This is a genomic window from Parabacteroides sp. AF17-3 (genome assembly GCF_003635445.1).
Lineage (GTDB): Bacteria > Bacteroidota > Bacteroidia > Bacteroidales > Tannerellaceae > Parabacteroides > Parabacteroides goldsteinii.
This window is the reverse complement of record NZ_QTMM01000006.1, coordinates 115343-173013: the sequence shown is the minus strand read 5'-3', so window position 1 is coordinate 173013 and position 57671 is coordinate 115343. Positions and strand designations below refer to the sequence as shown.

General features: G+C 42.0%; 44 protein-coding genes (2 of these 44 running past the window's edge). 15 read left to right on the top strand and 29 right to left on the bottom strand.

The window, feature by feature from the left end:
- The 5 genes from DWW91_RS09795 to DWW91_RS09775 form a co-directional block, all read right to left on the bottom strand.
- Positions 1–3167, bottom strand: the 5' portion of a protein-coding gene (locus DWW91_RS09795) for a DUF6383 domain-containing protein (RefSeq protein WP_233584455.1). The gene continues 412 nt to the left of window position 1, outside the view; only the first 3167 of its 3579 coding nucleotides appear in the window; it begins with the start codon at positions 3165–3167; its stop codon lies off the left edge, out of view.
- Between the two features lie 133 nt (positions 3168–3300).
- Positions 3301–4050: a DNA-binding domain-containing protein gene (locus DWW91_RS09790; protein WP_122327587.1), complete on the bottom strand. Its 750-nt coding sequence runs from the start codon at positions 4048–4050 to the stop codon at positions 3301–3303.
- A 232-nt stretch (positions 4051–4282) separates the two neighbouring features.
- On the bottom strand, positions 4283–5902 hold the full coding sequence (locus DWW91_RS09785; RefSeq protein ID WP_122327586.1) for an ATP-binding protein: 1620 nt from the start codon (positions 5900–5902) through the stop codon (positions 4283–4285).
- Between the two features lie 140 nt (positions 5903–6042).
- Positions 6043–6555, bottom strand: a complete 513-nt coding sequence (locus DWW91_RS09780; protein WP_122327585.1) for a DUF4833 domain-containing protein — start codon at positions 6553–6555, stop codon at positions 6043–6045.
- A gap of 3 nt (positions 6556–6558) precedes the next feature.
- Positions 6559–7026 carry a WbuC family cupin fold metalloprotein gene (locus tag DWW91_RS09775; RefSeq protein WP_007652655.1) on the bottom strand — a complete coding sequence of 156 codons (468 nt, stop codon included), beginning with the start codon at positions 7024–7026 and terminating at the stop codon, positions 6559–6561.
- A 101-nt stretch (positions 7027–7127) separates the two neighbouring features.
- Here DWW91_RS09775 and DWW91_RS09770 point away from each other — a divergent pair, with 101 nt between their 5' ends.
- Together DWW91_RS09770 and DWW91_RS09765 are read left to right on the top strand one after the other, a co-directional pair.
- Positions 7128–9860, top strand: a complete 2733-nt coding sequence (locus DWW91_RS09770; RefSeq protein ID WP_122327633.1) for a substrate-binding domain-containing protein — start codon at positions 7128–7130, stop codon at positions 9858–9860.
- Between the two features lie 172 nt (positions 9861–10032).
- On the top strand, positions 10033–10911 hold the full coding sequence (locus DWW91_RS09765) for a carbohydrate kinase (RefSeq protein ID WP_007652657.1): 879 nt from the start codon (positions 10033–10035) through the stop codon (positions 10909–10911).
- 234 nt (positions 10912–11145) lie between these two features.
- On the opposite strand, the gene DWW91_RS09760 is transcribed toward DWW91_RS09765, so the two are convergent.
- Positions 11146–11637: an SPOR domain-containing protein gene (locus DWW91_RS09760; protein ID WP_007652658.1), complete on the bottom strand. Its 492-nt coding sequence runs from the start codon at positions 11635–11637 to the stop codon at positions 11146–11148.
- 85 nt (positions 11638–11722) lie between these two features.
- Here DWW91_RS09760 and DWW91_RS09755 point away from each other — a divergent pair, with 85 nt between their 5' ends.
- A complete protein-coding gene (locus DWW91_RS09755; RefSeq protein WP_195438662.1) occupies positions 11723–13828 on the top strand; it encodes a S9 family peptidase in 2106 nt (701 codons plus the stop codon).
- An 83-nt stretch (positions 13829–13911) separates the two neighbouring features.
- On the opposite strand, the gene DWW91_RS09750 is transcribed toward DWW91_RS09755, so the two are convergent.
- The 3 genes from DWW91_RS09750 to DWW91_RS09740 form a co-directional block, all read right to left on the bottom strand.
- The gene (locus DWW91_RS09750) at positions 13912–15246 is read right to left on the bottom strand and encodes an MATE family efflux transporter (RefSeq protein WP_122327584.1); all 1335 of its coding nucleotides are present in this window, start codon (positions 15244–15246) and stop codon (positions 13912–13914) included.
- Positions 15247–15448: 202 nt separating this feature from the next.
- Positions 15449–16207 carry a peptidylprolyl isomerase gene (locus tag DWW91_RS09745; protein ID WP_122327583.1) on the bottom strand — a complete coding sequence of 253 codons (759 nt, stop codon included), beginning with the start codon at positions 16205–16207 and terminating at the stop codon, positions 15449–15451.
- 19 nt (positions 16208–16226) lie between these two features.
- Complete coding sequence (locus tag DWW91_RS09740; RefSeq protein ID WP_007652665.1) at positions 16227–16898, bottom strand: peptidylprolyl isomerase; 672 nt, start codon at positions 16896–16898, stop codon at positions 16227–16229.
- Positions 16899–17024: 126 nt separating this feature from the next.
- Here DWW91_RS09740 and DWW91_RS09735 point away from each other — a divergent pair, with 126 nt between their 5' ends.
- From DWW91_RS09735 to DWW91_RS09700, 8 genes are all read left to right on the top strand, one after another.
- Positions 17025–18308 (top strand): DcaP family trimeric outer membrane transporter, encoded by a 1284-nt coding sequence (locus DWW91_RS09735; protein WP_007652667.1) that lies wholly within the window; start codon positions 17025–17027, stop codon positions 18306–18308.
- A 96-nt stretch (positions 18309–18404) separates the two neighbouring features.
- Positions 18405–21509: a SusC/RagA family TonB-linked outer membrane protein gene (locus DWW91_RS09730; protein WP_122327582.1), complete on the top strand. Its 3105-nt coding sequence runs from the start codon at positions 18405–18407 to the stop codon at positions 21507–21509.
- A 15-nt stretch (positions 21510–21524) separates the two neighbouring features.
- Positions 21525–23126, top strand: coding sequence for a SusD/RagB family nutrient-binding outer membrane lipoprotein (locus tag DWW91_RS09725; RefSeq protein WP_122327632.1), 1602 nt, complete (start codon positions 21525–21527; stop codon positions 23124–23126).
- Between the two features lie 105 nt (positions 23127–23231).
- Complete coding sequence (locus DWW91_RS09720; protein ID WP_010799980.1) at positions 23232–24251, top strand: FecR family protein; 1020 nt, start codon at positions 23232–23234, stop codon at positions 24249–24251.
- Between the two features lie 227 nt (positions 24252–24478).
- Positions 24479–27907 carry a TonB-dependent receptor gene (locus tag DWW91_RS09715; protein WP_229102442.1) on the top strand — a complete coding sequence of 1143 codons (3429 nt, stop codon included), beginning with the start codon at positions 24479–24481 and terminating at the stop codon, positions 27905–27907.
- Positions 27908–27943: 36 nt separating this feature from the next.
- Entirely contained in the window at positions 27944–29764 is a 1821-nt protein-coding gene (locus DWW91_RS09710; RefSeq protein ID WP_122327580.1) for a RagB/SusD family nutrient uptake outer membrane protein, read from the top strand.
- Between the two features lie 80 nt (positions 29765–29844).
- Entirely contained in the window at positions 29845–30747 is a 903-nt protein-coding gene (locus tag DWW91_RS09705) for an alkaline phosphatase (protein ID WP_007652679.1), read from the top strand.
- A gap of 34 nt (positions 30748–30781) precedes the next feature.
- Complete coding sequence (locus DWW91_RS09700) at positions 30782–32122, top strand: sulfatase (RefSeq protein ID WP_122327579.1); 1341 nt, start codon at positions 30782–30784, stop codon at positions 32120–32122.
- Positions 32123–32125: 3 nt separating this feature from the next.
- On the opposite strand, the gene DWW91_RS09695 is transcribed toward DWW91_RS09700, so the two are convergent.
- The 19 genes from DWW91_RS09695 to DWW91_RS09605 form a co-directional block, all read right to left on the bottom strand.
- The gene (locus DWW91_RS09695) at positions 32126–32722 is read right to left on the bottom strand and encodes an RNA polymerase sigma-70 factor (protein ID WP_007652692.1); all 597 of its coding nucleotides are present in this window, start codon (positions 32720–32722) and stop codon (positions 32126–32128) included.
- Between the two features lie 119 nt (positions 32723–32841).
- Positions 32842–33753 (bottom strand): hypothetical protein, encoded by a 912-nt coding sequence (locus tag DWW91_RS09690; RefSeq protein ID WP_007652694.1) that lies wholly within the window; start codon positions 33751–33753, stop codon positions 32842–32844.
- A 133-nt stretch (positions 33754–33886) separates the two neighbouring features.
- Positions 33887–35425 (bottom strand): alpha-N-arabinofuranosidase, encoded by a 1539-nt coding sequence (locus DWW91_RS09685; protein ID WP_122327578.1) that lies wholly within the window; start codon positions 35423–35425, stop codon positions 33887–33889.
- A 32-nt stretch (positions 35426–35457) separates the two neighbouring features.
- Positions 35458–37410: a hypothetical protein gene (locus DWW91_RS09680; RefSeq protein ID WP_228100087.1), complete on the bottom strand. Its 1953-nt coding sequence runs from the start codon at positions 37408–37410 to the stop codon at positions 35458–35460.
- A 202-nt stretch (positions 37411–37612) separates the two neighbouring features.
- The gene (locus tag DWW91_RS09675) at positions 37613–38059 is read right to left on the bottom strand and encodes an HU family DNA-binding protein (protein ID WP_007652717.1); all 447 of its coding nucleotides are present in this window, start codon (positions 38057–38059) and stop codon (positions 37613–37615) included.
- A 137-nt stretch (positions 38060–38196) separates the two neighbouring features.
- Complete coding sequence (locus tag DWW91_RS09670) at positions 38197–39390, bottom strand: 6-bladed beta-propeller (protein ID WP_122327577.1); 1194 nt, start codon at positions 39388–39390, stop codon at positions 38197–38199.
- Positions 39391–39542: 152 nt separating this feature from the next.
- Positions 39543–40019, bottom strand: coding sequence for a hypothetical protein (locus DWW91_RS09665; RefSeq protein WP_233584454.1), 477 nt, complete (start codon positions 40017–40019; stop codon positions 39543–39545).
- Positions 40016–41938, bottom strand: coding sequence for a hypothetical protein (locus DWW91_RS09660; RefSeq protein ID WP_122327576.1), 1923 nt, complete (start codon positions 41936–41938; stop codon positions 40016–40018). Before DWW91_RS09660 ends, DWW91_RS09665 begins: the two co-directional genes overlap by 4 nt.
- A 190-nt stretch (positions 41939–42128) precedes the next feature.
- Positions 42129–43148, bottom strand: coding sequence for a hypothetical protein (locus DWW91_RS09655; protein ID WP_046146684.1), 1020 nt, complete (start codon positions 43146–43148; stop codon positions 42129–42131).
- 27 nt (positions 43149–43175) lie between these two features.
- Positions 43176–44291 (bottom strand): 6-bladed beta-propeller, encoded by a 1116-nt coding sequence (locus DWW91_RS09650; protein WP_122327575.1) that lies wholly within the window; start codon positions 44289–44291, stop codon positions 43176–43178.
- An 86-nt stretch (positions 44292–44377) separates the two neighbouring features.
- Positions 44378–46324 carry a transglutaminase-like domain-containing protein gene (locus DWW91_RS09645; protein WP_233584453.1) on the bottom strand — a complete coding sequence of 649 codons (1947 nt, stop codon included), beginning with the start codon at positions 46322–46324 and terminating at the stop codon, positions 44378–44380.
- A 52-nt stretch (positions 46325–46376) separates the two neighbouring features.
- Positions 46377–47252, bottom strand: coding sequence for a signal peptidase I (lepB, locus tag DWW91_RS09640; RefSeq protein WP_122327573.1), 876 nt, complete (start codon positions 47250–47252; stop codon positions 46377–46379).
- A gap of 4 nt (positions 47253–47256) precedes the next feature.
- On the bottom strand, positions 47257–48687 hold the full coding sequence (locus DWW91_RS09635) for a transglutaminase domain-containing protein (protein WP_370449570.1): 1431 nt from the start codon (positions 48685–48687) through the stop codon (positions 47257–47259).
- 141 nt (positions 48688–48828) lie between these two features.
- The gene (locus DWW91_RS09630; protein WP_147426539.1) at positions 48829–49851 is read right to left on the bottom strand and encodes a hypothetical protein; all 1023 of its coding nucleotides are present in this window, start codon (positions 49849–49851) and stop codon (positions 48829–48831) included.
- A gap of 11 nt (positions 49852–49862) precedes the next feature.
- Positions 49863–50978 (bottom strand): 6-bladed beta-propeller, encoded by a 1116-nt coding sequence (locus DWW91_RS09625; RefSeq protein WP_122327570.1) that lies wholly within the window; start codon positions 50976–50978, stop codon positions 49863–49865.
- An 89-nt stretch (positions 50979–51067) separates the two neighbouring features.
- On the bottom strand, positions 51068–51301 hold the full coding sequence (locus DWW91_RS28020; RefSeq protein ID WP_233584452.1) for an NVEALA domain-containing protein: 234 nt from the start codon (positions 51299–51301) through the stop codon (positions 51068–51070).
- A gap of 207 nt (positions 51302–51508) precedes the next feature.
- Positions 51509–52390 (bottom strand): DUF1573 domain-containing protein, encoded by an 882-nt coding sequence (locus tag DWW91_RS09615; protein ID WP_122327569.1) that lies wholly within the window; start codon positions 52388–52390, stop codon positions 51509–51511.
- Positions 52391–52398: 8 nt separating this feature from the next.
- The gene (locus tag DWW91_RS09610; protein WP_122327568.1) at positions 52399–53457 is read right to left on the bottom strand and encodes a BF3164 family lipoprotein; all 1059 of its coding nucleotides are present in this window, start codon (positions 53455–53457) and stop codon (positions 52399–52401) included.
- 3 nt (positions 53458–53460) lie between these two features.
- The gene (locus DWW91_RS09605; protein ID WP_048318004.1) at positions 53461–53697 is read right to left on the bottom strand and encodes an NVEALA domain-containing protein; all 237 of its coding nucleotides are present in this window, start codon (positions 53695–53697) and stop codon (positions 53461–53463) included.
- 213 nt (positions 53698–53910) lie between these two features.
- Between DWW91_RS09605 and DWW91_RS09600 the strand changes: the two genes are divergently transcribed.
- A complete protein-coding gene (locus DWW91_RS09600) occupies positions 53911–55161 on the top strand; it encodes a hypothetical protein (protein WP_122327567.1) in 1251 nt (416 codons plus the stop codon).
- Positions 55162–55333: 172 nt separating this feature from the next.
- Here DWW91_RS09600 and DWW91_RS09595 read toward each other — a convergent pair whose 3' ends face one another.
- Entirely contained in the window at positions 55334–56242 is a 909-nt protein-coding gene (locus DWW91_RS09595; protein ID WP_122327566.1) for an Rpn family recombination-promoting nuclease/putative transposase, read from the bottom strand.
- Positions 56243–56523: 281 nt separating this feature from the next.
- Here DWW91_RS09595 and DWW91_RS09590 point away from each other — a divergent pair, with 281 nt between their 5' ends.
- The 3 genes in view from DWW91_RS09590 to DWW91_RS09580 are tightly spaced (at most 7 nt apart) and all read left to right on the top strand, a layout consistent with a single transcriptional unit that may run on beyond the window.
- Entirely contained in the window at positions 56524–57129 is a 606-nt protein-coding gene (locus DWW91_RS09590; protein ID WP_122327565.1) for a DUF4373 domain-containing protein, read from the top strand.
- The gene (locus DWW91_RS09585; RefSeq protein WP_233584451.1) at positions 57041–57640 is read left to right on the top strand and encodes a DUF6633 family protein; all 600 of its coding nucleotides are present in this window, start codon (positions 57041–57043) and stop codon (positions 57638–57640) included. Before DWW91_RS09590 ends, DWW91_RS09585 begins: the two co-directional genes overlap by 89 nt.
- Before the next feature lie 7 nt (positions 57641–57647).
- On the top strand, positions 57648–57671 hold the 5' portion of the coding sequence (locus DWW91_RS09580; protein WP_046146697.1) for a DUF4248 domain-containing protein. It continues 204 nt past the right edge of the window; 24 of the gene's 228 nt are visible here — the first part of the coding sequence; it begins with the start codon at positions 57648–57650; its stop codon lies off the right edge, out of view.

Genomic DNA, 57671 nt, shown 5'->3' with positions numbered 1-57671 from the left:
TAGTCACCCGGAGCCGGATCGGTCGTGGCTCCCTCTACGGACGGAAGAGTAACTGTATAATAAACAGGGGGAGGTGGAGCCGGTATTCCTTCAAACTCAGCCATGACGGTCACGTCGTAGGCCGGCATACGAAAAGAATTACCGGACAAGGCTACAGTTGTATTTGCATCCCCTGTTTTATATACTTGCAATGAACCGCTTTTCAGACGATAACCATCGGCAGGAGAGACGGTCAGAGCCACCTCGACTCCTTCGGTTATATCCACACTCGGAGAAGCTGTAATGTTTCCATTCTCCATCGAAGAAATTGTTATCTGATAAGGGATCTGCTCAAACTCTGCTGTAACCGTTACGCCATAAGTCGGCATATTGAATGAGGTTCCGGACAGAGCGATAGTTGTACCTCCGTCTCCTGTCTTATAGACTTTCAATGAACCACTTTTCAGGCGGTAACCGTCGTTTGGCAAGATGGTTAAAGCAACCTCTGTTCCTACTGTTACGTTGGTATTTGGAGTCGCTGTAATTGTACCGTTTGCCGTTGGGGTAACAGAAACTGTATAAGGTATGGCAGTAAATCCTTGTGCCGAAAAGGTTACATCGTCTGTTACCGAATGAGTAGAACCGGTAAGCTCCACCCCATTAGCAAAAACGGAACCTCCCTGATAACCGTCTTTAGGAATCACGGACAATGTCAGTTCCGTATTGGCAGGGACTCTATCGCCACTATCCAGTTCCGTATCATGATTACCCGCTACACCTATCCATTTAACAGCAAGCGCTCCGTGTGTAGGCTGAGTGATATTCACAGTCTTAAGAACTACTGTTACCGCATCTTTATATTCCGACAATTGATAGGTATCTCCTGCTTTGAAAAGAGGATATTTTGTATCAGCTGAGTAGAAATATGAAAACTGAAGGTTTGAAGGGAAATCACCTATAATTAGTGGAACACTTGTTGAAGGAACTCCCCCCACACTCCTGACAAGAAGCGTCTCACCTGTTAGCCCTTTTCCTTTTATCGTCGTTGCTTTACCACTAAGCAGGCGGATAGCCGGATATTCAGTGGAAGACGGATTTACCGACTCAATTGTTATAAAAGAGTTATCCAGCGTTATATTGGTAAACCGATCTATTGTTGGCAAAACAAGAGGATTTTCCTTTGTTCCACCTCCTTTTAGGATCAGTTTGAAATCGTCTGCCCGGTCGCCGGTAATGTTTTGGCATGAATTTATTGTACTAGTAATAGTAGGGTTTCCCTCTATAGTAATACTTCCTCCCACTTCAGGTATATTATTTGATGCAATACGGAGAACAGATATTTCTCCTCCTTTAACCAATATATCAGCCTTTCCTCCAATCTGACCATTCAGTCCGCTTCCGTAAATACCATCAAATTTGCCTCCTTCTATTATTACGGAGGTATTGCTTGTCACACTTCCGTAAAGACCATCACCAAAAACAGTTGATTTTGTTGTTACACCCGTAACCTTCACTTCTGTATTACCGACACGTCCCTTATCGTTATCCTGATCCTGATCACTACCATAGCCACCGCCATAAATAGCATTGCTTATCGTACCTCCATTTACCAGCACATGGGTAGTCCCGTTCACCTGCCCTTGCCAGCCTCCGCCATATACTCCGATACAGGATCCACCGTCCATAGTGACATAAGTGTCGCCGGTTACAACAGATGCTTCCTGTTCGCCACCTCCATAAATGAGATCGGTTACAGTTCCTTGCTTTATATTCACCCGAGAGGTGTTACTACTACCGGTTCTGCAACCTCCGTATAAACCTCCGGCAATCGTACCTGTGGTATTAAGCGTTACCTCGGTACTTCCGCAATCAGCATCATAGCAACCTCCGAAAGTCCAGGAGGCAGAAGCCGAGCCATCAATGGTCAATTTACTCTCACCAATAACCGGACCGTTCTCGCCACCACCATACAAATAACCCAAACTTCCACTTGATACCTGTACATCCGTATTTTGACAGGATGCCGTTGCCATAACACCTCCCCCGCATAAGGTAGTAGTCAAACTTGCAGAACCGCTTACCCGTACCGTTGCCGTCCCTAAAACCGGCGACGCCCAACCGCCGCCGTATGTCCATTTCGTAAACGTACCGCCGGTTATATTCAATTCCGTACTGCCGCAGGTGGCGGTGGTTGCATTATTTTGACCTCCTCCGGCAGTTACAAAACAATTGAATGTGCCACCGTTTATCGTTACTTTGGCTTTACCCGTGACAGGGGCCTCTTCTCCACCTCCCATCAGATTATATCTATAGCCATCTACTTTCCCGAAGGTGCCGCCTTTTATTGTGACATTGGTATTTCCACATTCGGCATAACTTTCTTTACCTCCACCATATACATAATCAATACTGCCATTCTCAATCTCTACATTCGCCGTACCCGCAACCGAAGCATTCTTACCTCCTCCATAAAGCCAGGAAACATTACCGCCTAGTACTTTTATATTAGTATCGCCAGTCACATCTGCGTAAAATCCGCCACCATAAACTGTTTGAAATGTTCCGCTCTTTATTGTAATGGAAGTACTTTTTATTTCTACTCCCTCTTCATAAAAGCCACTTCCGCCGCATACTGTCATATACTGATTTGTACAAGTTACATTTTCATCGAAGACCAATGCATTACCACAGGCTACAAGTTCTTTCAGATCTAATGTCAGATTCTTGAAAGTTACAGGAGCTTCCATTTCTATCGTACTTGTCGATTTAAAAACCGTTGTTGTTGCTGTTCCTTGAATTGTACAAGATACTTTCGGTATTTTAAACACCGGCTTTCCAAGCTCATCTCCATACACAAGTTCCACATCTTGCAACAATGTGATAACATCATTTTCCTGCAAAGCCTCTACTGCATCATTCCATGATTGATAATTAGTCGTATTCCCGCCATGAGCTACCTGTATAATATTTCCGGAAGTCGTTTTAGTGAATGGATTCACTTTTGTGCTACTTGTCGCAGGATGATAATCTGTTGCAAGCTCAGGTAACTTTATTTGCTTAAAAGTAGCAGACGAACCTCCCGACGAATTGTTTTTCTGTGCCATTCCTTGCACAGCTACCATCATAAAAAAAGCGACCGACAAGCCTGTCAGCCGGGTTACCATACGTTTTAGTAAATTTTTTTTCATATGCATATTAATATTAGTGTTGTTATTATTATCCGATCGCCAGGTCATCCCGGTCGCGATTGGCACCTTATCCTGGTCGCGATCGACACTCCATCCCGATCGGAATAGGGTGTCGATCCTTTGGCTGTCCTTGTTATTCTATCTCAGGACGATCGCCACCGCCGCCCGATTTACCGCCTACCCAGAGAGTGATGGTGGTACTGCGGGGAGCTTTTAAAGTGGTGCCTGTAGAATATTGTGTAGTTACTGTTAGTGTATATTCGCCATCGGCAAGTCCGGGAGGGACCAGAAGCATCAGTTCCGACGGTTTGTTGGAAGCAATCATGTCGTCATCGAGCTTTGTAACGACTCCTTCGCTGTTGGTCAGCGATACGCCTACTGCTGCATCGCTACCAACTACCTTTAGCATGGCACCGCGCACGATCAGGTTACGTCCGGATGTAGCCGTACCGTCTTTGAGTCCGGTCTTGCGGTCCTCTGTTTCAAGAATGTACATCACATTTGATTTCGTACCCAGGATGCTGACTGACGTTTGAGCAATTTCTTCGCGCAGTCCTTTGTCTTGTGTGACAGAGACATAAATAGAGTTTTTCTCCTTATTCCATACGCCACCTTCCACGACACCGAGGAATTTTGCTACGGCACGGAAGAGTCCGGTGTTCACGCTGTATCCGCTTAGGATAAGGCGGGCAACAACGCGGTTGTAGAGTGAAACAGAGTGTCGAAGTGTTTCGATACGCAGTCCGGTGTCTTCCTTTAACATCTCGTCGATGATGTCGTCGAAGTCTGCTTTACCTGCCGATTCAAGTTGTAAGATCTTGTCATTCAGATCATCTGTGGTCACCGTATTGTCGATGAGCCAGCCTTTTAATACGTTTTGCATAGGCTTGAATTGATATTAGTTCTTGTAGAACTATGGCAATTCAAGGCTTTGAAAATTAAGTAAAAAGTAATATAGGACTGATTATAGTATTGTTTTAGGTTTTTTATTAAATTACATTTTACCCCATGTAAATTCGGTTATTATCATTATCTTTGTCACCATTATTAACCTAGTTCTACAAGAACTGATCTATCGTAGTCATACTCCCCCTTAAATTATGTGAATATTCTTTTTATCTTATTTCTTTACTCTCTCCGTCACCTTTGCCCCTGTCTCGATTGCCGTTAACTGCCGGATCGACTGTTTCTACCAGCCATTTCTCGATATTACGAGTCTTAGAGCTGAAGTTGACGCCTATTTTGTAGAGTGTGCGTGTCGTATCGGCTTCAAAGGGGCGTGCGTAATGTTTCTCATTGATCTGTCGAAGAGCTTCTTCGGCCGTGCTGTCGAACTTAAACTCCATCACATAGGTGTATTTATCCGTTTGCAACACCAGGTCTACGCGGCCTTCACTGGTATGATATTCCGCTTTGACGTAGAAGCCCACCAGCTTAAAGACGATAAAGAGTATGTTCTGATAATGAAGCTCCAGATCGCGCACCAGCTCATAAGGCGTATCGGCCATCAGAGAGGAAAGACGGCGGAAGAAGGCGTCGACTTGGCCTGTTTCCACTTCGTTTACAAACTTTTGTATCTGGAAGGGCGAGTCTACTTTATCAGCATTTGCATAGAAGGGCATCAAATACTTGAGAAATCCCTCTTCCACTTCCCGGTTGGGAAAGCCCAGGCGATACATTCCAAAACGAGGGTCGTACCCCTTGATGGTAAGGTATCCGCTCTGATAGATCACGGGGATAGGGTTGGTCGACTCCGAGTCGATGCTGTTCAGTATGTCTGCATTTGTTTCCTCGTGTGCCATACGGTATAGATCGTAATTATGGCGTTTGAGTAGTTCTACCAGGTAGGAGGGGGTTCCCGTCTCGAACCAGTAGCTGCCGAACTTCATCTTCAGGAAGGTATTTAACAGACTGAAAGGGTTGTAGATACCGATTGAGTTTTCCACGAAGTGGTAGCCGTCATAGCATGCTTTCAACTCGCGGCAGACATCCTCGTAAGACATCTTCTGCGCATCGGCCAGTTCGTGAAGCTCATCCTCAAAGTTGGTATGTATTTCCTTTTCGGTGATGCCACAGAGCTCGACATAAAGGTCGTCCATCGAGATATCATTCAGGTTGTTCAAGTCGCTGAATACGCTTACTTTACCAAATTTGGTAACTCCTGTCAGCAATGCGAATTTGATGTAGCCGTCCATGGATTTGAGTACGCCGTAGAAAGGCTTCAGCGTAGTACGAAAAGCCTTTTGCAGTTCTACGTCGCCGATAGCCTGAAGCATCGGCTTGTCGTACTCGTCGACAAGGATGGCAACACGTTCACCACTTTTTTCGCAGGCACGGCGGATAATTCCGGCAAACCGTAGGGAGAAAGAGGTTTCCGAAGGGCGGGTTCCATAAAGTTCCTCCCACTGTACCAATGTGTCGTTGAGAATTTTATCTAGACTCTCCGGTGTGTTATACTTCTCTATATTCAGATCGAGATGTAGCACGGGCCGTTTCACCCAATCTTTTTCAAGCTGTTCGATGGCCAGGCCTTCAAACAGTTCTTTCTTCCCTTCAAAGTAAGCTTGAAGGGTGGATATCATCAGGCTCTTACCGAAGCGGCGCGGGCGACTGAGGAAAAAGTACCGCCCGGTTTTCACCAGTCGGTATAACAATGCCGTCTTATCTACATAGAAGTAACCGTCATTACGAAGACTCTCAAAATTCTGAATACCGATAGGATACAATTTGCTCATAATACTTGGCTTTTATTAAAACGGAACCATCCGAACGCAAATATACCTTTTTATCGGCTGATGCCAAACATACAGCGAAGGTTTTCTGTGTCCGGATGTTTCATTTCTTCGTCGCGTTCGTCATGTTGTTTTGAATATCGTTATTTACTGACTCTCTCCGTCACCTTTGCCCCTGTCTCGATTGCCGTTCCCTGCAATTCCACGTATTCAACGCCTAACGGATTATTGGGCTTGCCTTTTACGTAGAGTGATTCGAGTATGGCCGGTTGGTTGTCGATCGTTGTCATGCAGACATATCTGGATTCTCTTTTGCAGATTGTCAGCTTCTTGCCGGAGTAGGCGGTCAGGGTCACTTCGCTGGTGTCGTTGCCTTCCGAAACCAGTTTATAGCCGTAAGCCATCTTACGCTGAAAATAGCTTAGCTCGTTGGTTTCTCCCACTCGTTCTTCCCGGTTTACCCAGTAGATGTTTAGGGGGACTTTCGTATTCAGTTTGCCGTTCTCCAGATTCACATCGTAACATACCAGATTTTTGTTAAGGCTTCGGGCGATATGGAAAAGCCGTTCGGCAGTCGGGTAGGTACTGTCATCTGGATTGGAGGCATGCATCACTGTAATGAGTGAAAGGAACAGGGTTAAATAAATCGTTTTCATCGCTTATAAGTTGGAAGTAAGATAAGTTAAATATTCGTCGATTCCTTTTTCATCATCCGGTTCCGGACTCCACGGAGCCATATTCTCCGGATGTAAAGGCGCGAAAGGCCCCGGTTTTACTTCATAAATAACTGTTCCCGATTCCAATACGAGCAGGCTATGCCAGATGCCGGGTTTGATTTCTGCGCCATACGATCCGGCAAGCGGGTCGAGCAGAAGTTTCTCTGTGATATTTCCGTCATTATCAAAAATAAATAGCATGGCTTTCCCACGGAGCAGCAGGAAAATTTCGTCTTTATCCGGATTCAGATGACGGTGAGGGCGGATATAAGTATCCGGCTCCATGGCATTCAGCAGGCGGTTTACAGGATCGTCCAGTTGTTCGTGGAAGTTGTAATTCATACGTAAGCGAGGTGACTGTTTGGCACGCTCGCTGGTCTCGTCGAGTAGTTGTTTATTTATTATTTTCATGTTATGCAACAATTATTTGAGGGACGAATGTACAAAATAAATTTTGTCTGTTATGCCGATAATCCGTACTTTTGTACGAAACCCTGAAAATCGGCTGCTTCATGAAACTCATTATATACCGCTTTTGTCTGTTGATATGTATCTTGTCTCTAACAATTTCCTGTAAACGGGAAGGAGAAAAGAAATTTGTTGTGGGCGTTTCCCATAGTTCTATCAATGATAGCTGGCGGAAAGCGATGGTGCTGGATATGCAGGTAAAAGCTTCTGAGTATCCTGGACTGACTCTGCAAATAAAAGATGCCGGTGAAGACAATGACACTCAGATCAAACAGATACGTGAGTTTATCAAACAACGGGTAGACCTGGTCATTATATCTGCCAACGAATCGGAACCTGTCACAACCGCAGCCGTAGAGGCTTTCCGGGCGGGGATTCCTACTATTATAATAGATCGGAAGATTTATTCGGAAGAATATACGACTTTTATCGGTGCGGACAATTATGAGATTGGCCGTGCAGCCGGATTGTTTATCAATTCATTGCTGAAGAAAAAGAAGACAACGATTGTCGAAGTGTGGGGGCGCGAAGGTTCTTCTTCTGCCCGCGACAGGCATAACGGTTTTAGTGATGCTCTTATCCATAATGATAATGTGATTCTGAAAACTGTGTACGGGCGTTGGCATGCGAAAGAAACAAAAGAAAATATAGCAACACTTGGTCTCTTTGATGATATTGATATCGTGTATGCTCATAATGATGTGATGGCATTGGCTGCGCGGGAGGCTATTATGGAGATAGATTCGCTGGCGGTAAAAAGGATAAAGTTTATCGGCATAGATGCTTTGCCGGGTAAGGGTAAAGGGATCGAAGCGGTAAGTAACGGTCATCTGACTGCCTCGTTCGTTTATCCAACCGGAGGAACTACTGCGATAAAGGTTGCCTGGCAGATACTGAACGGGCAGCCTGTTTCCAAACAATACGCATTGACATCGGCCCTGATTGACAAAGATAATGCAGGTACTTTATATTTGCAGACCGAACAGTTGGCTGATTATCAGGAACAGATCGAGAAACAGCGGAATAATCTGGAAGAGATGCTTTCGGAATATCGTTTTTTACAAAATTCAGTCGGTTTGATCCTATTGTTGCTGGGAGTAGTGGGCCTACTGGCTCTTTATGTAATACATATCTTCCGCAAGGTACAGCGTAAGAACCATGAACTGAAGCGAACTAATATACAGGTGGAACAGCAACGCGAAGAACTGGCTGTTGCCAACCGGAAGATCGAACAGGCTACTACCCGCAAATTACAGTTCTTTACAAATGTATCCCATGAGATCAAAACACCGCTAACACTGATACTCGGGCCGTTGAATAAGCTATCGAAAGAGTTGCCTCCTGATTCTCCGATTGCCGACGACATACATATTATAAAGAAGAATGCCGACCGCCTGAAACGTGTTGTCAGCCAGCTGCTCGACTTCCGTAAGGTAGAAAGTAACAAGATGGATATGCGGGTGACGGAAATAGATCTGGTTACCTTTATCGAAGATGTCAGTTCCTATTTTGATAATATGGCACAGAGCAAACAGATACAATACTCGTTTCAACATGATGTCTCTTCCGTAATGTTGTGGGTGGATACGGATAAGATGGAAAAGATACTGGCCAATCTGTTGTCGAATGCCTTTAAGTTTACACCTGATGGAGGAACCGTCACAATTCGTTTGCAGGATCATGCGGGATATATTATCCTTTCGGTAGAAGATAATGGGAAAGGAATCCAGCCGCAGAACCTGTCTTCCGTTTTCGATCAGTTTTTTACCGCCGACCATCTTACCGGAACGGGGATTGGTCTGCATCTGACTCATGAGTTTGTCGGTATGCATAAAGGAAGTATCCGTGTGGAAAGTGAACCGGGGAAACGTACCGTCTTTTTTGTCGAGTTGCCCAAAGGAAAATCTCACTTTGATGAATCTTGTGTGTTTGCCCCTTCCGTAACAGAATTGTCGAGCGGCGTAGCCAATCTGGATACCCGTGAAATGGATGAGATTGTGAACCGTACCTACGATTATACGATCCTGATTGTTGAAGACGATCCGGATATTAATGCGTATCTGCAAAAAGAACTGAAACCGAATTTCCGTATCCTGACAGCAGAGAATGGTTTGGTAGCCGTGGATATACTGGCAAAAGAAAATGTGTCGCTGGTAATCAGTGACGTGATGATGCCCGAAATGAATGGCTATGAATTGTGTAAGCGGATTAAATCGGATATTGTTTTCAGCCATATACCGGTTATATTGCTCACCGCCCTTTCCGATGATAAACAGCGAATGTATGGTATTGCCAGCGGTGCCGATGAGTTTATCCAGAAACCGTTTAATATTGAAGAAGTAAAACTCCGGATCGTCCGTCTGCTGGAAGAACGTGCCCGGCTGAGGAATGCATTCGCCCAGGAACTTCAATCGCCTGCCGCTTCCGGATTGAAAACGGATAAGGCGGAAAGTATGGACGAATTGTTTATGCGTAAGTTCATGGCATTGATCGAGGAATCTTATCCTGATTCAAACTTCAGTATCGAAAAAGCGAGCGAAATGCTTGGCCTGTCGCGTGTGCATCTCTACCGGAAAGTAAAAGAACTGACAGGTGTGACGCCTACCGATTTCCTCCGTAACTACCGTTTGAAGCAAGCCGCTGCCTTGTTGCGTCAGAAAGACTGTAATGTCAATGAGGCTGCTTATGCAACCGGTTTCAGTTCCCCTCCTTATTTCTCCAAATGCTTTAAAGCGGTGTATAATATTACACCAACCGAATATCAGGAGAAAGGATAACACTCGTTACATTTATGTAACGATACTATAAGCCTGTTGAAAATAAACCTTTTATGTAACGAATGTTATCCTTTTTGTAGCATCCGTTATCGTCTGCTTCTGTTCCGTTCCTTAGTTTTGCATCATCAAATATAAGGAACAAAAATCTCGTATTACAAAGAATTACTATATCATGGAACAGATGAAGCAACAAAATAAAAAACCGGTAGTGGTCGGTATTGGCGAACTTCTTTGGGATTTGCTTCCCACAGGTAAGACGGCAGGCGGCGCACCGATTAATTTTGTTTACCATGCTTCCCGTTTGGGAGCCGAAGGGTATGCTATCAGTGCCATTGGTGATGATGATAACGGAAGGGATATATTGAGCGAACTGGATAAGTACAAAATTCAGTATTTAATAGAAAAGTTACCGTATCCTACAGGAACGGTACATGTGGATATAGAGGATGACGGTATTCCCCATTACACAATAACGGAACGTGTAGCCTGGGATCATATGTCGCCTACCTCTGATGCGGTAGACCTGGCAGAACGTGCGGATGCTATCTGCTTCGGTGCTTTGGGACAGCGTTGTCAACAATCCCGTGAAACGATTCAGGCTATTCTTTCGTTTGCTCCCGATTCGGCGTACCGGTTGTTTGATATTAACCTGCGGCAACATTATTATAATAAGGTATTGATTGAAGAATCTTTGTACCTGGCGAACGTGCTGAAAATGAATGATGATGAAATGTCGGAGCTGAAAAACCTGTTCGGTTTGAAAGGAACCGAAGAAGAGGTGGCTAACTGGTTTATGGAGAACTATAACCTGCGAATGGTTGTTCTGACGGCGGGTGCTGATTACAGTACGGTTTACACCCCCGACGAAGTATCTACCTTAGCTACTCCAAAAGTGGATGTAGTGGATACGGTAGGAGCAGGAGATGCTTTTTCGGCAGCCTTGGTGATGTCGTTATTGAAAGGGCAGACATTGAGAGAGGCCCACGAATGTGCTGTAAAGATATCGGCTTTTGTTTGTTCCCATAAAGGAGCATGGCCGGTTTACGAATAAGAAATAGAAGATACTTATATATGTATAGGTTAATTGTTTAAGGCAAAAAGATGGTTAGTTTTAGGTTTTTAATTTAGGTTGGTTAAAAGGTCCGGTATTACCGGGCCTTTTATGTTTTTAAAAACGTTTGTACTGAAGGGATAACTCCAAACGCACGAAAAGGGATTATCCCGAAGGATATCCCTTTCCATGTATCGATAATAATGTTTGCCTGTTTTACTTGCAGACGCCTTATTAGTATTGTCTTTCCAGCAACCAAGCATCCTGGAAATCAGGTGCATATTTAGCTTTGATAGCATCGCGGCTGTCGGCTGCATCAGCTTTATCATCGAAGCTGGCAACGATTACACGCAGCATACCTTGTTCGTTTTCACCTAATACAGCGTTGTAGCCTGCATTCTGCATACGTTCTTTCAAAGAGTAAGCATTTGTCTTGTTCTTGAAGCTACCGATAACTACACTGTAACGTTTCAGACGGCTGGCGTCTTCACCCTGTGCAGCGCTGATTCTTTCCGAGCGAGTTGTTGCGGTCGAAGTTCTGGGTTTGGAAACCGGGGCAACCTCTTCAACAATCTCTTCTTCTTGTTCTACTACCTCAACAGGAGCTGTAGACTCTTTTTCTTTGGCTTGTTCGTAAGCAGCCTTATAAGCACTCTGTTTAGGTTTACATGAGCCGAATGCTAATACCATACTTATAGCGGCTCCAAATAACCAAATCTTATTCATACTGTTCAGTTCTTAAATTACTTGTGCAAAGATATAAATTATATTTACTAATTTCGCACACAGAATATAATATATTATAATGTACATGAATAAATCTATTGCAACAATGGTTATGGCAACATCCGTATTACTAGGTGCTTGTAATCAGGAAGCTAAGAAAGCAGAAGACACAAAGCCAGTTATCGGACGTTCGGAAATCAAGATTGCCGATGGCCGAATGACGCCCGAGGCGCTTTGGGCCATGGGACGTATCGGCGGCATGAATGTTTCGCCCGACGGACAGAAAGTAGTTTACACGGTAGCTTACTACAGTGTTCCTCTCAACAGCAGCAACCGTGAAGTGTTCGTCATGAACGCCGATGGTTCTGATAACAAACAGATTACCCACACTTCCTTTTCTGAAAATGAAGCAACCTGGATTAAAGGGGGCACAAAAATTGCTTTCCTTTCCGGCGAAAGCGGAAGCAGCCAGCTTTGGGAAATGAATCCGGACGGAACCGGACGGAAACAGTTATCCAATTATGACGGCGATATCGAAGGCTTCGCTTTCTCTCCGGATGAAAAGAAGGTCCTGTTTATTTCGCAGGTAAAGACGGTTCCGAGCACAAAAGACAAGTATCCGGATTTGGATAAAGCCAGCGGTATCATTGTGACGGATTTGATGTATAAGCATTGGGATGAATGGGTAACGACAGCTCCCCATCCGTTTATTGCTGATTTTGATGGAAATAAGGTCGGCAGTCCGATTGATGTGCTGGAAGGTGAACCGTACGAATCACCGATGAAACCTTTCGGTGGTATCGAGCAGCTAGCCTGGAATACGACCTCCGATAAGATTGCATACACTTCCCGTAAGAAGACCGGTAAGGAATATGCTCTTTCCACTAATTCGGATATTTATGTATATGACCTGAATACCAAGCAGACTGTAAATATCAGCGAAGGTATTATGGGATACGATACCAATCCGCAGTATTCGCCTGACGGTAAATATATTGCCTGGCAGAGTATGGAACGCGACGGGTATGAATCGGATCAGAATCGCCTGATGGTTATGAACCTGGAGACGGGCGAAAAGACATTTGTCAGCAAGGACTTCGATTCAAATGTAGACGGTTTCTGTTGGAGTGCCGATGCCCGTACGCTTTATTTTACGGGAGTATGGCATGGTGAATCGCAGGTATATAAGATTGAACTGGACAACGGCAATAAACTGACTCAACTTACTTCCGGTACCTATGATTACGATTCAGTGAACTTGCTGGGAGAAAACAAGTTGATTGTTAAGCGCCACTCTATGAGCATGGGCGATGAAATCTATTCTATCGACCTGGCCGATAATAATAAGGTAGCTCAGCTGACTACCGAAAACAAGCAGATTTACGACCAGCTGACCATGGGTAAGGTAGAAGGACGCTGGATGAAGACAACCGATGGTAAGCAGATGCTGACCTGGGTAATTTATCCGCCTAACTTCGATCCGAACAAGAAATATCCGACTTTGCTGTTCTGCGAAGGTGGCCCGCAAAGTCCGGTCAGCCAGTTCTGGTCTTATCGTTGGAACTTTCAGATTATGGCGGCTAACGATTATATCATTGTCGCTCCGAACCGTCGCGGTCTTCCGGGCTTCGGCATGGAATGGAACGAACAGATCAGCGGTGATTACGGTGGTCAGTGTATGAAAGACTATTTCACGGCTATTGATGAAATGGCGAAAGAACCGTATGTGGATAACGATCGTCTGGGTTGCGTCGGAGCCAGCTTCGGAGGTTTCTCCGTTTACTGGTTAGCCGGTCATCATGACAAACGTTTCAAAGCATTCATTGCCCATGACGGTATCTTCAATATGGAAATGCAGTATCTGGAAACGGAAGAAATGTGGTTTGCCAACTGGGATATGGGCGGCGCTTACTGGGAAAAGAACAATCCGGTGGCACAACGCACATTTGCCAACTCTCCGCATTTATTCGTAGACAAATGGGATACGCCAATCTTGTGTATCCACGGAGAAAAAGACTATCGTATCCTTGCCGGTCAGGGAATGGCGGCCTTCAATGCAGCCGTGCTACGCGGTGTTCCTGCTGAATTGTTAATCTATCCGGATGAAAACCACTGGGTATTGAAACCGCAGAACGGCGTGCTCTGGCAGCGCACATTCTTTGAATGGCTCGATCAGTGGGTGAAGAAATAAGAATCGCTTTTATCAAAAAAAAGGGGAGTTCCGGCAGTCGGGTTCCCCTTTTTTGTAATATCTGAATAATAAATCTTATCCGGCTATCTTATCGTCAGTTTATCGAACCGCCTCCAAAGCAATACGCCTAACGTTGTCAGGCTTATCGGGAATCCGCACCAAATCCCGATGGCTTCCCAATCGAAGACAAATCCGCAGACATAACCGATTGGCAGTGCCAGTCCGAAATGGCAGGCAAATGCGCAGTAAGCCATATATTTCACATCGGCTATCCCTCGTAGTGCATTGGCAAATAAGATTTGTAATCCGTCGCCGAACTGATACAACACGACTGACCAGGATAGGAGGGCTACCATAGCTACGACCTCATGTTCGGGAGTAAATAAGTATCCCATATTCTTATGGAACAGTATAATAAAGAATACGAATAATACAGCCACTCCCATAATCAGATGTAGTCCGGCAAAAGAAGCCTGACGGATATTCAGCCAGTCACTGTATCCTTTGAATACACTTACGCGAATTGTAACGGCGGCAGCTATCCCGTAATAGACCATGAATCCGAGTGTCGTGATTACGCCTAACACCTGATGGGCGGCCAGTGCGGTGCTCCCTATCCATCCCATCATAATAACACTCAGACTGAACGAACCCGTTTCAACCCCCATTAACAATCCCACCGGAAAGCCTAAACGTATCAGGTTGGAGAGGTTCAGGCGGTTAACGACTCCATTTTTGAATCCGGTCAGGAACTCTTTATATTTTTCCCTTCGGGCAAATAAAACACAGAAAACAATAAATGTAAGGATACGACTGACAAGTGTGGAGATACCTGCTCCGGTCAATCCCATCTCCGGAACGCCGCATTTTCCATAGATAAGAAAATAGTTCCCTATAATATTCAACACGTTCGCCCCGAGCATGATCCACATCGGAGTAACCGTATCGGTCGTACCGTCGCTGAACTGCTTAAACGAATTGAACAGCATGGCGAATATCACCGAGAAAAGCTGTAAGATATAATAGGGAACGATATATGGCATCAACTCTTCCGGCTGTTTTAAAATATCGATGTTCAACAGGAGCAGGAGCATCGAAGTACTTAACAATACCCCGACGATGAAGTTGATAAAAAGACTGTTCTTCAATGTCTCTCCGGCTTTGTGATATTCCTTGTTGGCATGCAAACCGCCGATAATAGGAGTGAGGCCGTATGAGAAACCCATCCCGAAGATAAAAGCCAGGTTAAAGAAGTTATTGACAAAAGAAGCGGCGGCCAGTTCGGCTGTACTGTGATGTCCCACCATGATGTTGTCGGCAAAACCGACAATAATAATGCCCAGCTGCCCCAACATGATCGGGACACCCAGACGGATTGTTTCTTTATAATGTTCTTTGTAAGCAGAGAGTTGTATCATTGCATTCTTTTAGTCGGTTCATCAGCATAAAAGAGTGGTAAGTATCTGATGAGTTTTCAGAAAGAGGTAGGTCTAATTTAATTTAGAGGTAGGTCTAAATTGAATTACACGTACCTCTAAATTGATTTAGACCTACCTCTAAATATAAAAACATTGGATATTCTCCGGAAAGATGTTGTGTATTTTCCGGAAAAGGATCGTATTAAATTATTTCCACTGATTCGATAACCACATTTTCCAATGGGCGGTCCTGGCGGTTGGTCTTTACGTTCTGGATGGCGTCCACTACGTCCAGTCCTTCTACCACTTCGCCGTATACCGTATATTCGTTATCCAGAAAAGGAACACCGCCGATTGTTTTGTATGCCTCGCGCTGTTCCGGAGTCAGCTTGGCTTCCTCTTTGCGCTTTTCAGCTTCCAGTTCTGTTTTTCCGACCAGGGTATCGCGGATGATGGCCAGTTCGGCTTTGTCACCACTTTGGTAAGCTGCTTTTATCTTCGCAGCATTCTCTTTTTGCAGACGGGCGAAAATAGACTGTTTCAGGCGGCCTTCTTTCTGCTTTTCCATCTGGGCCAGTTCGCTGTCGGAATAAATTTTTCCGGTTACGATATAGAACTGGGAAGCGGAAGATTCTCTTTCCGGATTCACTTCATCGCTAGTACGGGCTGCTGAGAGTGCTCCTTTTTTGTGGAAATATTTCGGATAAACGAACTCGGCAGGGACCGTATATCCCAGGTCGCCGGCACCCAGTTGTTTGCTCATCGGAGCATCTTTAGAGGTGACATCACCACCCTGGATCATGAAATCCTTGATGACACGGTGGAAAAGCAGGCCGTTGTAAGTGCCTTCCTTTACCAGTTTGATAAAGTTGTCGCGATGTTGCGGTGTTTCGTTGTATAATTTTAGTTTGATGTTACCCAGGTTGGTCTTCATCAGAACCTGTGTTTCGTTTGTTTCCATTTTTCGTTTCGTTTAATGATTATTTATCGACAATCGTCATTGTCTTGATCTTTATATTCTTTAACGGCCTGTCGTCCTCATTTGTTTCGACAAACTGGATTTTATCGACAACTTTCATGCCTTTTATTACTTCGCCGAAGATGGTGTAGGTCCCGTCCAGGTGGGGAGCGCCCCCTTCAAGCATATAGGCTTCCCGTTGTTCAGGAGTAAAGGTTTTATTATCTTTTTCCTCCATCTTGTCCAGTTCCATTTCCGTATAGAATTTTCCGGTAACGATGTAGAACTGTGTACCCGATGAGGCGCGTTCCGGATTCTCGTCGTCACTGGTACGGGCGGCACAGAGCATACCGCGTTTGTGGAAATATTTCGGATAGACGATCTCTGCCGGGATGGTGTAACCCGGGTCGCCGTCCCCCAGATGCTGTTCGATAGGTGCATCTTTCGAGTTGATGTCTCCGCCTTGTACCATGAATTGTTTGATGACACGGTGGAACAGGAGGCCGTCGTAGCGCTTCTCTTTCACATTTTTGATAAAATTATCCCTGTGCTGGGGCGTGTCGTTAAATAACTTCACTTTGATCTTTCCCATGTCGGTATCGATCTGAACAAGGGTCTCAACTTCCTGCGCTTGCAAATGAAGGGATGACAATAATCCGATTAGGAGTAAACCTATAGCAAACAGCTTTTTCATCTTCGTTTTATTTTGTTATTAAGGCAACAAAAATAGTTACTTTTAGTCGTTAACGCAACCTTTTAACACAACCTTTTCATGCAATGCTTGTTCCTTACTGGTAAAACGTCTAAACAAAACACATTTATGAAAGCATTTGTTAAAGGAGCAGCTTTGTTGCTCGGGGTCGGACTGTTATCCACCCATGCCCAGGCTCAGAAAGTGATCATTAAGGATGAGGAGCCGAATTCAATCCTGTTTATTTCCCGTGATAAGGCGGGTGATGAAATTATCCGGATACTGAACGAAACCCAGAATCAGCGTTTCCATGAACCGGGCATTCCCCGTTTCCTGCTGACCGACCGTAAGGGGCGTTTCGCTCTCGGTATCGGAGGATACGTGAAGGCAACAGCCGAATATGATTTTGGCGGAATCTCCAAAGATATTGATTTCTATCCCGCACTGATCCCCAACAAAGGTGCGTCGCATGTCAGAAACCAGTTCCAGATGGATGCAACAACCAGCACGGTCTTCCTTAAACTGGTGGGACACACCAAACATCTGGGCGACTTCGTTGTCTATACGGCCGGTAATTTCCGTGGAAACGGTAAGGGCTTTGAACTGAGAAATGCGTATGCTTCCTTGCTGGGATTCACACTCGGATATGACTATGGTTCGTTTATGGACCTGGCGGCTATTCCTCCGACGATCGACTTTGCCGGTCCGAACGGGATGGCGATTTATCATGCTACCCAGTTCCGTTACGAACGTTCGTTCGGGAAAGGATGGAAAGCCGGTGTCGGTGTGGAAATGCCGGTGGTGGACGGACTGACCAATGATAACCTGAGTATCGGTTCGCAACGCATGCCGAACTTCCCCGCTTATCTGCAATATGGCTGGAACTCTAAGAGCCATCTGCGTGCCGCCGCTATCGTCAGAAGTATGACATATGATAACCTGGTTGCTAATAAAGCCGAATCGGAAACAGGCTGGGGCGTGTTGCTCTCCACCACATTCAACCTTTGCAGCAAAGTACAGGTGTACGGACAAGGTGTTTACGGTCGGGGTATCAGCCAGTACATGAACGACCTGAGTAATCTGAATGTGGATATTGTTCCCGATCCCGACAAAGCCGGACGTATGCAGGTTCTTCCGATGATGGGATGGTATGCCGGCCTGCAATACAATATTACTCCGAATGTGTTTGTTTCGAGTACTTACAGCCAGTCACGTTTATATAGTGAAAACGATTACCCGTCGACTCCTTCCGAACAATACCGCTACGGACAATATCTGGTAGCCAACCTGTTCTGGAATATCACTCCCGACTTGCAGGTCGGTGCCGAATATCTGAGAGGATGGCGCACGGACTTTAATGATCAGACTCGCCATGCCAATCGTCTGAATCTGGCAGTACAGTATAGCTTCTAGTCGAACGGGTAAAACCGTTAAAAGTCAAAGCGCCTCTTTGTTGTGTTGCTTTTTTGTATACCTTTGTGGCTATTGAGGGATAATTAAAGAGGCAATATGAATTTTCAGATGAGGCAGCTTGCGATTCTATCGCTGCTATTGTTACTATCAATATATGCGAAAGGAGAGAATACTCCGGTTGTATCTACTCGGGATGCGGCCGGAGCATTCCCTTTTGAAAAGAAAGTTACCGGGCGGGTTGTTGATTCCGGCGGTAAACCGTTAGCGGGAACAAATGTGGTGGAAGAAGGCACGACAAACGGTGTCGTAGCGGATGCGGGAGGTAATTACTCGCTGTCAGTGGGAGAAGAGGCTACATTGATCTTCTCTTTTATCGGTTATAAAACCAAACATATTCCTGTCCGCGAACAGCAATATCTGGAAGTCGTGTTGGAAGAAGATGCATTGTTTCTCGACAATGTTGTCGTAACCGCCCTGGGTATAAAAAGAAAAGAAGCCTCGCTGACCTATTCCGTCGAACAGGTTGATGGCGAGGAACTGAACCGGGTGAAAGACCCGAATATGATTAATACGCTTGCCGGAAAAGTAGCGGGGGTACAAATAAACAAGGCTGCTTCCGGCCTGGGCAGTTCTTCTAAAGTCCTGATGCGTGGCATCCGCTCGGTGGTAGGTAACAACCAGCCTTTGTATGTCATAGACGGTGTCCCTATTCTTAATTCTGCCAATGAACAGGCTTTTTCCGCTATTGGCGGTACTGCCGATGCCGGAAACCGTGATGGCGGTGACGGTATCTCTAATCTGAATCCCGAAGACGTTGAAAGTATCAGTATCCTGAAAGGCTCACCGGCAGCCGCCTTGTATGGCAGCCAGGCGGCTAATGGTGTTATCCTGATTACAACGAAGAAAGGCAATCCGGATATCCGTAAGATATCCTTTTCAACCAGCCTGATGTTTGATAAAGCCTTTTGCCTGCCGGAGTTCCAGAACGAATACGGAGTGTCCGACAACGTGGAAAGCTGGGGAAAGAAAGCCGACTTGCCGGTATATGATAATGCGGGCGGATTCTTCAAGACTGGTCTGACCTCTATCTCTTCTTTTTCCGTAAGTGCAGGTAACAAGAAATACCAGACTTATTTCTCCTATGCCAATACAACGGGAAAAGGTATCATCGAACATAACCATCTGTCAAAACATAATATATCTCTCAGAGAGACGGCTTTCCTGTTTGCCGACCGTCTGAAGCTGGACGGAAGTGCTTCATTCCTGCGGCAAACAACGAAGAATCGTAATCCCAGCGGTGGCTTCTATATGAATTCGCTGGTGGGACTTTATCGTTTCCCGCGAGGTGTGGATATATCCGAATACAAGGAGAACTTTGAAGTATGGAACCCGTCCCGGAACCTTAACGAACAGAACTGGCATTCCGATACTCAGGATTTTGAACAGAACCCGTATTGGGTTACAAACCGTATCCGGAGCAAAGATTCCCGTACCCGTACGATCCTGTCGCTGAATGCCGAACTCAAAGTGACGGACTGGTTTAAGATACAGGCACGCGGCAGTCTCGACTATCTGTCGGATAAGGTGCGTCAGATGTTTTATGCCTCTACAGCCCCGGCTTTGTCCGGTCAGAACGGCAGGTATATCGAGGCGGATTATCAGGAGACACTTTTGTACGGGGATATTATCGGTTCCTTTGAAAAGAAATTCGGACAGTTTTCCCTGAACGGTGTGATAGGAGGGAGCATCAACGACAAGCTGGTGAACTCCCTGCGTTATGATTCGAAAACCGCATCATTGAAATATGCCAATGTGTTTAATGTGGCGAATATCATTATGGACGGTTCAGCTTATATCGACCAGCAGATCGATGCCCACCGTCAGTTGCAGTCGCTGTTTGCTACTGCGCAGGTCGGTTACAAGGACATTTTCTTCCTAGACCTGACAGCCCGGAACGACTGGTCGAGTACGCTGGCCTTTACTCCGAATGAAAAGAAGGGCTTTTTCTATCCGTCGGTAGGCGGGGCCTGGGTGATGAGCAAGATGTTCCGGTTGTCGGAATTTATTTCTTTTGGTAAACTGAGAGCCGTATGGAGCAAAGTCGGTAACGACATACCTTTATATATAACAAACCCAGTTTCGCATGTGGGAGCCGGTGGTGAAATAGAATATGCCGATTCCGCCCCGTTCGAAAATATGAAACCCGAAATGACAACCTCGGTGGAGCTGGGTACGGAATGGCGTTTCCTGAATGACCGTATCAGTTTTAGCGGGACGTATTATAAGACGAATACCCGTAACCAGTTCTTCAAACTCCCCGCCAAGTCGGGAGACAAATATGCTTATCGTTATGTCAATGCAGGAGATATCCAAAATATCGGTTGGGAGGTCAGTGCCTCCGCATTGCCGGTTGTCGGTAAAGATTTCGAATGGAAATCGTCGCTGAACTATTCGACCAATAAAAATAAAGTAGTCAGGCTGCATGAAGAATTGCCAGTCTTTATTTATGGTCCGAGAGGCTTCTCTTCCAGTTATGCAATGAAGCTGGTGGAGGGCGGTTCTTTCGGGGATATCTATGGGAAAGCATTTCGCCGTGATGAGAACGGGCATATCCTTTATGAAACGGAAGGTGGCAAAAAAGGTCTGCCCCAGGTGGAAGGCGAAGGAAACCTGATTAAGGTAGGAAATGCAAATCCCAAATTCACAATGAGCTGGAACAACACGTTTACTTACAGGAACCTGTCTCTTTCATTTCTGATAGACAGTCGTTTTGGTGGTGAAGTCTTGTCGCAGACGCAGGCCGATATGGATATGTTCGGCGTGACTCAGATTACGGCTGATGCCCGTAATGCCGGCTTTGTCATGCTGGAAGGAAACAGGATAGAAGATGTAAAAAGCTTTTATAAAAATGTAGTGGGAGGACGTGCGGGAGTAACCGAATATTATATGTACGATGCGACCAATATCCGTCTGCGTGAATGTTCGCTCGGCTATGCCTTGCCCGGGAAATGGTTGGAGGCGACGAAAGCTATCAGGCAGGTTCACCTGGCTTTCACTGCCCGTAATCTCTTTTTCCTTTATAAGAAAGCCCCTTTCGACCCTGATTTGATTCTTTCAACGGGAAATGATAATCAGGGAATAGAGGTCTACGGTATGCCGACCACCAGAAGTTTTGGTTTCAGTATAAAATGTGATTTTTAATTCAGGAGTATGCAGATGATAAACAGAAAGATAGCAACCTTCCTTTTTATTCTTTTCCTGGTTTTCCCATCCTGTACGGGACATTTCCAGGAGATGAATACAGACCAGTCCGGAATCACCGATGAGGATATGACTGTCGATTTCAATAATCTGGGTATTCCGTTGGGAATCATTCAGCAGGGAATCTATTTTAATTATGATTTCGGAAAGGGAAAGAACTGGCCTTACCAGATTATGCAGAATCTGAATGCAGATATGTTCAGCGGGTATATGCACGATTATAAACCCCATAACGGTGGAAGCAGCAATTCCGATTATAACTTGCAGGACGGATGGAACGGAACGAACTGGGGATATACCTATGCCTATATCCTTCCGCAGATAGATAAACTGGAAGACTCTACCCGTGTCAATTACCCGGAAGTCTATGCAATAACGAAGATTCTGAAAGTGGAGGTCATGCACAGAATATCCGATATGTATGGTCCTGTCATATATTCTACATTCGGAAACGACAACGGTGTTTATTCTGCCGATACACAAAAAGAGGCATATGATGCTTTCTTCCGGGATCTGGATATAGCGGTCGGGTTGATAACCGAACATCTCCGGAGCAAAACGATTGCTCCCGACCTTTCGGATTTTGATATTCTGCTGGACGGAAATTATATTTCCTGGCTGAAGTTTGCCAATTCATTACGGATGCGCCTGGCGATACGGATAGCAATGGCCGATCCTGAAAAGGCCCGCAGTGAATTTCTGAAAGCATTCCATAATCCTTACGGAGTTTTCGAAACGGTAAAAGACCGGTTGGTCGTTTCAATCCGGAACGGTTATCAGAATCCGTTGGGAGAAATAAACCGGATATGGAATGAAGTCTATATGAACGCATCCATGGAATCTGTTTTGAATGGTTACGAAGACCCTCGCCGTGAATTCTTTTTTGAGCCCTGTGCGGAAGACACCGGAGAAACGGTTCTGCATGGAAAATACAAAGGAATACGGCAAGGTACCTGTTTCTCTCATTTATTATATGCTTCTCATTCGAAGATATATGTGAATAAATCGACCGAACCCATATTGATGACTGCCGCCGAAGTTTGGTTTTTACGTGCCGAAGCTGCATTGAGAGGCTGGACGACGGAGAATGCAGGGGATAACTATCGCCAGGGAATATCGACTTCATTTATCCAGTGGGGAGCAGGCGGTCTGGAGGATTATCTTCAGTCTGAATGCACCGGTGCAGATTATATAGATGCTTTTGACACTTCCAACAATATAGAAGCCCGTTGCAAAGTCTCTCCCAAATGGATTGAAACGGCCCCCAATGAAATCAAACTGGAGAAAATTATCACCCAGAAATGGCTGGCAGTCTTCCCGGAGGGTTGTGAAGCTTGGGCGGAACAGAGGCGTACCGGCTATCCCCGTCTTTTCCCTGTGAAAATAAATAACAGTAAAGACGGTTGTATCGATACGGAAATTATGATCCGGCGTTTAAACTTTCCTGCCGATCTGATAGATACGGATATCCCGCTTTACAACTCGCTTGTGAAGGCTTTGGATGGTCCCGATCATGCCGGGACAAGAATATGGTGGGACAAGGGGAGAAACTTCTAAAATATTAATATGTGTTAAATGTGAGCAAGGCACCCCTAGATAGGAAAGTGTTGTGTGTATCCTTTATAAACGAACCTGAAAAAGGTACTATTATTAAGGAAACATATGCAAGACACAGTAATCATATCTCTTCTTCAGAAGTACATAAAAGATCAATGTACGGAGCAGGAGTTGCGTACTTTACTTCAATGGTTGAAGTCTCCGGATAACCATATTGATCTCGATTTGGTTGTACAACCGCTTTGGGATGCAATAGATAAGGATATGTCTCATCCGAATGAAGAAAGAGAAAATGAACTGCGCCGGGAAGTTTCTTCTTTGTTATCTGAAATAAAACAAAAGAATAAGTTTACTTCTAACTCTGGAGTTAGAAGTAAAAACCGTTTAAACGGTTTTTACAGGGTTGCAGCTATTTTAATTCTAGCTTTCAGTGTGACGTTAGGTTTACTGAAAGTCCTTGATCGTCCGCAGCCGGTTGTTACTTATGCGGAAAAAATGTCTGCGAAAGGTGAAAAGAAAAGTTTACTTCTGGCAGATGGTACTAAAGTAATCCTTAACTCTGATACAAAACTAATAATTCCCAGCAATTTTAATAAAGAGGAACGTATTATAGAGATGGAAGGAGAGGGGTTCTTCGATGTGACTCCTAATCCGGATAAACCTTTCATTATAAGAAGTGGAGAAGCCCGGGTAAAAGTATTGGGTACCTCTTTCGATTTTAAATCTTATAAAGAAGATGAATTCATTAAACTGACGGTGTCGACAGGAAAAGTCAGAGTAAATGTTGCCGACCAAGATCTCCAACTGGCCGTTTCACCGAATGAACATCTTTCAATCAATAAAATAGATGGAAATGTCCGTAAGGAAAGCATAGAGGAAAATAATTATATAAAATGGATACATGGTTCTTTATATTTTAACAAAGAACCGATCCGTGAAGTAATCAAAACAATCAATCGTACATATAACCGGAAAGTGATTCTGCAATGTAAAAATTGTGATTATCGCATAACTGGTACTCATGATAACAAGAGCATTGAGGCTGTTATTGAAGCTATCTGTTTTACAACAGGACTTCGAAGTAAACGTGAAGGAGGTAATATTATATTATATGAGAAACATTAAAGTCTAACACTAAAAAAAATAGAATGCCTATGATAAACATTTGATAGTAACGTATATGAAAAAAGCAGTAGTGCTGCTACACTACTGCCTTCACTAAATTTCAGCAGAAACCTTTAAAACAGTATTGAGCCACTGGGTTGTAAGGTGTTTCTGCCTGTCTTAACAAACATCATTTATTAAAACATTACAAATGTATGAATTATAATCTAATCTATAACAAGACTCTTATGCGAACTTCGTTAACCGTTTGTGCTATCGCTCTGTCGTCTCAGTTACTCTGTGCGGAAGGAGCTTTAGGGCAAAGTCTTAAAGAAAATGATATCACGTATGTGGTGAAACAAACGTCTGTCAGTGACGCTTTTGAACAGTTAAGTAAAATCACCGGTTTTAATTTCTTTTATGACGAATCTGTCTTAAAAGGATTAAAAAATGTAAGCGTACAAATTAAAGAAGGTACGATAGATACTATTTTACACGAATTATCCCGTCAGACGGGATTGTCTTTTAAAAAGATCAATAATACCATATCGGTCAGCAGGGGACAAGCTAACACTTCTTTTCCGGCTGTTGAACAGAAAGTGAAGAAAGTAACGGGTACTATTCGCGATAATCATGGTGAACCCATTATCGGTGCGAATGTGTTTGTAAAAGGTACAACGAGTGGTACAGTGACGGATATGGATGGTAATTTCTCCCTGGAAGTTCCGGAGCAGGGTACTTTAGTTGTCTCATATATTGGTTATCTGACAAAAGAAATGCCGATAGGAAAAGGACAACAAAATGTGGAAGTTGCATTGATTGAAGACACTCAGGCTTTAGATGAAGTCGTAGTTGTCGGTTTTGCGAAACAGAAGAAGGCTAATCTGACCGGTTCCGTAAGTAGTGTTAAAATGGATGAGGTGATGGGAGACCGTCCGGTTCCGACTACGGGTGCTTTATTACAGGGTGCGGTTCCGGGTTTACAGGTTACTTCCGGTAGCGGTGAACCTGGTGGTGGTTTGGATTTTAATATTCGTGGTACAACGAGTATCAATGAAGGTGAGCCTCTTATACTTGTCGATAATGTCCCGTTCTCCGGTTCGTTGAACTTACTCAATCCGAATGATATCGAATCGGTTACAGTCCTGAAAGATGCAGCATCAGCCTCTATCTACGGAGCCCGTTCTGCTTTTGGTGTTATCCTGATTACAACCAAAGGAGCTCAGAAAGAACAGAAGGTGCAGCTGACATACAGTAATAATTTTTCTTTTTCAAAACCAACGAATTTGCCGGTAAAAGCAACTCCGCTTCAGACCGTTCAGGCATATTCCGATATGGGTTATATTACTTATTATTCCGGTCAGACAGTCGATACATGGCTGGATTTACTTCATGAATACGGTTCTAATCCGTCTGCTTATGCGAATGGATATGCTGAGATCGGTGGTATGCGTTATCAGTTGGCACAAACGGATATAATGAAGGATTTCTTATCGGAAACAGGTTTCCAGCAGAAACATGATTTCTCTGTGAGTGGGGGGACCGAGCGTTCTTCATACCGTATTTCTTTGGGATATACGGGTTCCGATGGTATTATGACAACCGATATGGATAGTTATAAACGTTATAATGCGAAAGGTTTTATCAGTTCGAAAATAACAAATTGGTTGACTGGACAGTTGGATCTTAGTTTCTATAAGTCGGATAAAGGTATGCCCAGCGGTGCAAATTATGCCAAAGCTGTATGGGCACCGTCCTACAACCCGACAGGAATGATTACAATCAATGATGAGGAATTGTATTCTGGTACGGCAGGTAACCTGACTCGTCTGGGAGGACAGAACACGAATGCGATCTCTGATACGCGTGTTTTTGCCAAATTGATAGCAACGCCGATTAAGGATATGGTTCTTAATGCAGAGTTTACATACGATAACCTGAATGAAACCGAGACAAAGTATTCAAAACGTACCCGGTTTGCTAATTCTGATAAGTTCTCGGAAGAATACACATCTGATTATTCAACATATAGCCGTCAACGTGCTATTACAAATTATACGGCTTTGAACATTTACGGTTCATACGCTAAAAGTTTTGCCAATAATAATTTCTCTTTATTGTTGGGATACAATCAGGAATCCAATCATTATGATTATTTGAAGGCTGAAACTTCAAATATGATCAATGATGATATGCCTTCGATATCTCAGTCTGTGGGTGTACAGAAAGCGTATGATAAGTTTACTGAATATACGGTGATGGGATTTTTCGGACGTTTGAATTATGATTTTGCAAATCGTTATTTGCTTGAACTGAACGGGCGTTATGACGCTTCTTCTAAATTTCCGTCGGGTAGCCGCTGGGGCTTCTTCCCTTCTCTGTCTGTGGGCTGGAGAGTGATGGAAGAAAGTTTTATGGAGCCGTTGCGCGATTATATTCCGGAATTTAAGATTAGAGGATCAATCGGTACGGTTGGTAATCAGAATATCGATCCTTACCAGTTTGTGCCAAGTATGGAATCTGAAAAGTCAAAATGGCTAGATAATAATACACAGCCTATTACTCTGAAGCAACCGGGTTTGGTGAGTGGAAATTTCACTTGGGAAACAGTTCGTACTTTAAATCTCGGTTTCGATATCAGTGCCTTGAAGAATCGTCTTTCTGCCAACTTCGATCTTTTTCGTCGTGATACGAAAGATATGTTGACTAGCGGATCACAATTACCAGCAACTTTGGGTGCAACAGCTCCTTTACAGAATGTTGCTGATTTGAAATCTACTGGTTTCGAATTGGAATTAGCATGGCGTGACCAGATTGGTAAAGTGCATTATAATATAGGTTTCAATTTGTATGATTACAAAGCCTATATCACAAAGTTTAAAAATAATGTAGCTGGTGTGATTCGTACTTCTGATAACAAAACGTATGTAGAAGGACAACAGCTTGGCGAAATATGGGGATATGTAACTGATCGACTGTATACGGTTGATGACTTTGTCGAAGGAACTTTGGATGCCAACCTGAAAAATGGTACCCTGAAAGACGGTATTCCTCACGTGGAAGGTGTGAAACCGAATCCGGGAGATATGATGTATAAAGATTTGGATGGTAATGGTATCATTAATTCAGGAAATGAAACGATTTATGATCCGGGTGACCGTAAAATTATCGGAAACAATTCATTACGTTTTCAATATGGTATTAATGGCGGCTTGTCATGGAATAATTTCAGTTTCTCCTTCCTTTTGCAAGGAGTCGGAAAGTGTGATAAATGGTTGACCAACGATTTGATCTTCCCGTATTATTATGAATTCGGTACAATTTATGAACACCAACTGGATTACTGGACTTCGGAAAATACAGGGGCCTTCTTCCCGCGTTTGTATGAAACAGGAATGAGAAATACGAACTATGCAGCGAATGTGCGTGCCCAGACAAAGTATTTGACTAACGGTGCTTATCTGCGGGTGAAGAATTTGACACTGGGATATACGATTCCTCAGAGTGTTATTTCTAAAATTGGTATCAATAACCTGAGAGTGTATGTTTCTGCAGAAAATCCGTTTACGTTCGATCATATGCCTAAGGGATTGGATCCGGCAGTTGAAAGTAAAGCGAACGGATTGGGTTATCCGTTTATGAGTTCGTATGCTTTTGGCTTCAGCGTAAGCTTGTAATTCTGTATTATTATGAAACTATTAAAAAGAGAGAATATGAATTTGAAAAAATATATCGTATTACCGGTTATTGCTTTAACCGGTTTGGGATTGACGGGATGTTCAAGTGACTTTTTGGATAAAATCCCTTTGGACCAGCAGACTGAAGCTACTGCATTTAAAACGAGTGATAACTTCAAAACGTATGCCTGGGGATTATATGAATATTTCAACGGATTTCCAACCGATGGGGGATATACTCCGGCTAATATATCGAGTGAGTATGATACGGATAATATCATTTATGCTAATTCCGGAGGAGAGTCTGATTATGCATATCAGTTAAAGAAATTACCGGCAACCAGCGATTCCTGGAGTTTTACGTATATCCGTCGTGTTAATATAATGTTGCAGAATATTGATGGTTCTTCCATGAGTGATGTCGATAAAGACCACTGGAGAAGTGTCGGTTACTTTTTCAGAGCGTTACGTTATTTCGATATGATGGCTGCTTATGGCGATGTGCCTTGGATCGACAAAGTGCTGAGTGATACGGATACGGAGGATCTTTATTGTGAACGTACTCCGCGAGATGAAGTCGCTAAGCATATCCTGGAAGATCTGCAATGGGCGGAAGAACACATCAAAGAAGGTGGTACAGGAACAAATACAATTAATGTTCATGTGGTCAGAGCTCTAATTTCACGTTTCGGATTATTTGAAGGTACCTGGCGTAAATATCATGGATTGAATGATAGCGAAACGTATTTGAGAGCTTGTGCTAATGCTTCAGAAAAGTTGATGAGTGCTTATCCTTCTATCATGCCTAATTATGATGACCTTTACAACTCGGAAGAATTGGTCGGAAAAGCAGGTGTGATCCTGGCAAAACAATATGAAACGGATATGGTAACACATAGTATTACACGTGTTATCCGTTCTTCTGCCTGGTATGTCGATCTGACAAAAGATGCAGTTGACAGCTATTTGTGTTCAGACGGACGTCCGGTTTCTACCAGTAAGGTATATGAAGGTGATAAGGATTTGAATGCTCAGTTCCGTCATCGTGACCGTCGTTTATATTGGACGGTAGTTCCTCCGTATAAAGTAAAATTGACTGGTGCTGCCGGTACATCATTCGGTTGGGAGCATACCGGAGTGGCCAGCGATCGTGAATATATTGACTTTATGGAAGAAATAGGTGGTTCGGCAACGGGTAAGAGTTTGCCGGTTTCTAACTTCGTCGGCTATCAGGTTTCCGGTTTTCCGCACTTCCGTAACTATCCGAACGGGCAGGGATTCCTGGTTACTCACTTAGGTTTCTATTTCTGGAAATATTATAACCGTCACGTCGATAATATGGCGTTGCGTTCCTCTACCGTCGATTATTTGCTTTTCGGTATAGAAGAAGTAATGTTGAATTATGCAGAAGCTAAATTTGAATTGGGCGAATTCTCTCAATCTGTAGCTGATGCCACTATTAATAAACTTCGTGTTCGTGCGGTTATTCCTGCTATGAATGTATCGGAAATAGATGCTTCTTTCGATTTGAATAGAGACCAGAGCGTAGATCCTGTTTTGTGGGAAATTCGTCGTGAACGTCGTATCGAATTGATGGGCGACGGTTTCCGTTTCCGTGATTTAAAACGTTGGAAAAAAGGAGAATATGTGAATAAACAACCATTAGGTGCATGGGTAAAAAGCAGTGACTATGGTAGTAAACTCAATATTCTCGGAGGTGCCGATGAAGGCTATTCCATCTTGTTTGCCAAACCATCGGGTTGGTTGGAAAAATATTATCTGGAACCGATTCCGACACAGGAAATTGCCTTGAATCCTAAACTGAAACAAAACCCCGGTTGGGAAACCGCTGAATAATTAACATCAATTACTTTTAAAGGTTGTTTCTGCGGACAATGTTCTCATAGGGACAACCTTTATTTTTTAATATAATAAATATGAACACTAGAAAATATTTATATATCGTTGCTTTTGTTTTTCTATTTGCCAATGTTTCATTTGCTGCTAAATGGAAAGCTAAACATGTAGTATTGATCGGTCTCGATGGTTGGGGGGCTTATAGTGTGGAAAAAGCTGAAATGCCCACCGTGAAGAAATTAATGGCTGAAGGTTCCTATACTTTGAAAAAAAGAAGCGTGCTACCTTCTTCCAGCGCTGTGAACTGGGCTTCTATGTTTATGGGGGCTGGTCCTGAGCTACACGGATATACGGAGTGGGGTTCACGGACTCCTGAACTGCCGTCGCGTGTATTGAGTAAAGATGGCATATTTCCAACAGTATTCGGCCTTTTACGTGAATCGGACGCCAAAGCGGAGATCGGTTGCGTTTGCGAATGGAAAGGTATTCGTTATGTGATAGATACACTGGCATTGAGCTATGACAAACATGTAGCGGAAGCATCGAAAGAACCGGATGCAACAGCTCGTTATGCAGTCGATTATATCAAATCGGCCAAACCGAACTTGTGTGCGGTTATCTTTGATAATCCGGATCATGTGGGGCATGCAGACGGACATGATACTCCTGAATACTATAATATGTTGAAAGTTCTGGATGGCTATATCGCCCAGATAGTAGAAGCTGTTAAAGAAGCCGGAATATTGGATGATACGATCTTTATTGTTACATCCGACCACGGAGGAATCAAAAAAGGACATGGTGGTAAGACTATGCAGGAAATGGAAACAGCTTTCATTATTTCCGGAAAAGGAATCAAGAAAGGGTATGAATTTACAGAAAGTATGATGCAGTTTGATACGGCTGCTACTATCGCTCATATTTTTAACCTGAAACAACCGCAGGTATGGATTGGCCGCCCGATGGTACAGGTTTTCAAATAACATGAGAAGCTCGCGTCTAAAAATAAAAGTACGAATGAATAATCATATAAAAATAAGTTTGGCTTTGCTGTCGGTATCTTTGTGTCAGGCTGCAGCTAAAGAAAATAAGAATGACCGTCCGAATATCGTTATTATCTATTGTGACGATATGGGGTATGGTGATATAGGAGTGACCGGACATCCGGATATAAAAACACCCAATCTGGACCGAATGGCTTTGGATGGTATGCGCTTCACGAATTATTACAGTGCATCGCCGGCTTCAACGGCAAGCCGTTATTCTTTGTTGACGGGACGTTATCCGGTTCGTGCCGGTTTCCGGTGGGTCTTGAGTCCGGATGCGGAGAGAGGTATTCATCCCCGGGAATTGACAATAGCTGAACTTCTGAAGGAACAAGGTTATGCTACGGCTATTTATGGTAAATGGCATTTAGGTAGTACGAAGAAAGAATATCTGCCTTTGCAGAATGGTTTTGATGAATATGTCGGCCTTCCGTATAGCAATGATATGATTCCCCCGAAATATCCGGATATTGCTTTGATGTGTGGGAATGATACGCTAAGAATGAATCCGGACCAGTCGGAACTGACGGCCCTTTACACGGAAAAAGCTATATCGTTCATTAAGAAACATAAGAAAGAAAACTTTTTTGTATATGTTCCTTATGCAATGCCCCATGTCCCGTTATATCCCGGAAAAGCTTTTATAGGCAAATCTAAGAGAGGTACTTACGGCGATGCTGTGGAAGAAATCGACTGGGGAGTGGGAGAAATTTTATCTGCTCTTAAAAAAGAAGGAATAGACAAGAATACGATTGTTTGGTTTATGAGTGATAACGGTCCCTGGTTGCCCCGGAACGAGGAAGGCGGTTCGGCCGGTATCTTCCGTGACGGTAAAGGCAGTACCTGGGAAGGAGGGGTCCGCGTACCTTGTTTTGTTAGCTGGCCCGACCATTTGAATGGGCAGGTGAATGAAGAAGTTATTACTTCTATGGATGTTTTCGCTACTTCCGTATGGATGGGAGGGGCAGCGATTCCAACCGACCGTGTTATTGACGGAAAGAATATAGCCTCTTATCTCGGATATGAAAATGTGGCTCCGAAACCGGAAACTCCATACTTCTATTTTGGAATCGACCATCAGCTGATGGCGGTACGTAAAGGACAATGGAAGTTGCATGTGAAAACATACAGCCAATTGGGACTGGATTATTTTAAAGGAGAATTACCGTTACTGTTTAACATTAATGCCGATCCTTCTGAGAAATATAATCTGGCAACCAAATATCCGGAGGTTGTGAAGGAATTGACTTCCCTGATAGAAGAAAAGCTGGAGGAAGTGAAAACGACCGGTGATTTTTTCAGTAAAAACTGAGTATTATTTGTATAGGATAAAAGCAGCCAGCAACAGGCTTATAGAAATGTCTGCGTGCTTGCTGAAATAGACTTTTATGAATTTGAGCGCCTCAGAAATATGTTCCTGTACGGTGTTGACTGAAATACCTAATTCGGCAGCAATTTCTTTATGAGACATACTTTCGATACGGCTCATATTAAAAATCTTTTGACGTTGCGGGGGGAGTTGACTGATTGCATTCTGGAGAATCATCTGATATTCAGTATAGATGATTTTGGAGTCAATCGCTTCTTCCTCCGTAATTTTTTGTGCAGACAGTATTTGTTTTACTTTCTCATCAATATCGATATCCCGGAAATAATTGAGTATGCGGTTCCGGGCCATCGTATAAAGGAAAGAAGAAAAGGACAACTCCGGATTGATAAAGGAGCGCGATTCCCACAAGCGGATAAATATTTCCTGTACAATGTCGTTCGCTTCTTCTTTCGATTTGAGCAGATGGAGGCAAAAATAGTATAATTTATCTTTATAGCGCACATATAACTCACTGAAAGCCGCTTCATTGTCCCGAATGAGTAGTGTGGCTAATTCTGTGTCTGTCTTTTCTTTGAAGTTCATGTACACAAATTCCTAATTTGAGACAATATTACGTTTTTTTCTAGAATAAAAGAAATTCCCGGCAGAATAACTGAAAAATAGTAGTTCCACCGGGAATTTTATGTAATGTTTCTGTTTTATCAGAACAACTTTTCAGGATATTCACCAGCATCAACCAGTGCCTGAATCTTGTCGACTACTTCCTGGCGGTCTTCCGGATATGTGACACCGAACCATTTACTGTTTGTATCCAAAACTTTTACAGTGGCAGTTTTGTCACTGATCAGTTTGTCAACCATCAGCGGGATGAAGAATTCACTTTTCAGGTTTTCCATGTTTTTCGGATCACTCAGGAATGTTTTGAAGAATTCATTGCTGTAAGCGAAATAATCAGGAGTAAAGCCCCAGAAATTCATGCTGACCGGAGTGGTGTCGGGAGTAGCTGTCCATTCGCCGTTGTCGTCGATATATTTTACTTCGCCATCTATACGCTGGATTTTGGTACGCTCAACGACTGATGTCAGCAGTTGGTTTTCGTCCGTACCGCAAATACCGCGTGAAACGGTTCCGCTTTCGCTCAATGTATTTCCTACACGGAAACCTACCATTGCATAGGTGTTTTTGGAACCGTCAGGCAGTGCAGCCAGATACTTACCCATTACCTGGAAAGAGTCGCGGCCGTAGAAGTCGTCGCAGTTGATTACAGCGAACGGTTCGTTGATCACACCGTCACCCATCATTACAGCATGGTTTGTTCCCCACGGTTTTGTACGTTCCGGCGGGCAGGTAAATCCTTCGGGGAGGTTATCCAATGCCTGGAATACTAATTCACAAGGAATATGACCTTCATATTTTGAGATGATCTTATCACGAAAATCCTGTTCAAAATCTTTACGGATAACAAAGACAAGCTTTCCGAAACCAGCCTGAATAGCATCATAGATTGAGTAATCCATAATTGTTTCTCCGTTAGGACCTAGTCCGTCCAATTGTTTTAATCCTCCATAGCGGCTGCCCATACCGGCTGCCAATAGAAATAATGTAGGTTTCATAATTCTTTTATTTTAATTAGATAGTGTATTTTTCATTTTGCTGACAAAGGTAGAAAACTATTTACGAACGGCAAGATAATATTCTTCTGATTTGAGATGTCGGCCGAAATAAAATATCCTTACCCTGAAAAATTCACTTCACTTCCAGTACAACGATGGATTTGGCCGGAATATTGATTTTCAGCTGCCCTTTCTCCACTTTGGCATCGTTGAAAGCCACCGGTTTTACTGCGTCCGGTTTTTCGAACGTATTATGGTCGTTGATGGAGGCGGAGGTCAGGATGCGGCCATTTACGCCCGATATTTTCTGGCCTTGCAGGTCAAGCGTGATGTTTTGCGTATTGTCGATGTCTACGTTTGCCAGCGTGATGTGGATCAGACCGTTTTTATCTTTGGAAGCGGATGCGCTCAGCATCGGGACTTCGCGGTTGTCGCGTACCCGGGCTTTGTCACAGATCAGGTCCATCGGCAGGAATGTAGCATCCTGATGCACTTTGTACATTTCAAATACATGATAAGTAGGCGTCAGTAACATCTTCGGGCCGTTGGTCAGAATCATGGATTGGAGAACGTTGACAATCTGGGCGATGTTGGTCATTTTCAGACGGTCGGTGTATTTATGGAATACGTTCAGGGACAAGGCGGCAACGAAAGCGTCGCGCATGGTATTCTGCTGGTAAAGATGACCGTTGATGGTTCCGGGTTCTTCGTCCCACCAGGTACCCCATTCGTCAAGCATCAGGGCTACGTTCTTTTTAGGGTCGTACTTATCCATGATCGTGATATGCTTTTTTATCACATCTTCTATTTCCAGGCATTTCCCCATTGTCCAGTAATAATCGTCTTTGTTGAAATTTGTTGCCGAGCCTTTGCTGCCGTTCCAACCGGAAACGGTGTAGTAATGCAGGGAAAGCCCGTCCATGCGGCCGCCAACGTTTTTCATTAGTACTTCCGTCCAGTTATAATCGTAGTCGCTGGCACCGCTGGCAATTTTGAATAAACGGTTTCCGTCGTAGTTGCGGCAGCAGGTAGAGTAGCGGCGGTACAGGTCGGCATAATATTCCGGGCGCATGCTGCCTCCGCAGCCCCAGCTTTCGTTACCGACCCCGATGAATTTTACGTTCCAGGCTTTGTCGCGGCCATTCTGACGGCGCAGGCGTGCCATCGGGCTGTCACCTTCCGAAGTCATATATTCAATCCATTTGGCCATTTCTTCCACCGTACCGCTTCCGACATTGGCACTGATATAAGGTTCGCATCCCAGCAGCTCGCAGAGGTTGAGGAACTCATGGGTTCCGAAACTGTTATCTTCGATCGTTCCGCCCCAGTTGTTGTTGACCATTTTCGGACGGTTCTCTTTCGGGCCTATACCGTCCATCCAGTGATACTCATCGGCAAAGCAGCCGCCCGGCCAGCGGAGGTTGGGGATTTGCAACTTTTTCAGGGCGTTGAGCACATCATTACGATACCCTTGTGTATTAGGTATGTCAGAGTCGGGACCCACCCAAAGGCCGCCATAAATACAAGTTCCGAGATGCTCGGCAAACTGTCCGTAGATGTGTTTGCTGATTTGTTGTGTTCCTTGCTGGGGATACACACGGATGCTTGCCTCTTTTTGAGCAAACAAAGGAAGTGCCAGAAAAGCAAGGGCACTGATGAATAACTTTCTCATGATATTATTTTTAAATGTTCACATACAACTTTTTACTGTATTTGTGGTGCATCGATGGCATCCAGCTTCCTCAAAGTTTCCAGCCTGAAAGCACCGGGCCAGGCCACCAGCCATGAATTGATCCGGTCGAAATGAGGTGCGGCATCCCAGTTCCAGTGACTTTGCAGATAGGCTTCATTCTGGGAACCGACAGGGCGGACACGTCCGTTTATCACCAGTGTACCGTCGGATATCAGTTGGCAACCGTTATTCCAGATGGCAATCGCTTTTTCTTTCCACTGGCTGTCTCCTGTCAGTTTCGTCAGCTCGAACCATTCCGGCACCCAGAACAAAGCGTACGGGTCCAGGTGATGATGCTGCACGGAAACCGAAGTTGCACCGAAAGTCTTATAGTTGTATTGGGTGAAGTTGTCGTTTTCCGGATAAATGCCGTTATAATGCCACAACCAGGTGGACAGATAGTAGGAGACGGCAACGGCATCATCGAGGTATTCTTTGTTGCTTGTCAGGTTATACAGCTTCAAAGCCGAGCGCAGGAGGGAAATGGATGACTCCTTGTCGATACACCAGGTATCCAAAGCCCCAGCCGTAGAATATCCTTTTGTTTTCAGTTCGCTCACATAATGATCGTAAGCCCGGGTTGCGGAAGATAAATAGGTGGAGTCTTTCGAACGTGAGAATGCTTCGAGCATGGGGGGAACCATAAAACAACCGATAGTCCCTTCCCGGTAGAAACATTCTCCGTTCGGATACCAGCCGCGGCCATATACTCCGTTGTCCTGCTGGTCGTTTCTGACGAAATCGCAGATACCGAAAGCCAGGCTTTCATAATCCGGTCTTTCCAGTCCGCAGGCTTTCACCAGTTCAGTCGCTTCGAAATAATTCAGGGCGGCCGTTCCCAGGTTGCAGGCATCTATGACGACATTGTCGATCTGGCTTCTCTGGCCGGAGATACGGTCATAGTTCGTGATAAAAAGTCCGTTGGGCAGCCGGCAGAGTTTGGCCCATGCATCGAGGGTGGCTACCCCTTTGTCCAGAGATTCTTTGTTATTATGTTTGATATAATCGAAAAGCAGTGAATTGGCAAAAGACGCATTTTGTCCGCACCAACCTATTTCGTATCCTTTCCGTTTACTCCATTCCCCGCTTTTATCCGGCGAGAAACCGATTGTAAATCCACTGAAAGCACCCTCTTTCGTCCAAAGATATTCTTTAGCATACCGGAGGCCCAGTTCCCATATTTTGGCGGGTGGATAAATGGCTGTCCCTTGTTTGTCGGCACGCTCCCAGGCTTCGTGCAAAAAGTTATGCATGGCATAATGATGAGGCTGCACGTCGCAGACGGAGAGATAAGCGGTCAATGTGACCGTTTCCCCTTTGGATAATTTTTCCTGTTTCTGATATCCCGGTTTGTAGCGGTCCCTGGCTGCATACATGACCGGCATTTCTTCTTCCGGCCAGATAAGCCGGTGGGTAGTGGTCTCCCTGTCCGGCATCAGGGAACAGGAGATACTCTCTTTTTCATTCTGGGGGACGTCGCTCCACATGGCAACGGCAAACCGTGTTCCTTCCGAGTAGGTTGCTCCGGGAATGGGTGTGCTGCGGTAGGAATAAGTTCGCCATTTCCCGTTTTGCTGTGCACCTTTGGGTTCTTTTCCCCGTCCCCAGTTGTTTCCGTTGTAAGAGACGGAAGGTATCATCCAGTAATCGGAGGCGGATTTGTGTACGAAATCCAGGTTGATCCTGGCCGTTTCCATGTCTTCCAATGCTGTGTATTGGCAGGTGATCTTAAACGTACAGGAATCGAGCATTTCAATCTGATCTGTACGATTCATTCCTTTTGTTACGGAAGGGTTCAACTCTCCGACAACCGTTTTTCCGGACATGAGAACCATTCTGTCATCCTGGTTTTTCCAGTGATATTTATCAGACTGGCAGGACAAAAGGATAAAGCATAGAACGAAATAGAATAAGTGTAGTCTCATAAATATGTGATTTTGTCTAAAGTCTTCATTCTAACAAGGTTACTGCCAACAAATGTATGTAAATATCAGGACAAAGCCAAAGGAAATGATTCTTATTTTGACAGAGGAATTTATAATATATATGGAAGGGATAAAAGAAGGGAGTGCCTCAAAACGTAGAAGCACTCCCTTTTTACATTACAGCAACTTGAAATCAGATCGTCTATTCAATTTCCGGTCTGTCGCCGCCACCGTTGCCACCGCCGTCATTTTTGGTAACAATCTCTTCCTTTCTCTCGAAATTAGCATCCTTACGGGCTTTACGCAAGGTCGCTCCCGGACTGAAAATGATTCGTGGGATTTTTATCATATTGGTTTGAAATTCCTCTTTTTCAGCAGCTCCGGTAGAACCAACCCCGTAACGGAAGTTTCCGAATTCACCGAACTGTACCCGTCGTCCGGCTGCCAAATGTTTTTTGATCAGGTAGTTCATACGGTCCATAACCCCTTTTACCTGGTTGGAAGGAATACCGGCTTCACTGATCTCACCCAATAATTCTTCAAATCCTACCAAATCCGAATAAACCGGTTGTGCATATAACTTTTTCGGGGTTTCTTCTTTGTCTTTCCCCATGTTGTTACGTTCGACTAAACGATACTTTACTGACATAATTTTAATTTTTTAAGTGTTAATAGAAATTACTTCATCTGTTTTCGAAAACATTACAAAAGTAACTTCCAGCCGAAACACAAAAACGGTTTAGATGGAGATAGATAGGTTTAAAAGGGAATAAGAGGGTATAGAAGTTATTTTTTATATTTTACCAGCATAATTACAGGATTTGAATCTTCTTCCAACTCCGCAGCAATTTCTTTCAACTTCCCTTTTAATTGCCCTTTTTCGTAAGCCTCAATAAGTTCGTGAGGTTCTAATTTTTGACAAAAGGCGATTTCACTATTTGTAGTTTCCTGCATAGTTAAGTTCACGGGGACTTTTTCAGAAAAATCATCATTGAATACAGTATATTCGAATAATGTATTATCTATTCTGTCATACATTAAATGTGTCTTTGGGAATTTCTCATTTCTTAAAATGTCGGCATCCATCGTTACTGTTTCCATAAAATAGTAGCGATCGGTAAATATACATGGTAAAAGGAATACGGCTGGTTTCATCGATTGTATAGATGGTGTTCTGGCTATGAAAGGAGTCAGACTGTAATCCGGTGAGAGTTTGAATATTGTATCGGACGAGGGTTCCGTTAGCAACCAACTATCATTGTAAGGAACGATAGGATAAAGACGAGGGGCACCCCCTGTATTTTCTGCGCGGTTGGTTATTCCCCATTCAACTTTCTTCTTAAAATAGATTCGAAAATCTTTAGCAATGTTCCCGTCTTGTTTGGAAATGATAACAAAACGTTGGTAATCCGTTTTATTTTGTATCTGGATGGAAGGTGATTCCCTGGCAATCAAATAATCCTGGTTGTAATTCGTAGCATTAATCCATTTGTTATCGCCTCTGGGGATACTTTTTAAAAAATTTCCCTGAAAATCATATACCAGAACGTTTCTTATTATTTCATCAATGTATATTTCACCGCTGTTATCATCTACGAAGGCACTTAGGTTGAATATATATTCCTCAGAACCTTGCCCTTTCCGGTTAAACTTTCTCAAACCTTTGCCATTTCGGTCGAAGATAAAGATATCGCCATCGTTGATGACATTTTTCACAAATATGATTTCTTTACCTATGGCTTGTACGATGCCTTGACAAAGAAATTCGTCCGTGGATTCTAATGCAATATATTCCACATCCATAATATCCTGAAGAATTAACTCTTTTAGAGGATATTTTTTACTAACGTCAATCGTAATAAAAGTATCCGGTATAGCAATAGTATCAGAGTCTTCCTTTTGACAGTCAGATTTTTTGTTACCACCGCATCCTGCCATTATTGTCAGAAGCATAACTAAGATTGTATAAATGCTTTTCATATTACTTTAATTTCATCAAACATATAACCGGATTGTATTCTTCATTTATATTTTCACTGATAGATTTTAATTCAGGTATTTTTGCTTAATCACCTTGCTTGTAAAGATATAGAAAACTTCTTACCTATTGAAAATATTATGCCGAATAAAACTTATTTTCTGTTTTGAATTAATATCTTGACCTCTTCCCGCATTTCCCGGATAGCCGTGCTCTTTACTTTTGGTTCCTTTTTCAATACGGCATTTGCCGCTTTGAAGAACTTGTCTTTTTGAAAGAATCCTGGTTCCGAGTAAAGTTTGATAAGAAACCACAATACGACTAATTGCCCGCCAAACAGCATTTTCTCCGGTTCGGGATCCAGCTGCCGGTTATAAGTAAGTGCAACAATAGCCGCCAAAATCAGCACCAATCCGTCTGCGACCGAAAAGACAAACGGTTTTGCCGGTTTCGTCAGAACAGCCGCCACCAGACTGCATGCAGCCAGTAGCAACATCGCCAGATGAAACCAAAGAACTTTCCCTGTGACCAGCCCGTTAGCCAATCCTGTGTTTGTAGCAAAAACGGTACACAGCAGAAAGATTCCGCTGATAGCGAGCAGTGAGTAACTTATATATTGTCTGTATTTCATAAATCAACCGTAAAATACTGTTTCCCCTCTTTGTAAATAAATACCTGTTCCTCCCGTCCTTTGGTCCGGTTGCGTAGCCATAACAACGCATTGTCCGGAACACGGTATTCCAGTTCCCAGCCGGTAGCCGTTTGAACCCCGAGCGATTTCCACCCGTTTACTCCGTCCTGATAGAAGAGCTCGTATTCATTTCCCGGCCAGACATAATTGTCATCGTTTCGTGGTGAGAAAACGACTTTTCCAATAGTTGTCATTTTTCCCAGATCATATGTGATAAAACAAGAAGTATCTCTTGCCTGAAAATAGCTGAGTATGTCTCTGTCTGTTATATGATCCAATGCCCGTACAGGTTCTATATCGTTCATTCGTTTTAATGGAATCTGTTCTTTGCATAAGGAATCCTTGAAAACAGAAAGCTCACTGAGTTCCATTCGTTTTCCTGATGGAGCGATATATTTTATGTATCTGTATTTCTTGTTAATATCCGGTGGAGTCAGTTCATAATAATTGTAATCCAATGTATCATTGAACTGATATACCAGATCCGGTCGGGTAAAAGAAAGATCTGCACTCACTTCTATTTTTGATCCGATAATGGCCCGATAAAGAAATTCAGCAATAGTTGGCATAAGCGACATTTTTCTTTTCAGTATAACTTTTTTCATGGAGGTCGTATCCGGCTTTAGCAAATGAACTGTTTCATCCTTATAAATAAACGGAAAACCTGCTGCCCGGTGGTTTTGCCTGTCCGAGATCAAAGGCTGGTAAATAACATCCGGTTCCAGATTCCGGAAAGTCACATTCCCCTTGTTGTTGTGTGCGATATCGACCGGAATCCATCCGCCCGGACTGAAAACGCCCAGATAGATATAATCATCGTATGCAGACTGCACGGAGACGGATACTTCATTCTCACCGAAATAATTGGCTGTCACATCTTTGATAAAACGATCCCTGAATAAAGCCGGCACTTTATTGTCTTTTGTAATTCCGGAAAACGGTTCATCCTGTGCTCCGAAGCAGTAGCGGTAGACTTTCCCCTTTTTTCTGCCATCGGTACCCGGATTTATGCGGGATGCTTCAAACTCATTGAAACCGAACTGGATGAACTTTCCGGTCGTATCGCGTAGCACTGTCCAGAAGTGAGGATGCTGGTATTCAGGGGAATAAACAAAATATTCACTGGCGACAGGAATACCGCAGGCACGCATGGCATAAAGTGTGACATCGCAAGCCTCCCTACAGAAACCGACGCGATGATAGAACAGGAAGTCCGCACTTTGATGAGGTATGTTAAAATCCGTGTTCCAACGGTAATAAACTCTTTTCAGATCTTTATCGACGGCTTTGCAAGCCTCAATCACATCATTCCCCTGATAAGCCGAGTCGAGTATGGCCGTATAATAATCATGGTACAGCTTCCGCCAGGATGACAACGGCTCGTCTCCGATCCGGTAAGGAAGGATCAGTTCGCAAAAATCATCGAATCCCAGATTCCGGTTCCACGGATACCTTTTCCACACATCGAAGGCCAGGTCGATATTCTCGATCAGGTAATCAGCCGTGATCACTTTGGCGTCATATACTTTCGGCAGTGAATAGAAAGAAACCCGTTGCCATTTTGTTATCACCTCTTTAGGAACGGCTTCTCCTTTATCTTTTTGTATCAATACCGGTTTGATAGAATCCAGTTGCCATCCTTCATATCCGTACCATCGGGGCATATTACGAATCAGGAAACGGGCGGCTTCCAGTTTTTCCGGATTATTCTCATAATGGCTTAATACCTTTTCCAGTTCGCCCCGGTTATCTCCGGCAAACAAGAGTGCCTGCTCCAGACGTTTGCTATCCGATGAAGCGCAAGCCATAAGAAAAACGGCTAATAGTATGTTTATTCCTGTTATAAATACTTTTTTCATTGTTTTAGATTTAATGAATGACTTTTAAAAAACGACCCCACCGGAATTTATCTGTATACGGATCAACTGATTTCCGGATAATCGGAAATTTCTTAGTTGCTGCTATCTCTTTTTGCGAATCCATGTCGCCGAGAGGCGTTTGTACGCTTTCCACATGAAAGAATTCGTTTCGCATAGTACTATTTGTATTTTATTTCAAGTCATATTTAATAATATCCTGGCCATTATCGTTGGATGCAATAGCCAGAACGAATTTGTCTTCTTTGTCTACAGCTATTGTTTGCAGGATGCGATCAGTTTGCCATGTAGCTATATGTTTTCCATTCCATTGGAAAACTACTATTTTTGAGGGAGTGGTGAAATCAGACGAACCATCATATAAACAGTATACATATTGTGGTGTTCCGCATATATAAGTGAAACATTTGGTTGTATTTCTAATATCTATGCCAATTTGATTGGGAGAAATAACAGGTACGATAGGTGTGTTTCCAAATTTGACAGTTGTCTTTAATGTTCCATTCAATTCGTAGAAAGATACAAAGTTTGTAAATCTGCAAGCAGAAACGACAGCATTTTGACTTTCGTTCAAGCAAATCGTATTAATATATGATAAAACATCCTTAGGCATCACTTTCTCAACAGAGGGAGATGGATCTACCCAATAAAATCCGGAGTCAGGATTGAAAAAAAAGAATGGACTTTTACTGTCTCTATTTACAGGAATAGCGTATACCTCTTTGGTTGTGATGTTAAAATCACGACCTGATACATTTCTAAGATTTAATAGTTTAGATGTGTTTATTTTTATATCACTATTTTGATTGTTTAGGGTTATGTCTTTATAATACTGATTTTCATCGACCAAAAAGGTAATATCTTTATCATTAGAATTAGTCTGTATTTCTTTTGTAAACAAAGGCTTCCATAGTTTATCTTTTCCCGAACTTCTGCATGAGCTATTATGAAGGGTAAATAGATTATCTTGTTTATATACTCTAAGTATTGTATCAGATTTTTGATCAAGAAATAAATAGAAATTGTCTGTTATTTTTAAATCATAAAAATAGCAGTGATCATCTTTTGAGAGTAGAATTTCACCAGCCAGTTGTTTGTCTACTTTTGTAGATATGTTATAATTTTTGATCTTTGTTCCTTTATGGCATGAAAAAGCCATAAATAGAAGTGGAAATAATAATATATATTTCATATGCAATTTTTATTTAATTGTATAATTCTAATTGAACTTTAATAGACAAATGACTGGATTGTCATCTTCTTTTATATCTTTGATAATAGGTTGTAATTCCGGTAGAGAACTTTTATATGTTTTTAGTGTACAAGCTAACATGGAGAATAAGAAATAATTATTATATGTGTCTTTGACTTGGCTAAGTCCATATAAATTAGTGTGTTTTGCGAAATCAGATCCTTTTAGTTTAATAGATTCCCCATTTTTCTTATTGTAAAAACCGATATATGCATTTAGACCTTGTGCATAATATACGACACAAATATAGTCATCTGTTTCTTTTACTGTTTGTGTAGATATATATTCTGTTTTGGATATTGTTCCATAATAATTTTTTTCAGCCTCCCTTTTTAACCATTCCATTGATGCGAATTTTTGTTTGCCAAAATCTAATTCATAAACTGGTGTTATTTTTTGAGAAGTTACTTTATATATTGTTGGAATGAAAGGTAAATTAAGATAGCAGTTTTGGTTAAATGTATAAAAGAATGATCCGGCAACCATTAAGTACTCAGGTTTAAAATCCGTAGGATATAATAAATTGACAGTGTTTAAATTAGAATCTGTTATTTTCACATAATGTGGATCTCTTTTACCTGAATCATAACAATTTTCTTTTGCCCAAGCTATATTTCCATCTGGTAACCAGCTGCAATTAGAAAAATAGAATGCCTTTTGACTATTTATGTATTGATAATTATTTAAATCGTAATATAAGAGTTTACTTTGACCTACATCTGCAATTGTGATAGTTTGTTTTTCTTTGTCAATATTGAAGTTTGAAGGTGTTAGATATTCTCCAGGTCCATTACCTAAATTACCGATTTGGGTAATGAATTTACCGGAAATATCAAAAACAAGTAACTTACTTCTTTTATTGTCAATAATATATATTTTGTTATCAACAATTTGGATTTCTTTGATATCATTAAATAAACAACTGTCATTTGTTTCCAATGGAATGAACTTGCATGTGAGAGTATTGAAAAAGTCCGGATTAGCTTCTTCATTAAAAATAATTTTTTTAGTATCAGTTACTTGTTCCTGTTTAGAACATGAGTATAATAAGAATATTGATAATGAGAGTATAAAGTATTTCATTTGCCAGTGTTTTTTCAGTCTGTCCGTAAAGATATTCGTTCTTTGTAAGCTTTGAAAATATTGTGTTGAATAATTATGACTTATTTTTACCACCAAACCTGTTTCCCCTTCTCATACGTAAATATCCGTTCTTCTTTTCCTCTGGTATAATTGCGTAGCCAGTATAAAGTACCTTGGGGGATCTGTTTATATATTAATAATTCATCCTGCTCTGCCGTTTGTTTTCCGGCAGAGGCCCATGTACCCGATTCATCTATATAGAAAAGTTCATAGAGATTACCTTTTCGTATTCCGTTGTCATCATTCCGGATGATATAGCGTATTTTGTTAATATGTGCCGGCTTGGGTAATGCCAGACCTGCCCAACTCATGCTGTCGCGTGTGTGGAAGAAGGTGAGAGGGTCTCCGTCGAATACATTATATTTGGTCGCATGCGGGTTGTAGATGCTGGTGTTGTCTGTTCCGATAATTTCCCCTTTTAGTATTTGCTGACTATTTGTATCGTAAAATTCCAGTTCAGCCATATTTCCCCGTAGATTGGGAGAAGACTGGTATCTGTAATATTTGTAACTCTTTTTAGGATTCACCTCGATAGTGGTATACTTGAAACTTGGAGCTTCTGTGAACGTATATAAATCTTCCGCTATCCGGAAATCCGCATAATCCGATCCCTGGAATCTGCCACCAACGAATGCCGGAGGTATGGCTTCGAGATGTTTGGGTTCGCGGTATTTGCGTTCGAGGTACAGGTCTTCTTTTTTTCTCCGGCATTCGAAAATAGTAACCTTTCCGGTGGAATCGACGACAAAGGGAGAACTTAACGGTTGCAAAGAGTTATCCTCATAACTGTTGACCTGATAGATAATATCAGGACCGATATGGTTGAATGTCACTTTCTTATCGGATATCTTTCCCCAATCTACCGGGAACCACCCTTGCGGATCAAATACGCATAGATAGGCATATTTATTGTGGCAGGTTCTATTCAATGGAATGGATACGGTCTGCGGATGAATAACAGGAAAATGGTCCGTAATATCTTTCATGAAAGGATTTTTGAAGAATGCAGGAATTTCTTCTTTAGATGTATTTGTCATCACTAAAGAAGTCTGTTGTACGGAAAATGTTTTCTGATAGACTTTCGGTATGCCATCAAAACGTTTGAGATGATCCCCTGGATGGTGCTCACCTCCAGCAAAATCATAATAGTTTCCGTCTTCGCCATTTAGAAGATTGAACGCGTGGCTATTATTGCTATGTCCCCAATGCGGAATACTTCCTGTTGTAACAGGTATCCCTACAGATCGCATGGCATATATTGCCAGGTTGGTATAGTCCCCGCATAAACCGAATTTTATATGGATAAGGCTACTGGGTTTTATGTCCGCCGGTTTTGGGAAATCGTTAAAGACATGGATCGGTAATTTAATCAGTTCATTGTTGATGGCAATACAGGCATCACGGGCAGTCAATATGCTGTCCGTTAATAATCCGGAAAAGGCATTATAGTATTCTTCCCTCCATATCTCCGGCAATTCGTTTCCAATCCGGTAGGGGAGTATCCATTCGCAAAACTCATCAAAAGAAAGATGTTTGTTCCAGGGTTTTTGCCATACTTGAAAAGCTGCATCTATCTGTGTAATCAGGAAATTTGCATTTAGTTGTTGCAAGTCTGCTTGTCGTTTAGCGTCGTTTTGTTGGTGTTCGTTGTTTGTCCTATAAGTGTCATTTATAGTCTGCTGGTCGTATTCTTCTTGTTTTATCTGGTATGCAGAGTCGATAAACTGGTGGAATTTATCAATTCGATCTCCTTCCTGATAGTATTTTCCCAACATATTCCGTATCAGAAACCTTGCAGCATCTTCTTTCTGTTTATCTCCTTGATAATGTTGTATAACTTTTTCAAGTTGCTGCCGGTTATTTCCTGCGGTTTGTAAGGCTAATTCCAATTGTCTATTGTTGGTGTTGCTGCATCCCGATAAAAGAAACAGATACAACCCAAGTACAATTGTGGCAAACAGATTTAATTTCATATTACTGTAATTTTGATACATAGATGAAGGGATTACTTAATAATCAATTCTATTAGTGAATAATTTTCAAAAATCTGTCCCATCTGAATTTATCCGTATATGGGTCTACCGATTTCCATATAATCCATGCTTTCCCGACGATATATTCTTCAGGTAGTAATCCCCAATAGCGTGAATCCTGTGAGTTCATGCCTTTGTCGCCTGCCATGAAATAATAGTTTTCTTGGAAACGATATCCGTAGATCGGCTTTCCGTTAAGAAAAGTCATAGAATCTTTGTATTGAAGGCTTTCCTGTTGTTCCCATTCGATCAGTTTTTTATATAACCGGAAGTTTGTACGATCTAAAGTAACGGAATCACCTTTTGCTGGTATATAGAGCGGTCCGAAATCCTTGATGTTCCAACCGATGATGCTGTCGAATGGGAAACTCTGGAATATGCCGTCTTGAAATTTCTCAGTCGCAGCTATTCCTTTTTGTGAATCCATATTGCCGAGAGGCGTTTGTAGACCTTCCACATGAAAGAATCCGTTTCGGATGGATAAGGTATCTCCCGGTATTCCGACACACCGTTTGATGTAATATTTGAGTATATGCATTTCAATTTTATCCCAACTGTTTGGATGCGGAAAATTGAAAACCAGAATATCATTGCGTTTTATCTTATTGAAACCTGGAATGCGATAAATCTCTGTTTGTTCGTTTCTCATGGAGGCAAACAGGTTGAATATGCGAGGTCCAACGGTCGGTTTCCAGACAAGTATATTGTCTCCTGTAATTAATCCCGGTTCCATCGAATCGCTGGGGATTTTGAAAGAGGCAAAGATGAATACCTGTACAACAAACCATAGAGTAACTGTCATACATAGCCAGAAGACAATATTGATGGCTTTGTTGATCAGGTTGTGTATTTTTCTATTCTCTTTCATCGAATTAATAGCTTTTTATACTGTCGTTTTCAATAAAAAATATCCGTTGGTTAACGATCCTTTCCGGAATAGTGAACCATAATAATGCACTAGCGGGTATTTGATCGTATGTTTGTGTTGTATCAGTTGAACTTGCATATTCTAACGGGATAAAACGTTCTTTCTCTGTATCCCAAAAGTGTAGTGTATGTTCCTGATCCAGTTTTTTCTTACGCTTATTCAAAGTGAATGTTTGTTTATGCTCTTTTTGAGGGATAAATTTACGAATATTTCCATCTTTATCCGTATAAAAAGGAGCAGTAATATTTCGTAATTTATTCCCATCCGGTGAATCGGCAACCATAAATATATTATCTCCAACAACGTTTTCGAAATAACAAACGGTATCTTTTCTATGTCCGATCGCTATCGGGCACCATTCATAATAGTTATAAGTACATAAATAGACTTGATTTGATTTTCCTTTTTTTCTGTTATTTTTGTCGACAGAAACCTTTATCAATGTCGTTTTATCCAGATATTCATTAGTAACATCATAGATTAGAGGACTTTTTAGAGTCGTAACATATCCGTCGTCTTTTTTATCCATTATAGAAAAGTCAGGATTAAAACGTGAACGATATACTTTAGCCGGTCGTCTATGTCTGACTTCTGAGAAAGAGCGAGCATGTGTGTCGGGTTGATCTTCTCCCGGTCCGAAGCTGTAGAATTTTCCATTGTCTAAAACTACGCACCAGCTATGGCCCAAGTCCATTTTAGTCCAGGTCGTTTGTTCTACTGTAACCGGAATGCCGCAAGCTCTCATTATAAAAGTACCCAGATTGCATAATCCTTCGCATTGGCTGATTCCGGAACGGTAGGTTTCGTCAATGGTCGGATAGAGTGGAAGACCAGTCTGTCCATATTTCATAATGCCTTTCAGATGCTCATTAAGTACGAAGCATGCCTCTAAGGGAGTTTTTACTTTCGCTGAATCCAGTATGGGAACGAAACGTTCCATAATTTCTCTTCTCAAATGAGAAACCTCTTCACATTGTGCGCGGTAGGGGAGGATGTATTTGCAGAAATCATTGAATGAAACATTTTTTGCCCATGGCTTTTGCCAGACAGTAAAAGCCAGTTCTATGTTATCAATAAGAAAGTGACTGTCAAGTGTCGATATATCGTATTTGTTATGTGTTTTGATTTTGTATCCTCTTCTTGTTAATGAGTCACAGTGACTTTTTACGGATTGAAATCCGTCGAAATTTACAACGTCCGGTCGATATCGTTCTTTTTCGGAAGAAGTATAATATTGTTCCTGTGTGAAATGATAGGACATATTCTCAATCAGGAAACGAGCAGCAGCGAGTTTTGTTGAATCCTTTTCATAATGGCTAAATACTTTTTCAAGTTCTTGCCGGTTTTCTTGGGCATTCTCGAGAGCTTGTTCCATTTTTTTATCATGCTGCGTAGTACAAGCTATTAGAAAAACAACTAATAAGATGTTTATACCTTTTGTAAAAAGATTTTTCATCAACAATCCCCTATTTACTTTATTTCTCAGATTGTGCATATGTGTTTGTTTATTTATACATTATTCTAAGTCATATTTAATAATATCTTGTCCATCTTTGTTGGATGCTATGGCTAGAATATACTTATCATTTTTATCTACAGCTATTGCTTGTAGATTACGGTCTGCCTGGCAAGTGGCTATATGTTTTCCATTCCATTGGAAAATAACTATTTTTGAGGGAGCTGTGAAATCAGAAGAACCATCATATAAGCAGTAAACGTATTGTGGTGTTCCGCAAATATAGGTAAAGCATTTAGGAGTATTTCTGACATCTATTTCATCCCGGTCAGGATTGACTATGGGGATGACAGATGTTTCTCCAAATTTAACAGTCGTCTTTAATGTTCCGTCTAATCCGTAAAAAGATACATAATTGGTAAAGCGATAAGCAGAAACAATTGTGTTTTGATTTTCGTTCAGGCAAATAGTATTTGTATACGATAAAACATCTTTAGACATCACTTTTTCTATAGAGGGAGATGGATCTACCCAATAATAACCGGAATCAGGATTGAAGAAGTAAAATGGATTTTTAGTGTTTCTATTTAGTGGAACAGCGTATGTTTCTTTAGTTGTGATATTGAAATCCCGACTGAAGGTATTGTTTAGTTTTAAAAATTTCAATGTGTTTATTTCTATATTGTTATTTTTTGTGTGTAATATTATATTCTTATAATACGAATTGTTATCAACTACATAAGTCACATCTGTATCATCCGATTCTATATGTATTTCCTTTGTAAATAAAGGTCTAGAAAAAATATCTTTTGGGGAATATTTTGATATGTTGCTATAAGTTTGTGATATATTATTTTGCTTGTATACTTTGAATGTGGTATCACTTTTCTCATCGAGGAATAAGTAAAAGCTATCCGTTATTTTTAAATCATACAAATAACAGTTGTCATCTGTTGAGAATAAAATTTTGCTATCTGACAGTGTATCTGATTTAGTTGATATAGTATAATCTTTAATGATGGTTCCTTTTTGACAGGAGCATACTATAAATAGAAATAAGCAAAATATTAATAAACTTTTCATGTTTGTTGCTTTTATTTGAATTTTATTAAACAAAGAATCGGGTTGTCATCTTCTTTTATGTTTTCAATGATAGGTTTTAATTCAGGAATAGTAGTATAACTGTTTTTTAAAGCATCAGGTAGCATTGTAAATATGAAATAATTCTCATATGTTCCTTTGAGTTGAAAAAAACCGGTTAATCCTGTCTGTTTTATAAAATCTGATTTTTTGTATTTAAAAGATTCGCCGGTCTTCTTGTTATAAAATCCGATGTGCGAATTCAAACCTTTGGCGTAATATTCAATACAAATATAGTCGTCTGTTTCTTGAATTTGTTGACCAGAAATGTAATTAGTTTGGGATATTGTGCCATAAAGGTTCTTTTCAGCATTTTCTTTTAACCATTCCGGTGATGCAAATTTTTGTCTTCCGAGTTCTATTTGGTATGTCGGTATTAATTTTTCAGATGTTACTTCATATATTGTTGGTATATAAGGGATATTGAGATAACATTTTTGATTGAACGTATAGAAGAGTCTTCCAGGAACCATTGGAGATTCCGGTGTGAAATTTGTAGGGTATAAAAGTTTTATAGTATTTAGTTGAGAATCCGTTATTTTTATGTAATGTGGATCTCTTTTTCCTGTATTGTATCCTCCATGGAATGCCCAGGCAATATTTCCGTCAGGTAACCAACAACAATCAGAAAAATAGAATGTTGTTTGCCCCTTTTCGTATTTGTAATTATTCAAATTGTAATGGTATAATTTATCTTGATATGAGTCTGCCAGGGTGATTGTTTGTTTCTCTTTGTCAATATGCAAATTATTTAATGACATATATTCACCTGGTCCATTTCCTCTTCTTCCAATTTGTGTAATGAATTTTCCGGATATATCAAAAACTAATAGATAATTCCCTTTCCTATTGATGGTGTATATTTTGTCGTTAACAATATTAATTGCAAAGATATCACCAAATAGACAACTGTCTGTGGTTTCAAGAGGAATGAATTTACATGTAATTTTATCTTTGATGTCAATGTTCGTTTCATCATCAAAGGAAATAATCTTTACATTATCTATTTGTTCTTTCTTTGAACATGAAAAAGAAAATATGACTAATAATGAGAGTATTAAGTATTTCATTATAATAAAAGTAAAAGTGGTGGATGGATAGAATATTTTATAATCTCGTATAAGTTTAATACAAAACTTATACGAGATAAATTTATAGTTTAGAAGCAGAAACTTTGACCACCGTCGTCACATCTTCTTTGTGCTTCTGCATTAGGACCTGGATATACAACTATGATATAATGCGAACCTGAAAGTGTTTCATTACGTGCTAGTGCTTCCACATTAGCCAGTGCTAAGTCTGACAGTTCCACTTCGTTCTGACTTTGGCTGAAATTCCAACCTGCTGCAGCTGCTATCGCAGCTAGAGCCATGATGCCGAATAACTTTTTCATATCCGTATATGTTTAATTATTTATTAAAATCATTATTTAATCAGGCTATTTTCTATCTTTGCCTACTATTCTTCGGATTAGATAGTCGAATGACACCTGTATCATTCTATTTTGTCGGTTATATAACCTTGATACACCTCCTTTTCGGGGTCTCCGGGAGTTTGCTTGTACTATTTGCTGTCGTGCAGCAAACTCCCATTCGTTCGATCACCGAACATTCCCCTTTATCTTTACTTTGACAGGTTGATTGTTAATACTATTGTACTTGATCGTAACGACTTCATCGAAGAAACCTGTGTCTTTCGGTGTCATCTTAATTCCTACCCGAAGGGTTTCTCCGGGTTTTGCAGGTCGTTTGTCATAGGTGGCTGCTGTGCAGCCACAGGTGGTACTTACGTCCACTATCACAAGGGGATTGTCCCCGGTGTTTTTTATTTCTATGGTCGTCTCCTTTACTTCCGATTTGTCGAAAGTACCGAAGTCGATTTCTGTCTTTGTTGCTTCGGCTGTTGTTTTCGGTATGTTTTTGTTCGGGCTGTCTTTGCCTGTGATCTGTTTCAGATACAGTTCTTTCACAGCCGTGTTATGTACCGGATTTCCTAATACAGTGACTTTATTGTCCTTATCCAACAGGAATGTCTGGAAAGTTATGTCTGCCGGGAACTTGTTCAGTTTGTTTAGTCGATCGTCTATATCAATACAGATAGGACGATCGAATGCGTCTCGTCTTAGGAGGTAACGTATTTCTTTGGCATCTTTAGGATGCATGAAGAAGAGGAAAGGAACTTTTCCTTGTGTTACTGAATCAGTGTATTCGATCAGTTCCTTCCATTTATGAAGTTGCAGTTTGCAACTGGTGCAACCCATGGAATCAACATATATTAATACTTTGTATTCGGATTGCGGAATCCGAAAATCCGTAGTATCTGTCAGATAGCGTGTGAAGGTCAGGTTTTCAGGAAACTGTATTTGTTTCCCTTGCCATTCGGTGACCAGATGCGCAATCTTATTTTCCTTCTCTTTCTGTTCGTTGTGGCAGGAGAAGAGTAGTAATACTAGTGTTAATATGGTTAGATTCCAGGTTTTCATATCGTTTGCTAAATCTTAAATTCTATGATCGGGTCATCGCTTTTGGCTGCCGTGGCGACAATCGTATTTGTTTCTTCGTTAATATCCATACTGTTGATACGGTGGTCGAGTTCATATCTGCGTATCGGGTTTCCATCGAGATCAAATACATAGATATACTTTGCTCCATTTTCAGGTTCTTTTCCTTGCTTGATAGCAGCAATTTTGTCGTTGAACTTAATGCCTTGAAAAACAGCGTAGATGTATTTGCTTGTCACCTTAATGTCACTGAATCCCATAATCCCGGTGGGAACGCCTGTGCCGTCGTTGGCGGGTTTGTATTGTGGTTCGCCTTCGGGACCGTAGAACACTTTATGGGTGTTCTCTTTGAGATTGAAGATTTCAAAGACTTCTCCTAGTTGGGTAGCCATTGCCAGGATACCGTTGTCGGGATTGTAATCCATAAAACTTCGCCATGCCTGGGCAAGTGCCGGGCGGACGGTGTTTTCGTCGATTGTTTCGGAGGGTATTTCTCCGATGCTTTTAAGAGGTTTGCCGTTGTTGCCAACTTCCCAATACCGGAACTCTCCCATGTAATCCGGAATGAAAAACCCCGATTCCATCGTATGAAAGTCCAGTGAACGTACTAATTCCTTATCCAGCTTGATCTCTTCGACGCGCTCCGCTGAGCGGGTAGAAGGAGATATTTTCCAACGTGTAATCTCCATCTTATTGGCGTCGATCGCCCATAAAGAGTCTAAGGAGTTGAATTGGATATTTTCAGCAAAAAGCATTTCTTCCGGTCCTTCCCCGCGTTTGCCGAAGGAGGCGAGATGCTTCCATCCGGGATAGGTAAAAGCATGGAGGAAATGATCCATATTATGCAGGTCCATCACCACGGCAATACTATCCCTGACCGCTACCCGGAATGGGTAACGGAGCAGGACAGTATCCAGGTCTGCGACCTGTGCCTTGATCGCCTTTGTTTCCGGAAAGTCAGCGTACCGGGGGAAAGGGGGTTGCTGATTTCCGGAACAGGCGGCAAGGGTACTAATACCTATTAATAATATGGAGGGGAGAGATTTCATACGTTAGTCTAAACTGTATCCTTCGTATTTTGTATCGACTTTGTCACCGTAACAGTCTATTTCACCTGTACCAAAACACGAATAGTTTTTATCAGATTGACCATTTTCATTATTAGCTAATGCTTCGACGTTTTTAAACATTAACTCGTTCATTGGATTTTTATCCGATGTAGTGTGCCCAAAATACCATGCACTGAATAATGATAAAAGGATAAGTCCTGTTTTAATAGTTTTTTTCATGTTGATATTATTTTAATTATGTTTTTTATTATCTTTACCTGCATAAAGACTTCTGTTGGTCTTTATGGCTTGCAGCGCAAATATAGTGTATTATGGCTAAATAAAAAATAGCCTGTCTTGAGTCTTTTTTTAAACAGATTGATACACAGTATGCTTGTGAGAATTTGTTAGTAATTGTGAGATTTCTGTTAGAAAAAATATTAAGAAATAGATATGAAAAGACGAATATGTAAAATAGGAACAGGCGAAGTGATTAGTGTTGGGATCATCATTTTATTGGTATTCCGATTTGCGAGTGTTTATCTGAATCAAGAAGAAAAACTGCATTCTGGGCTTTTTATGTTGTTTACAGAAGTGGTACAAGAAGAAAAAGAGCAACAAATCGGAAAACAAAAAAGACATTATGATCCTCAAAATTCTCCGAATGATATCTCGGGAGAAGAGAAACATTCTTGGTGTGTTCAAGATTATCTTACCAAGTACGATTCAAGTCGGCATCTGTTGCATAGCCTCTTTCGGGATATACTACAAAAAGAGCATATAGAAGTAGAAACAGCTATACGCTGTATACGGAATGGGAGAGTAATTAATTCTTCAACTGACAGTCTGTTTTATAAAAAAGCGAGTTCTTTAAAACCTATTGTTTACAGAATAGATGAAAATAAGGAAAGGAACATAACGCTTCAGGCTTATGTGGATGTTCCTGTTCAGACGGTGTTGGGGCAGATTGGGTGGTTTTGGGTGCTTTCTTATTCTTTTTTCATTATATTGATTTGCTATTGTGGATTTTATTTTGAGAATATAAAGAAGAAGATAGAAAAGATTATCAGATTATTAAAGACATCAAGGCAGACTAGTTACGAATTAATTGAACAACAAAAGATCAAACTGACTGAATTGCAAACCCTAAAACAAAAGACTGAATTAATTAGTAAACAACAAGCTGAGTTAATCGAACAAAAACAGGCTGAATTGGCCGAGTTACAGGTTAAGATTAAAAATACAGAGTTTGTTAATAAACAACAAGCTGAGTCGATTGAGCAAAAACAGGCTGAATTATTCGCATTGCAAAATGAGATAATACCTTTGAAATCGGAGCAAAAAAAGGTTTGGATTGCTTTGCCATATGGTTTCTTCTTTGCTGAAAAAGAAGGAATATTACGTAATGATAAGGGGGTGGATATTTGCTTGAAAAATAATCCGTTGAGATTGTTTTTGGCTTTTGTTAATGCGGAGGATTATAAATTGTCTTACGAAGATATTTGTGTCAATGTTTTGGCACGACCTATTAAAAATGGGGCAGATCAGTCGGATCGGGAAAATGTATCTACGGCAATATACCGTTTAAAGAAGTGTCTGAAACCGTTTCCTTGTATTCAAATCAAAGCACTGAGAGATTTCGGTTATCAGATAGTTTTCTCCAACTATCAAAATGACACTACCCAACCGGGTAAATCGGATTAATATACCGGGTAAAATAAAATACCCTACCGGGTAATATTTTTTAACGTATCAAAGCGATTTTGAAAATCGCTATTCGCTATCAAAATGGTAATTCGGGATTTTGTATGTATTACTATAAAAATCCCGGCGAGAAGAGCCTCCCCGGGAATATGTTTTATGCCGTGTCAGGTCTTTAGAGCTGTTCTATTTCTTCTATCGACAAGCCGGTAGATCGTGCAATAATGAGAGGGTCGACTCCGTTCTGCTTCAGGTTTATAGCTATAAGTCGTTGTTGCTCTGCTTTCCCTTCTGCTCTCCCTTCAACTATTCCTTCCGCTTTCCCTTCCGCTATTCCTTCGGCCCGGCCTTCAATCCATCCGGTTTTGATCACACTGCGTTGATAACGTATAGCTTCCATATCTGCATAATATTGTCGTCTGTCTTTCTCGTCTAACTGGTCTATCCGCAATCGTTCGCGTGCTTCTTGTAAACCGTGAACCGTACTGTTTTTATCGATCTCGCCGGTTTTCAGGAAAGCAATCCATTCGTCCAAAGGCGTTTTCGCCTGTTGGTTAAAACCGTCTACTCGTAATACGTAATATTCAGGGAAAATATCTCCGGCTTCGTGTCGTACAAACTGTTCACGTTGGCGTACGGACAACTGAAGAATGTCATTGTAATGGATTCCTTTAAAGCTGGTACGACCATGATAGACATAGTCTTTGCCTTGCCCTAATTCAAAATAAACGATGTTGATTGAATATACTTTACGAATAACACCATATTCCTGGCCTTCGTTGATATAATCGGTAATGGCTTTGGATGCTCCGTATAACATACGATGGAAATAATCCAGTTCACGGTTGTTCTGTACCTCAATGATGATGAGTTCCCCTTTGCTGTCTTCTGCCAGCATATCTACCCGGTTGAATTTATCATCGACACTATCCTTGTTGCTTTCGCTTTCCAGCATTTTGACAATACGTATTTCTTGCCCAAGTAAAGTGGACAAAAAGCCTTCCAACACAACAAAGTTTGATTTATTACGTAAAAGGCGCTTTACGGCCCAATCGAAACGGACCAAAGCAGAATCATTTTTCATAGTTGTTCATATTTAAATTGTTACGATACAAAGATATGTTTTTTTTTCATCTAAAAGCATATTATTCCGATTTTTACCGGAAAAATAGGTTTTAAAAATATATTTTCCTATGTTTACCGCATAAAGAGTCTAAGGGTTGAATTTTAAACGGGAGTTTGGAGTTCAACTTTTACTGTTTTTGTACACGCCAAAGACTTTTATTGTAAATCACTTCCTTTCTTTCGCACCGGATTTGTTAACCGTTGGTGCTTCAGGTAATCAACATTTTAAAAATTAAAATTATGGCTAGACCATTAAAAAAAGGACTGGGCTATTTTCCGCTGGATACGGACCTGTATTCGGACAGGAAAATACAACGCCTGCTCCGAAAGTACGGGTGTAAGGGCATCTGTATTTATTTAGCGATCCTTTGTGAAATTTACCGGGAGAAGGGGTATTATATCTCTTACGACAGTGATTTCTGTTTCGATATCTCTGTTATCCTGGGGTTGGACGAGGCTACGGTCAGTGAGGCGGTCCTTTATTGTATAGATCTTCAGTTGTTCGACAGGGAACTGCTGGAATACCGGCAGGTACTTTCTTCGCTGGCGATACAGAGACGCTTCCGGGAGATCAGTAAAAGACTCGGAATAAAGATCGATCCGGATCTCGAAATACCGGATAATTGGGCGAATGAAGGGGTTATTGTTGCAGAAACTCCGGTTATTGCAACAGAAACTCCGGTTTCTGTAACGAAAACCCCGGAAAATGGAAATCAAAATGTAAATGTAAATCAATCTACACAATATGGAAAATCAAATGAAACTCGATTTTCAGACGATAACGGAGAAGCTGCCCGACGGGAAGAACTCCTCCGCATGGCTGAAGAAGCAACAAGAAGTTGCTGATATGACGGCTCGTTACGGGAATGCGGAGAAATTCCTGAATACGTTTAAACCGGATATGCAGGTAATGGCCGCCCGTTATACCGAGCGTGCTTATTTCGGTACGGCTCCCATGCTGGAAACGGTTTGCCTGGGGTATGGCGAGTTGGTGGTCATGGTGTTTATATGCGCTCTGCTGGAAGATATCAACTTGTTTGTCGGGGTGAAAGAGAAAATGCCGGTCAACCGCCAGCGCGAGTTGTCGCGTCTGGTGTTGGCGGAATATCCTTATTTGAAGGTGACGGAATTGCTGTTGTTTTTCCATCGGCTGAAATGCGGACGTTACGGCCGTTTTTACGGGATGGTGGATGCGTTGACTGTCACCAGTGCGCTGATGCAGTTTATGGGCGAACGCCTGACGGAGACAAACCGTTATAAGGCGGCACGAAAGAAGGAGGAGAAACCGGAGAATGTGTCGTCCGGCGGTATCACTTACGAGGAATATTTGCAACTGAAAGAAAAACAACAAAAATAAAACAATCATGGATAAGAGCAAGGTATGGGGG

What these genes read in the sequence shown, in the direction of transcription:
- DWW91_RS09790 (WP_122327587.1), bottom strand. Translation starts at nt 4,050, where the DNA reads ATGCAAAACGTATTAAAAGGCTGGCTCATCGACAATACGGTGACCACA.
- DWW91_RS09785 (WP_122327586.1), bottom strand. Translation starts at nt 5,902, where the DNA reads ATGAGCAAATTGTATCCTATCGGTATTCAGAATTTTGAGAGTCTTCGT.
- DWW91_RS09780 (WP_122327585.1), bottom strand. Translation starts at nt 6,555, where the DNA reads ATGAAAACGATTTATTTAACCCTGTTCCTTTCACTCATTACAGTGATG.
- DWW91_RS09775 (WP_007652655.1), bottom strand. Translation starts at nt 7,026, where the DNA reads ATGAAAATAATAAATAAACAACTACTCGACGAGACCAGCGAGCGTGCC.
- DWW91_RS09770 (WP_122327633.1), top strand. Translation starts at nt 7,128, where the DNA reads ATGAAACTCATTATATACCGCTTTTGTCTGTTGATATGTATCTTGTCT.
- DWW91_RS09765 (WP_007652657.1), top strand. Translation starts at nt 10,033, where the DNA reads ATGGAACAGATGAAGCAACAAAATAAAAAACCGGTAGTGGTCGGTATT.
- DWW91_RS09760 (WP_007652658.1), bottom strand. Translation starts at nt 11,637, where the DNA reads ATGAATAAGATTTGGTTATTTGGAGCCGCTATAAGTATGGTATTAGCA.
- DWW91_RS09755 (WP_195438662.1), top strand. Translation starts at nt 11,723, where the DNA reads ATGAATAAATCTATTGCAACAATGGTTATGGCAACATCCGTATTACTA.
- DWW91_RS09750 (WP_122327584.1), bottom strand. Translation starts at nt 15,246, where the DNA reads ATGATACAACTCTCTGCTTACAAAGAACATTATAAAGAAACAATCCGT.
- DWW91_RS09745 (WP_122327583.1), bottom strand. Translation starts at nt 16,207, where the DNA reads ATGGAAACAAACGAAACACAGGTTCTGATGAAGACCAACCTGGGTAAC.
- DWW91_RS09740 (WP_007652665.1), bottom strand. Translation starts at nt 16,898, where the DNA reads ATGAAAAAGCTGTTTGCTATAGGTTTACTCCTAATCGGATTATTGTCA.
- DWW91_RS09735 (WP_007652667.1), top strand. Translation starts at nt 17,025, where the DNA reads ATGAAAGCATTTGTTAAAGGAGCAGCTTTGTTGCTCGGGGTCGGACTG.
- DWW91_RS09730 (WP_122327582.1), top strand. Translation starts at nt 18,405, where the DNA reads ATGAATTTTCAGATGAGGCAGCTTGCGATTCTATCGCTGCTATTGTTA.
- DWW91_RS09725 (WP_122327632.1), top strand. Translation starts at nt 21,525, where the DNA reads ATGATAAACAGAAAGATAGCAACCTTCCTTTTTATTCTTTTCCTGGTT.
- DWW91_RS09720 (WP_010799980.1), top strand. Translation starts at nt 23,232, where the DNA reads ATGCAAGACACAGTAATCATATCTCTTCTTCAGAAGTACATAAAAGAT.
- DWW91_RS09715 (WP_229102442.1), top strand. Translation starts at nt 24,479, where the DNA reads ATGCGAACTTCGTTAACCGTTTGTGCTATCGCTCTGTCGTCTCAGTTA.
- DWW91_RS09710 (WP_122327580.1), top strand. Translation starts at nt 27,944, where the DNA reads ATGAATTTGAAAAAATATATCGTATTACCGGTTATTGCTTTAACCGGT.
- DWW91_RS09705 (WP_007652679.1), top strand. Translation starts at nt 29,845, where the DNA reads ATGAACACTAGAAAATATTTATATATCGTTGCTTTTGTTTTTCTATTT.
- DWW91_RS09700 (WP_122327579.1), top strand. Translation starts at nt 30,782, where the DNA reads ATGAATAATCATATAAAAATAAGTTTGGCTTTGCTGTCGGTATCTTTG.
- DWW91_RS09695 (WP_007652692.1), bottom strand. Translation starts at nt 32,722, where the DNA reads ATGAACTTCAAAGAAAAGACAGACACAGAATTAGCCACACTACTCATT.
- DWW91_RS09690 (WP_007652694.1), bottom strand. Translation starts at nt 33,753, where the DNA reads ATGAAACCTACATTATTTCTATTGGCAGCCGGTATGGGCAGCCGCTAT.
- DWW91_RS09685 (WP_122327578.1), bottom strand. Translation starts at nt 35,425, where the DNA reads ATGAGAAAGTTATTCATCAGTGCCCTTGCTTTTCTGGCACTTCCTTTG.
- DWW91_RS09680 (WP_228100087.1), bottom strand. Translation starts at nt 37,410, where the DNA reads ATGAGACTACACTTATTCTATTTCGTTCTATGCTTTATCCTTTTGTCC.
- DWW91_RS09675 (WP_007652717.1), bottom strand. Translation starts at nt 38,059, where the DNA reads ATGTCAGTAAAGTATCGTTTAGTCGAACGTAACAACATGGGGAAAGAC.
- DWW91_RS09670 (WP_122327577.1), bottom strand. Translation starts at nt 39,390, where the DNA reads ATGAAAAGCATTTATACAATCTTAGTTATGCTTCTGACAATAATGGCA.
- DWW91_RS09665 (WP_233584454.1), bottom strand. Translation starts at nt 40,019, where the DNA reads ATGAAATACAGACAATATATAAGTTACTCACTGCTCGCTATCAGCGGA.
- DWW91_RS09660 (WP_122327576.1), bottom strand. Translation starts at nt 41,938, where the DNA reads ATGAAAAAAGTATTTATAACAGGAATAAACATACTATTAGCCGTTTTT.
- DWW91_RS09655 (WP_046146684.1), bottom strand. Translation starts at nt 43,148, where the DNA reads ATGAAATATATATTATTATTTCCACTTCTATTTATGGCTTTTTCATGC.
- DWW91_RS09650 (WP_122327575.1), bottom strand. Translation starts at nt 44,291, where the DNA reads ATGAAATACTTTATACTCTCATTATCAATATTCTTATTATACTCATGT.
- DWW91_RS09645 (WP_233584453.1), bottom strand. Translation starts at nt 46,324, where the DNA reads ATGAAATTAAATCTGTTTGCCACAATTGTACTTGGGTTGTATCTGTTT.
- lepB (WP_122327573.1), bottom strand. Translation starts at nt 47,252, where the DNA reads ATGAAAGAGAATAGAAAAATACACAACCTGATCAACAAAGCCATCAAT.
- DWW91_RS09635 (WP_370449570.1), bottom strand. Translation starts at nt 48,687, where the DNA reads ATGGAACAAGCTCTCGAGAATGCCCAAGAAAACCGGCAAGAACTTGAA.
- DWW91_RS09630 (WP_147426539.1), bottom strand. Translation starts at nt 49,851, where the DNA reads ATGAAAAGTTTATTAATATTTTGCTTATTTCTATTTATAGTATGCTCC.
- DWW91_RS09625 (WP_122327570.1), bottom strand. Translation starts at nt 50,978, where the DNA reads ATGAAATACTTAATACTCTCATTATTAGTCATATTTTCTTTTTCATGT.
- DWW91_RS28020 (WP_233584452.1), bottom strand. Translation starts at nt 51,301, where the DNA reads ATGAAAAAGTTATTCGGCATCATGGCTCTAGCTGCGATAGCAGCTGCA.
- DWW91_RS09615 (WP_122327569.1), bottom strand. Translation starts at nt 52,390, where the DNA reads ATGAAAACCTGGAATCTAACCATATTAACACTAGTATTACTACTCTTC.
- DWW91_RS09610 (WP_122327568.1), bottom strand. Translation starts at nt 53,457, where the DNA reads ATGAAATCTCTCCCCTCCATATTATTAATAGGTATTAGTACCCTTGCC.
- DWW91_RS09605 (WP_048318004.1), bottom strand. Translation starts at nt 53,697, where the DNA reads ATGAAAAAAACTATTAAAACAGGACTTATCCTTTTATCATTATTCAGT.
- DWW91_RS09600 (WP_122327567.1), top strand. Translation starts at nt 53,911, where the DNA reads ATGAAAAGACGAATATGTAAAATAGGAACAGGCGAAGTGATTAGTGTT.
- DWW91_RS09595 (WP_122327566.1), bottom strand. Translation starts at nt 56,242, where the DNA reads ATGAAAAATGATTCTGCTTTGGTCCGTTTCGATTGGGCCGTAAAGCGC.
- DWW91_RS09590 (WP_122327565.1), top strand. Translation starts at nt 56,524, where the DNA reads ATGGCTAGACCATTAAAAAAAGGACTGGGCTATTTTCCGCTGGATACG.
- DWW91_RS09585 (WP_233584451.1), top strand. Translation starts at nt 57,041, where the DNA reads ATGAAACTCGATTTTCAGACGATAACGGAGAAGCTGCCCGACGGGAAG.